The sequence below is a fragment of the Aestuariibacter sp. A3R04 genome, from assembly GCF_018860805.1.
GTDB lineage: Bacteria > Pseudomonadota > Gammaproteobacteria > Enterobacterales > Alteromonadaceae > Alteromonas.
The window spans coordinates 288,357-345,088 of the sequence record NZ_JAHKQR010000001.1 but is presented as its reverse complement, the minus strand read 5'-3'; the positions used below and the strand labels follow the sequence as shown (position 1 = coordinate 345,088).

The following is a 56,732-nucleotide window of genomic DNA, read 5'->3' as shown; positions in this document are numbered from 1 at the left end:
TTGTCTCCGCCGTCTGAACCACTATCACCAGAAAGGGTGGCATCCAGGTGTGCCATGGCGTCGTTAATGGATTTTACGCGCTCGAAGTTATAGGAAAGGTGTGCACCCAATTGGGTGAAAGCAGCAGCCACCGCACTATCTTCGGCAAAAGTTTCCGCAGATTGATCTAACATCATTGTCAGGTTTTCTGCTTCTAAGCGAATAGCCTCAGTGATGAGTATGCCATTTTCAGGATCACCGTCTTCATCCAGGGTTTGTAGCAAACGGGCGATGTTGATCACTATGTCTGTTGCTTCATTACCACCCGAAACAGAAAAAGAATATGGGGTAATAAGTGTGTCTCCCGCGACCGTACCTAGCTGAATACCGCCAATGGAAAACGAGACAGAATCCCCTTTTTTATACCTGAACGTACCTTCTGCATCTGTGATGCCGGTCTCACCCGACGCTCTGTACTCAACGCCCTCCACGGCGCTATCGATAAAATTGCCTGTTAACCACGTATCATCATCACTACCGATGCTGCCACAACCGCCGAGTAGTGAAATAAATGTCGCGACCGCTACGGTCGACCCCACTTTCTTACTATTGAACATTGCTCTTCTCCCTAACAAAACAACTGCTCTGGCTTTTTAAATCACGCACCGAAGGGTACGTTTCCTTTTTCAGGTTGATACCAGGCATTTGTTTTATCAATGAGATCTTTCGATATGAGGTCTTAAGTAGCGCTAAATAACGTTAACAGGCTCTTTTCGTTCAATACAATTAAATATCAGAAAGAAGAAAAACAGCTAAAATCACCACCACACCCAAAATCAAGAATAAAGTATTAGTACAAAATCATAATAAAGGCAAACCAATATAACGATACAAAACAATACTTCAAAATCAACATTGAAACATATATTTATAATTATTAAATTTTAATGAATTATTTATTATATCAATTAATATTGACTAGATTAAAGAGGACTATTGATGAAGACGTTTCTAATATAGCATTTACCGTTATGTGTTGCTGTAACGACAGCATTGGGTACTCATGCTGAAATACAGGCCCAAGAAAGCGACGCAGAAAGAAAAGTTGAAAGAATCTCAGTTCAATATTCGCGGATTAGGCCCAGGCTCAACACTCATTCTTATTAATGGTCGTCGCGCTGGTATTGCTCCGGTTGCTACCAACCTGGGCAATCAGTTCTTTGATATAAACCAATTGCCGCTTGCCATGATTGAAAGAATCGACTTCTTAACCGATGGCGCAGACTAATGCCGATGATCTTATTACACCAACGGGAGATACAGTGAACAGCAGGTTGCAGAAGCCATTGTTAGTGGTGATTGTCCACTTCCCCTTTAATAGGACACTACTGTTTGCAAGGATCGTGATCGCCGGGTAGACAATCGCGTATGACAACTGTGCCCGTGCGCATCGGTACATAGAACTTGAATACGTTAATGTAACTATTAACGTTTGCCGCCGAATTCGCAGTTTTCAAACTTATCACTAAATTACGAAGGTTTGTGGAAACTAAAGGTACAGAATTATTGTCGCTATCCACCACTTTTTTAACTTCAATACGTAACTCACTTGGCTCATTATAGAGTTTCGCTTCAATAACAACATACCCGCCACTTTCTAGTGGAACTTTGTATTTATTAGGAAGCCCGGTGGTGGAGATACCAAATAAATTCCCTACGGTTAAGATCTGACGGGCTAGCGTTTCTGTTTGGTATCTCAATTGAGCATTTAAATAGTCACTCAAATCATTTTCACAGTATGCACAATTGACGAACTGCCATGCATCGGGAATTAGTTCTGATGGTATAGACTTGCTTTGTACATCATCTTTGAATGATACAAACGCCGCATCTAATTTTGACATCTCTTGTTTTACAAAAACCGATGTAGATGCTTCTATCGCCTCGCCCACTATAGCATTTGGGTAGCCATTAGGTAGTTGCACTAATTTCGCGCTAACATTGAAAGTGCTCGCCTCCCTCTCAGCAAGATCAATAATAGTAACTTTTTGGACTGTATTGTTAACTACATCTTGATACGTCAGATTGCTCGTTCCCCACCCAGTAGCCACGCCTTTTCTTTCAGATACAGAGCATGCGTTACATTCTTTAAATACTTCCTTTGCGAGTCCAGTTAAAGGCCAAAGGCACGATAGCAATAAAATGGAGATGACATTGACCGCTTTTTTCATTCTTGTTCCCTCGGTATTTCTTACTCCAATAACCTATCAAACGATACAAATGAAAACAATTTTCATTACCTTTTGATATCTGGAATTTTTTCTGGCATTGACGAGACCTACATTCAGTTTTCCTTGTTAAGGTGAAGTGGACAAGAGAGATTGGAAACGCATATAGCAGCGGTAAAAAGTTAAAAACTAAGCCCGCTGGATATGTGTAAAGAGTCACCGCCTAACCTAGATCCAAAAAACCAGCTGCATTTTGTAGCTGGTTTTTTATTACTCTAATGAGACATCGGCATGACTTTCAGGCCTTTAAATATAATTTGCCTAAATAGGTACTTTCCAACTTAGTTTGGATGTGACACTACAACATCCAATATTAGCTCTCATCACTCAACTGTCACCGATTTCGCCAAGTTACGGGGTTGGTCCACATCAGTACCTTTGATCAGTGCCACATAGTACGACAACAACTGTAGCGGCAAGGTGTACACAATGGGCGCAATGGGCGCTTCGCAGTGAGGTACGTTAATCACGCGCATGGTGTCATCGCTGGCAAACCTGGCATCGCGGTCGGCGAATACATACATGATGCCGCCTCGTGCGCGCACTTCTTCCACGTTAGATTTAAGCTTCTCCAGCAGTTCGTTGTTGGGGGCAACCACAATCACCGGCATTTCATCATCAATCAGGGCCAGTGGGCCGTGTTTGAGCTCGCCTGAGGCGTAAGCTTCTGCATGAATGTAGGAAATTTCTTTGAGTTTTAGTGCCCCTTCCATGGCAATGGGGTATTGATCACCTCTCCCTAAGAACAGGGAATGGTTTTTATCGGCAAATTCTTCGGCTAAATCTTCAATACCCTGGGTAATGGCCAGGGTTTCTTCCAGTTTTGCTGGCAGGCTGTGCAGGGCTTTTACAATACTACTACTGTCTGCTTCGCTCAGTCCATTGTACTTGCCCACTGCCAGAGTGAGCATTAAAAAAGCCGTAAGCTGGGTGGTAAAGGCTTTGGTAGAAGCCACGCCGATTTCAGCCCCAGCCCGGGTCATAAAGGCCAAATCAGACTCGCGTACCAGGGATGAGCCAGGCACGTTGCAAATCGTCAGGCTAGCCATATAGCCCACTTCTTTGGCCAAGCGCAGGGCAGCCAGCGTATCGGCAGTTTCACCCGATTGTGAAATAGTAACTAGCAGGCTGTTTTGGTGAACGACAGACTTGCGATAGCGGAATTCCGAGGCAATTTCCACGTTACACGACACATTGGCATATTGCTCCAGCCAATATCGCGCTGTCATGCCAGCGTGATAACTGGTGCCGCAGGCAATAATTTGCACGTGCTTAACCTTCGACAAAATATCGTCGGCACCGGCACCAAAGATATCAGCCACGAGACCGCTCTCACCTAGGCGATTTTGCAGGGCATTGCGAACTACGGTAGGCTGCTCGTGAATTTCTTTAAGCATATAGTGGCGGCAGCCGCCCTTATCACCTGCGTCGTGCTCGATGTTAGATTCAATCACTTCGCGTTTAACCGGTTCGCCATTCGCATCATATACGCTGACTTCCCGACGGGTAATTTCAGCCACGTCACCTTCTTCTAAGAAGATAAACCGGCGGGTAACCGGCAACAATGCCATTTGATCAGAGGCGATAAAGTTTTCACCCAGCCCCAAACCAATTACCAACGGGCTGCCAGAGCGGGCAACCACAACCCTGGACGGGTCTTCGCTATCCATGACTACGGTACCGTAGGCGCCGTGGAACTGCTTAACACTGTTTTGCACCGCCGCCAGCAAGGACTTTCCTTTTTGCATTTCAGCGTGCACAGTATGAGCAATGGTTTCAGTGTCAGTGTCACTGGTGAAAGTATATCCTTGCTGAGTAAGTGCTTCACGCAGTGCCAGGTAGTTTTCTATGATGCCGTTGTGTACGACAGAAATGCGTTCTGATGAGCAATGCGGGTGGGCATTCCGCTCGGTAACACCACCGTGTGTAGCCCAGCGTGTATGGGCAATACCTGTTGAACCAAGCGCACTGTCCTCGGCAACGGCGTCAGCCAGTTCCTGAACTTTTCCAGTGCGACGAATTCGGGTTAGCTCGCCACTCGGCTGCAAAAGGGCAACGCCAGCGGAGTCATAACCGCGATACTCCAGACGTTTAAGTCCTTCTAACAAAATTTCCACTACATTTCGTTCGGCAACAGCGCCTACTATTCCACACATGATGAATCTCCCTCCACAGGAGTAACCATAAGTGTTACGCCCCGCGCTTCAAGTTGTTGTTTAATTTGGTCGCTGATGTTTGCATCGGTTATCAGCATATCGATGTCTTCCCAGGGCAATTCCAGGTTAGGCATGCGATGAAAAAATTTATTTGATTCCGCCAGCACCACTACCCGTCGGGCCACGTTGGCCATGGCTTTCGACAACCCGGTTAGTTCGTTCAATGTGGTAGAACCCCGCTCCACATCAAGGCCGGAAGCGCCGATGAATGCCGTATCAAAACTGTAAGCGCTAATCATTTTCTCTGCCATATTGCCTTGAAAAGACTGAGAGTGGGCATCCCAGGTACCGCCAGTCATTAATACTGTGGGTTCATTGGACGCAGCGGTGAGCGTGTTCGCTGCGTGCAGAGAGTTGGTCATGACAACCAGTTTGTTCTGCGTAAGAAAAGGCAGTAACGCGGCAGTGGTATTGCCGCAATCAATAATGAGTTTGTCACCATCGGAAACGAACTCAGCTGCCCGTTTGCCAATGCCGGCTTTCGCAGACGGCATTCCGCCAACCACGACATTCGGTGTTGTCGCAGGCGAAGATGCAGGCATGGGTGCAGCACCGCCAAACTCGCGGAGCACGCGTTTTTCATGAGCCAGGGCTGCCAAATCTTTACGTATGGTTACTTGAGATGTACCAAACCGGGCAGCCATTTCATCAACATGAACGTGCCCAGTCTGATTCACCCATTCAACAATATCATCCCTGCGCTGCTGAGTATTTCGCTTTTGCATTTCGAAACTTGTAAATTACGATTTGAAACAAATAAAGCAGCAAAAGTTTCGTTATGCAAGTTTTTTTAGTTATTTTCTTTCATATCCAGGTATACCGGCATGGTTTTCCCAGTTTCAGCGCTTTCGAACGCCAGTTCTATAAGCTGTATCACGGGTACCACAGAAGCGCCATCAACCGGTAGCGGGCACTCACTTTGTAGTGCGTCGGCCAATTGTTGATAAAAAGTCTGGTATTGCCCCTGCTCAGTCATAACAATGTCACTGGCAACCTCCGAGCTCAACTCCCCGTGTTCTTCCTGGGGTGTTTGAGCCCAACCTTCACTGCCTATGTGCACGCCAGCTTTGAGTTGGCTTTCTTGCGGGTCAAGGCCAAACTTTCTAAAGCTGGCGGTATCACCTTGCACATCGAAGCGCAATGTTTTTCCCGCCTGAAACGGCGAGCTGCCCAGCAGCACTGTTTTATCTCCGTAATGCAGCGTGAGGTCAAAACAATCGTCGCTTTCTCCGCCTTCCCGGGCAATTTGAATATCTGCAGTTATTTGTGTTGGTGCGCCGAAAAGTTGCAATGCCTGATCGATAAGGTGAGGACCTAAATCCCAAAAAATCCCGGCACCCGGCCCCGCATTTTCCCGCCACCTGTCCCTCGGCCGCGGGCGAAAGCGATCAAAACGGGAAGTGAAGCGCTTCACGTTGCCCAAGCGTCCCGATGCCATTAATGCTTTTACTGTAAGAAAGTCGCCGTCGAATCGACGGTTGTGATATATACACAACTTTCGCTGCTTGGCGTTAGCCATAGCAACCAGTTCCTTGGCATCAACACTGCTTAAGGTAAAGGGCTTTTCCACCAGCACATGACACCCTGCACTCAACGCTTGTCTGGCCTGCATGGCGTGATAGACGTTTGGAGTAGTAATGACAACTAAATCCGTATGCCCGGTTTCCAACGCTTTAGTCAGTGAACGGAACACCGGTACATCGGGAAGAACAGCAGCCACTTCATCGGGACGGGACGACACCACAGCCTTGATGCGAAAATTGGCAAGATGGGACAAGAAAGGAAGGTGAAAGGTGGTTGCAGAAAAGCCAAACCCAACCAACACAGTGTTAATCATATTAAAAAGCCAGCATGTTTACACAATGCTGGCACTGTAACGCATCTATTTCCATGGTACAAAGCCATGATAGATAGAGTCTATTTTTTTGTTGGTCTTGGCCAGTCTTGAATATTGCGTTGACGGGCTCGCGCTACTGCCAGAGCGTTGTCATCAACACTCGTGGTGACGGTGGAACCAGCTCCCACAGTGGCGTTGTCGCCAATTTCCACCGGTGCCACTAATGACGAGTTAGAACCGATAAAGGCGTTCTTGCCAATGCGGGTTTTTGACTTATTCACGCCGTCGTAGTTACACGTAATGGTACCCGCACCAATGTTTGCCCCATCCCCGACCTCTGCATCGCCGAGGTAGGTAAGATGATTTGCTTTCGCCCCTTCGCCCAAAGTAGCCTTCTTCATTTCAACAAAATTACCCACTTTTGACTGGGCTTTCATTACCGCACCCGGGCGCAACCGACCGAACGGGCCGACAGTACAGCATTCCCCTACATCCGCGCCGTCAATAATGCTATTTGCTTCAATGACAGCATTATCGGCGACGGTGCAATTAGTTAGCAAACAATTGGGACCAATGCGCACGTTATTTCCCAATACCACCTTGCCGGTAATCACTACGTTGATGTCAATAGACACATCCTGTCCGGCAATAACCTCTCCGCGAATATCCAAACGCGCCGGATCAGCCAGCGTCACACCATCCATCATCAGTGCGTGGGCCTGCCGAGCCTGTAATGCACGTTCTAATGCCGCGAGTTGGGCGCGGTTATTAATACCTTCCACTTCTTCTACCGCATCCGGCTGTGCCGCTTTTATGACTTTGCCTTCGGCTGCAGCCATCGCAATAACATCCGTTAAATAAAGCTCGCCCTGGGCATTATTGCTATCGAGGTTTTTCAGCCAACGTTTTAAATCGACACCGGACATCATCATCATACCCGTGTTAATTTCTTTTATTTCACGCTGTGCATCGGTGGCATCTTTGTGTTCCACAATTGCGGTAATATTGCCATTCTCTCTAACAATACGCCCCATGCCGGTAGGATCGGCCAGCTCCACGGTTAACAGGGCCAGATCACACGTCGCTTTAACGTCCGCCAATCTTTGCAAAGTAGCAGTTTGAATTAATGGGGCATCCCCCACCAGCACCATTACATCTTCCTTATCGGAGATATGCGGCACTGCCTGCTGAACCGCGTGGCCTGTGCCCAACTGCTCTTCCTGCAGACACCAGTTAATTTGTTTGCCTGTAACACTGGCTTTCAGTTGGTCGCCACCATGACCATAAACCAGATGCACAGCGGTGGCATCCAGGGACTCGGCGTTATTAACAATGCGCTGCACCATTGGTATACCGCCAATGGGATGAAGTACTTTTGGCAAAGAAGATTTCATACGCGTGCCCTTGCCGGCAGCAAGTACCACTACAGAAAAAGCCATGTTATATCCTTAAAATAAGCTGTAATTTTATTGAACGTTACCAAGTGTAACCAAGGACGAATGACAAGTCAGCGATACGACACCACAAAATTAATCACGCCGTCTCTTATCCTTTTGTCTGGCTAGTAGTTTAACGGGCTAAACGTTATACTTTGACGCTGACACCGTCGTCAATATCTTTGCCAGAATAAGCCAAGGAGAGCGAGCACTCTGTGAAAACATTCAGGACCCTCCATCGAAGTATACTGTTGTTGTTTGCAGTGGTGGTCATTGCCATTGTCACACTGGTGCATTTCAGCGTGAATCAAATTGTTGCCGAACAGAGTCGCGCTCAACAGCAATCGCTCTCTCCGGCCATTTCACTTATCGTCAGTCAGCTCCTTAAACCTTTGCACGTGTCTGAAGCGCTGGGCCGCTCCCAGGAGCTTGTTCAACTGATGGACCAAGATCAATTAGACGAAACGGAAATATTCAACACGCTTACCCGTTTGAAAAATGAGTTCGGATTATATTTTTTCATTGCCAGTGAAAAAGCCCGCATGCAATACAACTCTGACGGCACTACATTAGCATTGGAAAAAGGCCAGGTGAACTGGTACTTCAAGTACAAGGAACGCCCTGAACGCGCCGTAGCAGACATCGGAAAATGGGAAGATACCCATTTCTATATCGACATAAAAATTTACAATGAAGATAACGAATTTTTGGGCTTTTTTGGCATTGGAAAAAGTTTAAAAAGTTTCATCAACATTTTTGATTCTTACAAGCAGCAATATGGCTACGACTTTCTTTTCGTCGATGAAAATGGCGACATTATGTTATCGTCTGATTCCGCACTCATGGCCGAGTATTCAGATTTCACTAATTTATCGGAATTGACCTGGTATGCCAGTTTACCTATTGATGTGCGAGATCAGCGGGCATTGAATAATCGCTTGGTTACCATCGACCAGCAGGAATACCTGATAGCCGAAGTAAAACTGAACCAGTTTAACTGGACAGTATATTTGCTAAGCCCGTTGGATAAGCGAAAGGCAGATATTTCCAAAGCGTTTGTTATCAGCGTAGTGACCTTGTTAGTGGTTGTATTCTCGTTGTTCATGATGATTTACCACCTTCTATACTATTTCAGAAAAGACATGCAACCGGAACTGCACCTGCGAAATAGCCAACGGCTACCCGACCGCAAGAAAGTGGAAGTACAGTACAAAACCATGCTGGAAGAATTTAAGTCTCTGAGTGTGATCATAGTTGGCGTGGATAATTTCTCTCGCATTAACGATACCTACGGCCGGAATACGGGCGACGACGTCCTGGATTTCATCGCCGGCTTCCTGGTTACCTCAGTGCGTACGAAAGACCTTGTTGGGCGCTGGAGCAGCGAAGAATTCATAATTCTCCTTCCGGAAACCGGGCCTCACGAGGCCATGGAGATCGCACAGAGCTTACGTCACGGTATCGCCACGATGGACACCGATGACTTACAACCTCAAATTCAATTAACCGGCTCCTTTGGCGTTTCATTCACAGCCACACAAAGGCCGTTGAACGAAGTCACTGCCAATGCTGAAGATGCTTTATATCAAGCCCGTCGCGATGGGAAGAACCTGGTGCGGAAGCAACTCATTGAGTAATCCGCTATATTATTCCGCGGTACGCGTACGCCATAGCCGTTGAATAACCCCTGTAGTTAATGCTACGCCCAGTAAAATGAGTACGCCGCCGGTTAGAGTTTGCACTGACAAACTCTCATTCAAAAATAACAACCCCCAAATAATACCGAAAAGCGGTACCAGATAACCCACAGATATGGCTTTAGCCGGCCCGATTGTGGCGATAAGATTAAAATACAGAATATACGCAATACCAGTACCCAACACAGCCAGTGCAATGGCATTTAACCACGCCAGCCCCGAGGGCATGGTTGCCGGTAAAGTGGCAAGGGAAAACGGCAACAGTATTAGCGACGCGAAAATTTGACTACCCGTAGCAACCACTATGGGCTTCACGCCAGCCAACCAGCGTTTCATTGCACAAGCCGCAATACCGTAGCACAAGGTTGCCATACAAGCGGTGAGAATGGGTACCACGCTCACATGCCCTGACCCGACTTTATGTGCACTGAGCACAATAACACCAATGAAGCCTAAGAACAGTCCCGTCACGGCTGACGGTTTTAGCGTGTCTTTCAACCATAAAAAAGCCACCAATGCGCCGAACATGGGAGCTGTAGCATTTAAAATAGCATTCACTCCGGCCTCTAAATGCAAACTACTGTAATTAAACAGCACGAAAGGAATGGCTGTATTTAACGCGCCGATAAAGCCAATTTGCCACCAGTATCGCTTTATGTTTCGCCACCCTCCAACCGCTATCAGAAAAGGCAACATAATAGCGGTAGCCAATACTGCGCGTATTTCAACTAACGCAAACACGCCGAATTCCGGTGCTGCTACACGCATAAAAATGAATGATCCCCCCCAAATAGCGCCCAGTAGCGCCAGTGAAAAAATATCTTTACTTGTCATTCTTTACTATGCACCTTCTAAACGTAATAAACCGGCTTTGCGATCAAGCCCACCGGCATAGCCGGTTAACTTGCCATTCGCCCCAATTACGCGATGGCAGGGCACCACAATAGCAATAGGGTTTTTCCCATTGGCAAGCCCCACCGCCCGCACGCCCTTCGGATTGCCAATGCGCTGTGCGATGTAACCATAGCTACAGGTCTCGCCGTAGGGAATGGTTACCAACGCCTGCCAGACCCGTTGTTGAAACGGAGTGCCTGTGGGAACCAGGGGTAGATCGAAGTGCCTGCGTACGCCAGCGAAATACTCAGACAACTGCGTCATCGCAAGACGAGTTAAGTCCGATGGCGCTGTGACCTCAGGCTTGTCATCCACAAACCGAATGCAAGCTATTCCCCGTTCGATGGCAATAACTTCAAGGCCCCCAAACGGGCTGGGCATAAAGTCGCTATTCATGATTATTCCGCCTTTGCTGTTCTCTCATTTGCTAACTGCCACAGTTGCAGGGTTAAATAGCTTCGCCAGGGCGCCGCCACCTCATCATTCACTGGAAATTGCTCACTCATTTTTCTGACAACTAAATCTGAACCTAAGAACCGATCTGGTTCACTCTCCCCGCGCATCATCAAATAGTCTGCTGTCCATGGGCCTATTCCTTTGAGGGCTAGCAGATCGCGCTCCTCAGGGCGTTCATCACCAATATCATTGAAGTAGACGGCCAGATTTCTCAGCGCTTGCTTTCTGACTTCGGGCATCTTCAGAAAAGTTAACGGATCGTCTGCCACCCGCTTGGGCGACGGAAATGCTCTCCCGCTATCCGTTTCTTCCCCAAGGTGCTGTACCAGCTTCATCAGATTATTCATTGCCGCTTTTACAGAAACCTGTTGCCCCAGTATGGCTCGGCAACCGGCCTCAAAGGCACTCCACACTCCGGGAAGGCGAATACCTTCACACAGCCGTGATTGTGGGATACCAGCGCGGGCGAGAGCCGCTTCAATGACTTGTGGGTCAGCGTGTAAGTCGAGCACCCGGGTTAGATTTTCCACAATTCGCCTAACGGCGCTCAGATTACTGATTGTCAGTGTAACAGCAAACGCATTTTTACTGCCCTGATAGGTTGCTTCAATTACCCCTTGGCAGTTTTGACTACTGAATATTCGGCGATAACTGGAAGTAGTCACATCCTCCGTGCCGGGTATCGCTCTCACCGCAAGAAAATCTCTCACAAAAGGCCAGTGATAAGGCGCTCTGAAATACACCGTCATATTAATCTGACGGTGTATGCAAAAGGCGTTTTTCACGTGTCCCCGGCACTGTGACGGCGTTAGCTTCCAATATTTCTTCATGGTGATCTGCAATCGTCTGGCAGAATTAAAGCCGCTGGCCACGGCAACGTCCTCCACCGACAACGAAGACTGCTGTAACAGACGTTTGGCAAACAACAACTGCTGGTATTTTTGCCATACCACAGGAGGCATACCTACCCGGGAGGACATGAGTCTATGCAGATAGCGCGGAGATACTCCTAGTCGACATGCAATTTTCGACACTGGCTGAGGCGGAATTTCGCTGAGTAAGCGCTCAGCGCGCTGCACAGTAGAAGCAACTCCCAACCACGCAGGAGACAGAGGCGCGCTGTCTGGCCGGCAACGCAAACAGGGGCGAAACCCAGCATGAGCGGCTTGTGCAGCGTGAAGGTAGTATCTGACATTGATTTCACTTGGCAATCGCGCTGGACACACCGGTCGACAAAAAATTCCCGTAGAGATGACCGCCACAAAAAAATGGCCATCGAACCTTGGATCCCGGGATTGTCTCGCTTGGCTGTACTGTTTTATTTGCTCGCTGTCTTTCACTTCGCCATACATGGCCGCTCGCTACATTAATGTCGTCTGAAGAAAGAGCAGTGTAAAACATATCGTTGAGTAATGAGCGACGAATTCGGCACTCAATTAGGACTATCTGACAAGGTTTCCAACCGCTCTAAAGATGCATTACAACTTCTTGCGAATGCAAAAACCCTCGAATACACACGATACAAGACAGCGACAGAGTCTGTGTCCGCTGCTGTGGCGCCGTAAGGATACAGTTGATTCTGCACTGACCGAGCAGCATAATACGAGCAAATAATTGCTAGTTTCACGGAATGAAGCTACACAATAACCGGCGGAGTTATTTTTGTTGACTACATTGTTTCACTTTATCTACAGGGCGCTGCTCACGGTCATACTCTGCACGATACTGCCAACAGTAAGCTACGCAAATGAAGCATGGTTGGAAGACTACGCCAGGTACGTGAAGAAACAAGCGATTAAATACAATGTTCCCGGATACGCTTTTGTTTATTATCAACAAGGGGAGACCCCAAAAGTTTACGTTTATGGCAAAACCCATGAGCACGGTAAGCCCATCACCGCTGATACTGTATTTCGTTTAGCCTCTGTATCTAAATCATTCACAGCTTTACTGACTGCCAAACTGGTTCAGCAAGGCAAACTTCGGTGGGACATGCCGATTTCTGAATTAGTTCCCACGATTCCCTTTACCGGTAAAGGTATGAACTCCCTCACGCTTCAACATATTGTCAGCCAATCCAGTGGCTTTATGCCGAATGCCTACGACAACCTCATTGAAGCAGATTATTCGTTGGAGCGGGTGCTGCAACAGCTCGCCGTTCTTGAGCCTCTTTGCAGCCCTGGCAACTGTTACACCTACCAAAACGCCATGTTCGGAGCCATTGCATATTACCTGGGAATGCACAATACGTCGTACCATCGCCAACTTGACGAACTCGTATTTACACCTCTTGGCATGAAAACAGCGAGTGCAGGGAAAGGGGCTTTACTTGCTTCACAGAGCTGGGCACGGCCCCACATTGCCATAGCCCGAAACAAATGGCGTGAAGGCATTGTAGAGAGCAACTATTATCGTTTCGCACCTGCTGCTGGCGTCAATGCCAGCATCAGAGATATGACGATTTATTTACAGGCCATGCTAGGGGAATTTCCCACTGTGGTTCCGCCAGAAATTATTGAGGATATTACCGCTCCCCTTATAAAAACCAGTCGCGAAGTTTACCGACGAGGTTGGCGACAGTATTTAACTCAGGCCTATTACGGCAAGGGCTGGCGCATTTACGATTTTGACGGCAAGCGCCTGAACTATCACAGCGGGTGGGTGAAAGGTTATCGCGCTGATGTGGCTTTTTCTCCTGACTACAGCGCTGGCTATGTCATGCTGATGAATGCCGAATCGAATATGATCAATACTACCACGGCGCAATTTTGGGCCCGCTATTTTGAACAAGCCGACAAAAAACGGGCTCAGCTGTAGTAAACAGTGCCTAAGCCCGCCGTTTGCCGTCAGGAGCGGGTTTTCATGTAGGTATAACCACTCAAACAACTTTCATAAAAATCCGTCCATCGCACGGCTTCTCGTGGATTTAAATTGCCACTGGAAATCTGGCGATCAATCATCCTTTTTACATCGGACGCCATTGCTCGCGGGTTGTACTGCATAATCTCCAGTACATCCTGAACCGATGACCCCTTCACCACTTCCTCAATGTAAAAATCCTGAGGATCATCATCGTAACTGAAAATGTGTACTTCGTTCAGCCGCCCAAAGAGGTTGTGCATATCTCCCATCACATCCTGATATGCCCCTGTAAGGAAAAGTCCCACATAGTACGGCTCATCCTTTTTCAGCTTGTGCATGGGCAGAATATCGGTGATTTCTCGGCCAGCAGTAAATTGATCAATCTTCCCGTCACTGTCACAGGTTATATCCACTAACGAACAATTAACCTCTGGCTTTTCGTTCATTCGGGTAACCGGTACAACGGGGAGAAGCTGGTCAATTGCCCAGGTATCAGCAGCCGATTGGAAAACAGAAAAATTTGCCAAATATTGAGAAGACAAACTGTAGTCAAGGCCCTGAATTTCTTCGGGCACATACTCAGCCTGAGCGTAATAGGCTTGAATTCGCTTCATAATGCGCCAGTACAGGGTTTCAATTTTACCCAATTCATCCAGCGTCAGCACACGAAGCTTAAAGGCATCCATGGCTTGCTCTTTCCACTGAGACGCATCATTGAAAACCTCCTGCACGTTTGTCTGTTCGTCGAAGGTTTCAAAGAGTTCTCTGATATTGCTGACAAACACGTGTTCTCCATCTTCAGGAGATACATCCACTTCGGCCATGTCTGAGCGAATCTCGCCGACAATCTCAGTAATAACGCAGCTGTGATGAGCGGTAATGGCGCGGCCACTTTCACTCACCAGATTCGGATGAGGAACGCCCTCCAAATCACAGACTTCCTTCATGCCATAGACAACGTCAGAAACATATTCCTGCATGTTATAGTTGCGTGATGATTCGTTCGTTGAGGCACTGCCATCATAGTCGATACCAAGACCACCACCCACGTCTACATAGTCGAGTTGAAATCCGAGTTTGTGTAGCTCTGCATAAATGCGCGCCCCCTCGGTCATGGCTTCTTTCACTGAACGGATATCTGTCAACTGACTACCAATGTGAAAGTGAAGTAACTTAAAGCAAGATTCCATGCCTTCTTCGCGAAGGAAACGGGCCGCTTTCAAAATCTCCGCCACGGTTAAACCAAATTTAGCGCGCTCGCCACCAGAGCTTTCCCATTTTCCGCGCCCTTTTACCGTCATTTTCGAACGCATACCTATAATCGGGTCAATGCCAAGCTCTTTGGCGATACGCACCAGCAACGTGAGTTCCGAATATTTCTCTATAACAACAACGACTCGACGACCCAGCTTGCGCCCTAATAAGGCCAGCTTCATGAATTCTTCGTCTTTGTAGCCGTTGAGTATCGTCAGAGAATCTTCATTGGTATTTAACGCCAATACAGTAATTAACTCAGCTTTAGAACCGGCTTCCAAACCATAGTTAAAGGGCTCACCAGCATCGACAATTTCCTCTACTACTTCGCGCATTTGATTCACTTTTACCGGGTAAACACCTTGATATTCGCCCTGATATTCAGCCTCGGCGATGGTATTGCGAAATATGCTGTTTAGGTTTGCCACCTGCGAGCGCAACACATCGTGAAAGCGTATTACCACAGGAAATTGAACACCCTCTTCGCGGATCTCGTCGATAACTGCTTTAAAATCAATACGAATTCCCGTGTCTGAAGGCACTGGAGTGACATGGATGTTTCCATTGTCACCAATGGTAAAGTAGCCACCGCCCCAACGAGAGACGCCGTACAACTTTTCCGCTTCTTCGATGCTCCACTCAGCCAATTTTCTTTCACCTTAAAAATGTAAAAACTCTGCTCGTTATACCAAGCAGGAATAGTTGTGGATTACAGACCCTGATTTGGGCGCCATTATAATCGTCTTGTAAGGCAGTGCTATGAAAATCGTCAATCAATGTGAAAATTTAATGGCAATTTACGAATATTTACCCACACGTGTTAGCCGCTTTAGCAGCTCTGAATTCACTAAAATACAATTTATCGGCGCCCAACGAACTGACAGTTTACCGATTTGCCCCGGAGTTTTACCGCCAAGGCATTGTCGTCGTTGGTTGAATTGCGTAATGTGCCATTTCACACACCACAACGACAATAAACTTTATGTTGAAAACGTTATTTTTCGGCGGCACGTTAGTGGCTGCCACCGGCGCTTTCGCTGCCACTACGGTTTCGCCCATCGGCGAGGCTATCAATCTGAACAAATATCGGCAAGATGTTAAAACACTGGCCAGTGACGACTTTGAAGGCCGGGCACCACTGACGCCAGGCGAGCAAAAAACGGTGGATTATCTGGTAAGCCAGTTTAAGTCCATAGGTCTGGAGCCTGCGTTTGGAAACAGCTACATCCAGAAAGTACCTTTGGCAAAAATTTCTGCCGATCAAAACATGACATTAACGATAGGGGATGTTTCTTTTGAAAACGGCACGGAGTTTGTGGCCAGAACAGAGCGCATTGCCGACCAAATCACCTTAGATAGTGATGTAGTATTTGCCGGGTACGGCATCAACGCACCTGAATACCAGTGGAACGACTACGAAAACATTGATGTAAAAGGCAAAACCGTGGTGGTGTTGGTGAACGATCCAGGGTTTGCCTCTAAGCGGAACGATTTTTTTAATGGAAACGCCATGACGTATTATGGCCGCTGGACTTACAAGTACGAAGAAGCTGCACGCCAGGGCGCAAAGGCCGTATTTATCGTTCACGAAACCATGCCCGCTGGTTACGGCTGGGGCGTGGTACAGGCAGGCGGCACAACCACCAAATACAGTCTCGTAGACAAGAACGCCAACCAGTCTAAGGTTGGCGTCATGGGATGGATTCACCTGCGCGCAGCGGAGAAACTCTTCGCCGCCAATGGCCTGAACTATCGAGAAATGAAAACCAAAGCGTCTGCCCCCGGATTTGAGGCGGTACCACTCAACGGCAAAGCAAAGCTAACTTTGCGCAGTCATTTCGAAATGGCAGAGTCACAGAATGTTGCGGGTATCATTCCAGGTACCACGGCAAATGACGAATGGGTAGCTCTGCACGCCCATTGGGATGGCCTGGGTAAAGGAAGAGAAAACGGCCGCAAGGTTATCTTAAACGGTGCCGTAGACAACGCCACTGGCGTAGCCGGTGTTCTCAGCCTTGCTCGGGTAATGAAAAATATGCACAGCAAACACCCCAATAAAAGGACCCTGATGTTTGGCGCATTCACCGCTGAAGAAACCGGGTTAATCGGCGCAGAGCATTTCGCCTTAAACCCGCCGGTGCCGGCATCGGATATTGTGGCATTTCTCAATATCGACGGCATGAATGTCAATCCGGCCACTGACTATATTTTGCAATACGGAAACAACTTGTCTGAACTCGAGAACTATGTTGCCAAGGTAGCAAAATCCCAGGGACGATTTGTCAAACCCGATCCTCGGCCTCAGAACGGTTTGTTTTTTCGTTCCGATCACTTTGCCGCAGCCAGGCAAGGCATTCCGGCTTATTTGTTCATGAGTTTGGGCGACACCGATCCGTCATTCATTGCACAGCGCTATCACAAGGCAGGCGATGACTACTTTCCAGATTGGGATTTGGGCGGTGTAGAGCAGGATTTAGACCTCATTGGCCAGATTATGTCACAACTCGCCAATAATGGTGACTGGCCAGCATGGACGGGGGAGTCTGATTTTAAAGCGGCCAGAGAAGCCTCAAGACAGTAACCACAAGACAATCAGAAAGGGCACCTTTGCCATTGCCGAAGGTGCCCTTTTCTTTGTCCGATCCTTATTATTCCCTCTCTACCTCTTTAACGCTTGCCCTCTTCACACGCTTAGTTTTTTCCAGCACTTCTTCCGGTTCAATAAAGACTGCAAAAAAGCAAGTTACGCATACAAAGACAAATAGAAATGGTTCGCATTTGGATTCTTTATCTGCTACTATCCCTTCGCTTAAAAACGGACCACCACAACGAATTTTGGATTTGACTTAATGACTTTCCCTTCTTTACACACTCGTTATTCCTTGCTGGCATCGGCCATCGCAGGCTCTCTGTTATCTGTTTCAGCGTACGCAGAAGACGCACAGACCGTGGCTCCTGACGGCAGTGAAATTGAACGCATCGTTATTTCGGCAACCGGTTTTGAACAGAAGTTGACAGAAGCGCCGGCCAGTATTTCCGTCATCACACAAGAAGACTTACAGGCTCGTTCTTTTATCACTCTACTTGATGCCGTTCAGTTTCAAGAAGGCATCGATATTGGTACCACTCGCGACAAAACCGGCCAGGGTACAGTAAGTATGCGAGGCCTTACCGGCGAGTACACCCTGTTGCTTATCGACGGTGTTCGTATGAACAACCACGGTGATATTTACCCCAACAACTTTGGTGGAAATGCCTTTGGTCACGTTCCGCCCATGGAAGCCATTGAGCAAATTGAGGTCATTCGAGGTCCTGCATCCACTTTATATGGGGCAGATGCGCTGGGCGGCGTCGTGAACATTATTACCAAGAAGCGTTCTGAAGAATGGGGCGGTTCTATTAATTTTGGTCGAAGCATTCAGTCTGATGACCAATTCGGCGACGATATTACCACTGACTTTTTTGCACAGGGCCCGCTTATTAAAGATCTGCTGACACTGGGTGTGCGTGGCAGTATGTACGAACGTCAGGCGTCGAACCCAGAATTCGCACCTGCCGTTGACCCCAACGGTGATATCCACGTGCGTGAACTGGGCTTTGGTAGCGGCGGTAAAACAGTCGATAGCGACAGTGAACAATTTGGTTTTACTTTATTTTTTACCCCTTTTGAAAATCAAAGTATTAAGTTTGATTACGACAACTCGAATCAGACTTACGACAATACGCCAACGTATAACATTGAAACCGGCAATATTTCATATCCGTTGGGTACTAAAGACAACATCGAGTCAATTTGGGCAGACAGTCGTGGTGTTGTAAACCCGCGAGCAGGGTATGCGGCCGACCAGGAATTCAATCGCGAATGGTGGTCTATTACCCATCAGGGCGAGTTTGAAAATTTCTCAAGTATGATCGCGCTTTCCCATGTCGATACCTCAAACGACGGCCGTACACTCCCCCTTAGCGTAACGGAACGCTTACTACTGCAAGAGATGTACGATGGTACGGGGGCCTACGAAGGGTTAAGCGAACAAGAACGCAAAGATATTGCTGAAGACACCTTTCTACCCCGCCCCAAAAGGCCTTTGGAGAGCAGCCAATACACGCTGGATGTGCGGGTAGATATTCCCGTGGCCAATGTTGTGGGCGATCACAACATCGTGCTTGGCGCACAGGTGATTGACGGAGAACTACTGGATGGGGTTTTCGGACTCGAAGACAGTAATGCTGGTGGTATTCAGGAACAAAAAATGTGGTCGTTATTTGCGGAAGACAACTGGAGTCCAAACGACTACCTCACGCTAACAGGCGGCGTGCGTTACGATGAGCACGACGTATTCGGAAGTCAGGTTTCGCCTCGCCTCTACGCGGTTTATACGTTCAATGACAACTGGACGGTCAAAGGCGGCGTTAGCACCGGATACAAAACACCCAACACTACGGATTTGTACGACGGCATCACCGGCTTTGGCGGACAGGGAACTTCACCTTTTGCCGGCAACCCGGATCTGGAGCCCGAAACCAGCGTAAACAGTGAAATAGCTGTTTACTGGAGCAGTGATGCTGGTCACAACGCCAACATCACTTACTTCAACACCCAGTTTAAGGACAAAATTGCCAGTGGTGATACGGTTTATAGCTGCGAGGTGACAGGTGGCGTACGCCCGTGTGTGAACCTTGGTGATTATGACCAATTGGGCTATGACACTTACAGTCAGAAAATTAATATTGATGAAGTCGATTTACAGGGTATTGAACTAGCCGGGCGCTGGCAAATAAGCCAAACCTGGTTCATGACCGCAAACTATACCTGGACCGACAGTGAACAAAAAAGTGGCCCTGAAGAAGGTCAGCCGCTCACCAACACGGCCGAGCACATGGCTAATATCACCGTTAACTGGGATATTACCGAAGCGTTTAGCATGTATTTGCAATCGCAACTGCGTTCAGACCGCTACAGAGGCTGGGACAACAACCTCGACAAGCCGCTGTATTACAAAAACTACCAACTAATGACTCTGGGTGCCCGTTATCGCATAAACGACTATGTCAGCGTTAACGCCAGAATTAACAACCTGTTAGACGAAGATTTCACGTCGTACACAACAGAATACAACGACTTGAACAACGACGGCACCTATGAGTACCTCACTGGCCGCGGAGTGGTGAGTGAAGTGGTATTTCTGGATGATTACAACATCAAGGACCGCGCTCGCAACTTGTGGGTAGGGGTGAACGTTCGCTTCTAAGCGTGCGCATGGATTAAAAAACCGGTCGTATCAACTGCGACCGGTTTTTTTTCGTCTCTTACCAACTAGATGTTGTGTTAATCGTCGCCAAACTCCCGGATAATAGTGTTTATGGTATCTTTTGCATCGCCAAGTACCATACGGGTGTTGTCTTTGAAAAAGAGCGGATTGTCTACACCTGCAAAACCTGCATTGGCAGAACGTTTGAGTACAAACACGGTTTTTGCACGATAAGCTTCAATAACCGGCATGCCATAAATCGGACTGCCTTTCATTTCTTTTGCAGCTGGGTTCACCACATCGTTTGCACCTATCACAATCACCACATCATAGTTTTCCATGCGCGGATTGACCTCGTCCATTTCATAAAGTTGGTCGTAAGGTACATCAGCTTCAGCTAACAGCACATTCATATGACCCGGCATTCGTCCAGCAACCGGGTGAATAGCATACTCAACCGTGCAGCCATTTTCCTCAAGCAGTGTTTGCAGCTCTCGAACGGCGTGTTGCGCCTGCGCTACCGCCATACCATAACCCGGCACAACCAGAACAGCCTGAGCCGCTTCCAGCACATAGAATGCATCCTGCGCAGGCAAAATTTTCACTTCACCCTCAATTTTTTCAGCTGCTTCTACAGGCTTGGCAAAGCCAGATAACAGTACATTCATCAATGAGCGGTTCATGGCTTTACACATAATATTGGTAAGAATAAGCCCGGATGCACCCACCAATAATCCAGTAACGATCAGGATAGTATTACTCACCGCTAAACCGGCCGCGCACGCCGCAACCCCTGAATAACTGTTCAATAGCGCTATGACCACTGGCATATCTGCACCACCGATGGAAATGGTTGCCAACACTCCAAAACTCAGCGCCAGAGCGATGGTTGCGTAAAGCCACGCGGGGTTTGCAGGTTCAGATACGAATAAATATCCCACCACCAGAAAACCAAGCAAGTGCGCAATACTGAGTTCCCGTAGGCCGGTAAATATGACTGCCTTTGCCCCCATACGGCCAGACAATTTGCCCCACGCGATAACCGAACCTGAAAATGTCACGCCGCCAATTAAAATAGTAAGCACAACGGTTGTAAGCACAGCCCCACTAAGTGCGCTAAACCCTGCCGTGGCTTGCTGGCTAATCGTCGACCAGCCCAGAAGCAGAGATGCTGCACCGCCAAATCCATTAAACAGCGACACCATTTGCGGCATTTCAGTCATTTCCACTGATTTGGCTTTCCAGGCCCCGTAGGCTCCACCAATAGCAAAGCCCAGTAAGATCCAGTGATACGATAGTATGTCATGATCGAGCAGGGTTACGACCACAGCCACCAGCATACCGATGGCAGATATGACGTTGCCCTTTCTGGCTGTAGACGGATGACTGAGCAACTTAAGCCCCAGTATGAACAAGGCTGCAGCCAGCACGTAGGCTAAATTAATAATTAGTGTTACAGATTCCATTATTCAGCCTCTTACTTCTTGTCTTTCTTTTTGAACATACCCAGCATTCTGTCGGTAACCAGATAACCTCCGACAACATTGATGCTGGCCAGGGCCACCGCGGCGGTGCCAAGCACTGTGGTGAGAAGGTCATTGTCTGCCCCCGACGCCACCAGGGCTCCCACTAAAGTAATGCCGGATATAGCATTCGAGCCTGACATAAGAGGGGTATGCAACGTCGCCGGGACCTTGCGAATAAGTTCGAAGCCCAAAAATGCAGCCAATAAAACAATAAAAATCAAATAAATGTTTTCCATGATCACGCTCCCTGATACGCGTTGACTAGCATGTCATTGGTGACACTACCATTGTGGGTAATAACACAACCGGCGAGGATTTCATCTTCCAGGTTCAAGTTGAACTGCTTTGTCTCGTCGCTAAAAAATTCATCCAGCAGGTTGTATAAATTGTTGGCATACATGTCGGTAGCATCTTTAGCCACTGCTTGGCTCCAGTTACCGGTGCCAATAACTGTGACACCATTTACTGTTACCACTTTACCGGGTTCAGAGCCTTCAACATTCCCACCTGACAATGCAGCCATATCGACTACCACACTACCGGGACGCATGAGTGCAAGTGTATCTTTGCTTATCAACTGCGGTGGACGTCGGCCAAATAATTGCGCGGTTGTGATTACAATGTCGGCGTCAGCAATAGCGTCGCGCTGAGCGTCTTGTTGCTTCTGCTTTTGCTCGTCTGTCAATTCCTTCGCATAACCGTCTTTGGTTTGCCCGGTTTCACCTAAATCGATACTCAGGAACTTGCCGCCCAGCGATTCAACCTGTTCAGCCACAACCGGACGGGTATCATAGGCCAATACGCTGGCACCCAGCCGCTTCGCCGTGGCTATAGCTTGCAAGCCTGCAACGCCTGCGCCGATAATGTATACCTTGGCTGGTTTAATCGTACCTGAGGGTGTCATCATCATAGGCAGAATACCCGGCAGATGAGTGGCTGCTTGCATGACCATCACGTAGCCGGCCAAACTTGCCTGGGAACTTAAGGCATCCATTTTCTGCGCCCGTGACGAGCGCGGTATCATCTCTACCGATAAGGTAGTGAGCTTTCTTTCTGCCAACGCTTCCACTAACGGCTGCTGAAAAAAGGGGTCTATGTGCCCAATAACAAGTGCGGCGGGTTTGAGAAGCGAATACACAGCCTCATCGGGGCGATTAACGCAAAGTAACGCGTCAGTCTCTTGGAGTACAGGTGCAATATCTTCAACGATATGGCCACCGACTTCAGTAAATGCAGTATCTGCATAACCTGACAATTGACCTGCGCCTTGTTGTATATTTACGGTTATGCCTCGTTGAACCATACGTTTAACGGTAGAGGGGGAAACGGCGCACCGCTTTTCTCTGTAACCTCGTTGGTCGTGTCCTTCATTTATAATCAGTATTTTCAATGTGTGCTCCTCAGGCGGGGGGATACTGAGACTCATAATCCGAACACAATAGTGCCGGAACGGTTAATTTATTATTTTTATTATTAGTTATATCTTTTGTTTATTGTCATTCGATGTCAGGCCCAAATTAATAAACAAAATTTATTAATTGACCACCAAAAATCACTATTTCTTATCTAAAATGACAACATTCTGCCGATATATATTTATTGTTGTAGTAGGGATAACCAGGCAGGAAAGGCATTTTAATCATATATATCAGCAAATTGCTAAATATAAAAAAGACATATGTTATGGATATTTTATAGCGAAAGTGATCTTACGAGCAAAAACTGAACCAAGAAAATGCAATCCATAACAACCATTCAAGGTGTGAATGTTTGGATCTAGGTGGCTGATGTCAGTACAGAAAATGTGTCAGAAAAAAGAAGGGAGGGGAGCAAGGCAGCCTAAACTGCCTTGGAAATGACTACTGCGTCACGTACATCATTTTGGTTGTACTTATCAAAAACTGCAGCGAATTATCTTCATTTCGTCTTACATAAAGAGACGAGTCACTGGCATTACCAACTAACGCCGGACCTTGCCAAATAAACGTTCCATCAGTATCGATTTTAATAATTCGGGTGTTGTTATAAGTGTCCCCCTCCTCCACTAACAAATAGATGTGGGACTGTGTTACAGGGTCGACAACAAAGTCCGGTACTCGGAAGTCGAGAGCTACAGTAGACATATATATCAGACCCGAGTCGGTAATATCCGGTTTGTGTAATTCATGGGGCGATGCACCAGGACCGTAAGCGTCGACGCTGAAATGAATCACTTCACCAGGCTCACCTCTACTATATCTGTCGGTTGGCTGTCAGCGCAGGCAATGTATCACTGTGATTGTCCAGAAGCGTATCGTTGATATACCAGTTGTATTCATAGGAAACTTCAGCAGACAACAACCAGTTTCGCAGACAAAATCGAGGCCTGATACGAAAATTTAATTTTTGTCAGCTGTTTGCCGATTTTAGAATCAATTCGCCGAAGATACTCTCGTTAATAGGTTTGTCCAATACTCAGGATATAAGGAAATTTATTGATACATCACGGCGAACGTTTCCCAGTAAAACGTTCAACTTCGATAAAGAGTTTTAATGAGGTGATAGCCGAATTTGGTTCTGACAGGCCCGTGTACTTTTAACACCTCTTTTTTAAACACAACATCGTCAAAAGGCTTTACCATTTGCCCGCGGCGGAATTCACCTAAGTCCCCACCTCGCTTTCCCGATGGACACAATGAATGACGCTTTGCCAGTTGAGCAAAATCTTTGCCTTTTTTGAGTTGCTCCAGAATAGACAACGCTTCTTTTTCTGTCTTCACCAGAATGTGTAGTGCGCTTGCTTTTGCCATATTTCTCTCTATTTTTTGCTCTTAGCCGCTATTTTTGGCGTCCTCGTTTCTCAACAAATGTAGCTATATTGCTAATTTTCCCAACATCATAGAAATGCCAGACTACACTTATGAGTGTGTTTCAATTCAACACACCAATAAATTTCATGATTAGCAGGATTTGAGAAGTGTTTAAAATTTGCTGTTTTTGCCTGGCGCTAGTTTTGGCCCCGTTTACAGTATACAGTGCATCATACACCATTGGCATCGTGCCGCAGCACGCGCCAAAAGTCATTGCTCAGGCCTGGCAACCCTTGTTGTCTCTTATAGAAGAAGAAACGGGCCATCGCATTCGCTTTAAAACAGCGAAGGATATTCCCACCTTCGAACAGGCGTTGGCCGCCGGCGAATACGACTTTGCCTATATGAACCCGTATCACTTCGTAGTGTTTAATGAATCACCGGGTTACCGGGCCATGGTCCGCCAACGCGATAAGGCTATTAAGGGGATCATCGTAGTTCATCAATCCAGTTCAATTCGTACTTTGGACGACCTCAACGGCAAAACTATCGCGTTCCCAGCCCCAGCAGCCTTTGCTGCGACCATTATCCCAAGGGCGACCCTGTCCACAAGGGACATAACGCATACCCCAACATACGTGCATTCCCACGACTCTGTTTATTTGAATGTGCAGCGAGGTTTTTTTGAAGCTGGAGGTGGGATCATACGCTCTTTAGAAGCGTCACCCAAGGAGGTCAGACAACACCTGCGAGTGTTATGGCAAAGCCCGCCTTTTACCTCTCATGCCATTGCATCACACCCCAGAGTTCCCGATGAACACCGGAAGCAAATTACCGCACTTATGCTTTCCCTCAGCAAAAGTCAGAGCCGTAATCCCGTGCTGTCCAACCTCCACATGTCGGGCTTTGAGCGCGCGAAAGACGGGGACTGGGATGACGTTAGGGCATTGCACATAGATTTGCTATCTGTTCCAGAGAAGTAGCCATCAGTGAAAAAGTTTTCACTCAGAACCAAAACCATTTTAGGCGTTGCGCTAATTGAAGCCTCCTTGTTGGTCATACTGCTTTTCACCACGTTCAACTTGTTATCTGAACTAATCAACGAAACCGTAGTAAAACGGGCAACAACCACTTCAAACTTATTTTACTCCACAACCAAAAACGCCTTTCTTGCCTTCGATTTAGCGTCGTTAGAAGCCGATGTAAAGGAATTGATGGCGAACCCTGATATCGATTATGTCAGGATAGTTGATACGCAAAACCGCATTTTTGCGCAAAGCGGAAATGACGCACTGCTATCACAGCCCTTTGAGGCTGATACCCATGTAGAACAGGCCACAAATGGTACTTACGACATTCGAACCCCCATCACCATTGACGATACCGTATACGGTTACATCGATATCGGCATTAACATCTCTTCAGTTAAAGCCTCTTTGGAAGATATTCGCCACTGGGCCACTTTTTTAGCCATTATCGAAATGGCATTGGTCGCCTTATTTTCCTTTGCCCTTGGCAGTTACCTCACCAAGCAGCTTAAATCCCTGCAAATAGGTGCCCGGGCTTTGATGACCGGTCAGGATGAACAATATCGCAATGTTCATATTGCAGTGAAATCCAATGACGAGTTAGGGGAACTGGCAACCGCCTTCAACCATTTGGCAAAGCATCTGCAAATAGAAAATGTACAGCGCAAAGAGGCTGAATTTGAATTGCAGCGGTTTAATGAATCCTTAGAGCAGTTAATTTCTGAGCGAACCGCTGAACTGCATAAAAAGAATGAGGAACTCGACCAGACAAACCGGTCACTAAAAGAAGCTCAAGTACAACTGCTTCAGGCTGAAAAAATGGCGTCAGTTGGCCAGCTTGCAGCTGGCGTCGCCCACGAAATAAACAACCCCGTCGGTTTTGTAACCAGCAATGTAGAAACACTCACCGACTACGTGTCGACTTATCGGTTGCTGTTTCTGGAAATGGACAATCTGCTGCGCACTTCAGAGGACGTTCAAATAAACCCAAACTACCAGATTTTAGTCAGCAGCCCTTCGTATCAGAATATAGATTTTATCAATGACGACTTGGAGCACCTTCTGAATGAGTCAAGAGATGGATTAAAGCGCGTTGAAGCGATTGTCCAGGGCTTAAAACAATTTTCCCGGGTTGATTCTGACGATTCACAATTGGCCAGTTTGAATGATTGCGTCAAAGGCTCCCTCGCCATGGTCAACAACAAGCTAAAGTACGTTTGCCATGTACAAACCCATTTTGCAAAACTACCAACTATTCAAATGAACGTAGGAAAGATATCGCAAATTGTTACCAACCTGTTGATTAACGCAGCTCAGGCTATCGAAACGACCAAACTGATGGGCGAGCTCACCATTTCAACCTGCTGTAAGGACGACTTTGTCGAGTTACGGGTAAAAGACACCGGATGCGGTATTTCAGAAGCCAATATACGAAAGGTTTTTAACCCCTTCTTCACCACAAAATCTGAAGAAGAAGGCACCGGGTTGGGCCTATCGATTTCTTACGGTATAGCTCGTGAACACGGCGGCAGCTTAGCCGTAGAGAGCACCGAAGGACAAGGAACCTGCTTCACCCTGCGTCTGCCCATCAAAAAATAACCAATACGGCTCAACAAACAGGCTTTCCCATACTGGTTGGCCAATCAATCATCTTTTTTATTTAATTTTACCGCCGCCATAAAACCCACAATAAAAATAAAAAAAATGACCGCACCACCCCAAATAATCACGTTTAACAGAAAATCCACCCTTTTATCTCCCAATGCAAAATGTCGAATTGCAACTATTATTTTTATACTCAAAGTGCCTTTATTTTCTCTATTGTGCAACACAAGTTCTGTTATTATCTCGTGGACACGTAGTGGTAGTAGACATAATTTCAATGGAGTGATGATGCGTAAGTTTTTTGTTCTCATGGGCCTGTGTTGTTTGACATTCCCTGCCCTGGCGAATCCCTCCAAAAATGTCATTTTCATTCTTGCTGACGACCTCGGGTGGAATGACACTTCTATTTATCAACAAAACCAATTTTACGAAACTCCAAACATAGACGCCCTGGCGAAAAAGGGAATGGTTTTCAGTCACGCATTTAGTAACAGCCCGCTGTGTTCACCGACTAGGGCGTCCATCCTTACCGGGCAAACACCAGCACGACACGGTATTTTAAGCCCCAACACGGAAAGGAGCCCCGAAAAGCTCTCTGCATCCTCACAGGCAACAGGACCCTGGAACAGACCTTCTACCACGCCCTTAACTGCCACACGGTTAGATAGCGCGCTACCTACGCTGGGTAAAATGCTAAAATTACAAGGCTATCATACTGCCCACTTTGGCAAATGGCATTTAGGTCCCGCGCCCTACAGCGCATTAGAACACGGATTCGACATAGACATCCCCCACTACAGCGGTTCAGGCCCGTCCGGAGGCTACCTTGCCCCTTGGTCTTTTGCGCCCAATCTCAAGCCACAAAGTCCGGGAGAGCACATTGATATCCGTCTTGCTAAGGAAGCAAAAAAGTGGATTTTAGACACTGTTGATGACGGTCCGTTTTTCGTGAATTTCTGGCCTTTTTCTGTACATGCTCCGTTTACTGCAGAACGTGCTCAAATTGACCATTTTATTGGTAAGCGCTCACCTTATAACGCCCAACGAAGTGCTACTTATGCGGCAATGGTCAACCATTTTGACGATGCTGTTGGCATTTTATACAGTGCGCTAACTGAAGCGGGAATAGAAAACGACACCATCATTATATTCACGTCTGACAACGGCGGAAATATGTACGATGTGTTAGGTGAAATTCACCCAACCAGCAACTTTCCGCTGCGAGGCGGTAAAGCAACCCAGTTCGACGGTGGAAGCCGCGTACCTACGTTTGTAATTTGGCCCAGCGTAACCCAAGCAAATACGCTAAACGATATACCTGTTCAGTCCGTTGATTTCTATCCGACTTTACTAAATGGCTTGGGTATTGAGATGCCGGCAAACCATACCATCGATGGCAAAGATATTCGTCCGCTTCTGCTTGGAGAAAGTATGGAAAAACGCCCCGTTATTACCTATTTCCCCGTAACTACACGCGTGCCTGACTGGCTGCCGCCTTCCGCCACTGTACTTTACGATGGTTGGAAACTCATCAAAACGTTTTATTACGGCGAAAACGCAACACACCTCTATCAACTGTATCACGTTGCTGAAGATGTTGGAGAGTCTACCAATTTAGCTGAAACCGCATGGGATAAGCGCATTGAGTTAGATACACTGCTAACCGAATATTTAGATTTAGCAGACGCGCCACTGCCATTGCAGAACCCCGACTATCGTCCAGGGACATTTGACGCCAGTAGCACCGGCAAACCTGCCGACCAATTTCTCCTGCCAGAAGAACAGATAGCATCCGGTTTCGGCCTAACGCTTAATACATCCCACCTCTTTGCATATGCAGGGGATAGCGTTTTGATTTCCTGGGAACTGATCAACGGCAGTAGTACTGCGAAAACAAGCTACAAGCAGTTCATGGGGCCAGCAGTCACCACAACGGACACAGGGAATGGGATTACCTTTACCGTGCCTGAAGTAAGTACCGCCCAATTTATAAGCTTCGCATTTGTGGCAAGCGACTCTGACAAAACGCTGCGAAAGCAAATTGGCGTGCGGGTATTACCCGTTAATCTTGCCCCCACCATTGCCTTAGAAATTAACGCATTTACGGCTCACCCTGGAAGCACAGTGAACATTCACTACGCCGTGAACGACAGCAACAAAGATAACCTCACCATAAGCGCGCAAAGCCCGGCTCTGGCCATAGCTGAGAGCCTGGATGTTACCCAAACGGCCTATGATGTTACCATTCCTTCAACTTACACCGGCAGCGAAGCAACCATTACCTTCACCGTTTCTGATGGTCAGGCCTCACAGAGTGAGGTTGCCACTATTACCGTGGAGCACAGCTCAATCAATAGCAATAACGGAAACAGTTTAGCCGCCAACCAATCATCGGGTGGCGGCAGTGCATTTGGGTTAATCTCGATACTTTTTATAGCGCTAAGTCTGAGGAGCAGCAGCTTATTGCATATCAGGAGTTAAAATCATCTGGTTTATTCCTTTTGGTCCGTCATAATCGTACTTAAACCAATCAACATCGATGTAGCCCCTGTCTTCTCTTTCGTTCCAGGAGAAGAAACCTAATCTATCCCCTGTCCACTTGCCAAAACTAATCGTGAACGTCGGTCCAAACGCCGTATAAGTTATCCCATCGGTACTGTATTCATACGTTGCGTTATTTCTGACGTTTGACGTTCGCACAAACAAAGTATCACTCGTAATAATGGGGCCTTCCGTTTTGTTACTCATCCCATCCATATAAAATAAACGAGTATCTCCGTTTTCGAGACCTTCAACTCCCAATAAGTTAAATGTCCCACCATACCTAACAAAGCCTGCCAGTTGGCTGGGAGCCATACCACTTAAATCAAACTTCGCTATCGCCGTCCCCGTGGTAATACCCATAATACGCTGACTAAGCGTGTTACTTGCCCGCCAGAAATCACCATCTGAGCCATCGTTATTCGTCCATTCATTTATCTTAGGGCCATATTGTTCACCCTGGGGCAAGACTTTGCTTGCCTTCAAACGCAGCCATCCCGGCCGCTCTGTTAAAGACCAGTGACTATCTCTTGGGTTGTGATTCCACTCCCACTGCGGGCCCAGTACTGTGCCTGAAAAGTCGTCATCGGATTTCGGAGCGTTAATCGGATAACCTTTAATTGGTTTTTCAAAGCGTTTTACCGGCTCACCTATCCCGTCGTTATCTTCATCAATGCCTATAATTGGCCAGCCGTCTACCCAGGTCACTGGCTCTAAACACTGAGGGCGCCCCTGAAACGGAATATCATCGTTTTGAATTAGTTGGTGCATATACCACCAGCTGCCATCAGGTGCTTGCATCAACCCCCCTTGGCTAGCACTGCGATTTCCAAATGCAGAGCCTTTTTCGAGTACGGTTCGCACTTCGTAAGGGCCATATATACTTTCTTTAGAACGAAGTACAATTTGCTTTCTATCGTTCTTTGGATTTTTAACGCCTGGTTTAGTCGATGGATCTCCCATAGTCCATTGCGCAAGGAAGATATACCAGTAGCCATCTTTCTTATAGATCTTCGCTGCTTCAGCGCCCATACCTGTATAAACAAGCTTGCCGTCATCAAGGATTTTGGTGCCATCCCAGCTCATTCTGTAAATTCGATTTTCATTGCCTTCGATCGTATTTTCCGGGCCTTTTTGCTTTTTCCCAGTGTTAACGATGACGTATGCCTCTTTGGTATCTTCATCCCAGAATACAGCCGGATCATCTAAAACATCGGTCTTGGGTAACATCATAATGGGCTCGCTCCATGGGCCCTCTATGTTGTCAGCGGTAGTTACCATAAGCCCGTGCTGATAGTCTATTTGATACACATACCATTTGCCCTCGTGATAGGCGATATCGCCTGCCCATACGCCAAAGGAATAACCATTCATTCTGTCCCAGTTATATTCAGGCGCCCAGGACAGGCTGGAAAAAGCGTGCCCCACATTCTCCCAGTTGACCATATCCTTAGATTTAAGGATGGGCATCCCGGGCGACATATGCTGTTTGGAGGTAATCATATAGTAGGTGTCCCCTACTTGCTCGATATCCGAATCGGGGTAATCAGCATTCAGAATGGGGTTAATGTAAGTGCCATCCCCCTGATCACCAAAGCTACCTGTTTTTGCCTGTTGTGGCATACGGCTCTCTGCACTACTGTGGCTTGCCACGTCCACCTGACACCCAGTAAGAACTGCGAGTAAAACGGCCGATAAACCAACTTTTTTATTTGTAACACTTCCAAGGTTTTTCATATATCTACCATTAGTCTGTTCAATTTAAAGTAAATGCAACACGTGTTGACAGTATTAACATATTGACACATTTTGATTACTATTGACAAATACCAATCATTTATAATCACTGAATTTGATTTATATTCGTTCAACTGCAGCCCGCCCCTTATTTCAGTTTTATATACTCTCAAGGGCAGAGGCATTGTTTGGCTGGTCAGATAAATTTGAATAAAGCTTTAGGAAGGACGTAAAAAACGACTAATTTGACAACCTAGGAGACAGCTGCAGAAACGATTAAAAAGCCCGATGAAAAAGTACCGGCAAAGAACGGCGCTTAGACAAGGAAAAGGACGATACACTGTCAGGCATATAGCGCACTGCGACAACCTTAAGAGAAGCGACACCCTCGCTGCAAATAAAGCAGAGTAGAGGCTTTTTATGGCAAGTTGCACAACCTCACAACAAACACTGGTATATCGATGAGGGGAAGGAGCGAAAATACGAGAGCCCTTCAGGTGTACTAGCTCAGATGTACTAGCTCAGACTAGCGAAACCGCACGTGCTCCCGGTTTAAATCACTTATTTTTGAACACCCCATTAAGCGCATATCGCGTTCTATTTCAGCCACCATTAGCTGCATGGCGCGTTCCACCCCCTTCTGCCCGGCCGCTGCCAACGCAAAAAGATAGTAACGCCCCAACCCAACCGCTTTTGCCCCCAGGGCTAAGGCTTTTAATACATGCGTACCTCTTTGAACGCCGCTGTCGAAAACCACATCGATTTTATCCCCTACGGCATCTACAATCTCGGCTAAATGATCAAAAGAACTGCGTGAACCGTCCAACTGCCGGCCCCCGTGATTTGAAATAACTATTCCCGTGCATCCGATATCAACGGCGCGTTTCGCATCATCAACACTCATAATACCTTTAAGACAAAACTGCCCATCCCAAAACTTCACCATTTCTTCAACATCTTTCCAGTTCATGGAAGGGTCGAGCATGTTAGTAAAGTAGTCACCGATTGAACTGGCTCCACCCCCCATATCAATATGCGCATCTAACTGTGGTAACGAAAACTTTTCATGGGTGAGGTAGTTGATCCCCCACATGGGACGGGTTGCAAATTGCCATAACCCCTTGAGATTTAGTCGAAAAGGAATAGCAAAGCCAGTGCGAAGATCCCGTTCTCGATTTCCCCCTGTGATAGAGTCAACTGTCAGCATCATAACGCTGATGTTTGACTCTTTAGCCCGCTCCATCATCGCTCTATTCAATCCGCGATCTTTGTGGAAGTAGAACTGATATACCTGCGGTGTATCGTATTGACGGGCAATTTCTTCCATGCTTACCGTACCCAAGGAAGAGACACCGAACATGGTACCAAATTTTTCCGCTGCTCCAGCGGTAGCCCGTTCCCCCTGGTGATGGAATAGTCGCTGCAGGGCGGTGGGAGACAGGTAGACAGGAAGGGCCAGCTTCTGACCCATAACGTCTACACTCAGGTCTATATCCTTCACCCCGGTGAGAACATTTGGAATAAGATCGCAAGACTGAAATGACTCAGAATTGCGACGCATTGTTACTTCGTCATCAGCGCCGCCATCAATGTAATTAAATATTGGCCCTGGTAATCTTCTTTTAGCTAGTTTTCTAAAATCATGATAGTTATGACAATTTTTGAGTAACATTAGCGAATTGTATTCCATTATTTTAACGACAAAAGATCTTCTAACTACTACTTTTATTATTGTTCTTATTCAGTCGTGTTTGTAGGGTACAGACATGACGTGATTGCTACAAATCCTATACTATGCCTGAACCACTGGCATTAGGATCGCGTGGGCGTTCTTTTTCCATTAACGCTCGATAATCAACAGACCGGTATGCACCTATAGGATTGATCGCAGCCGATTTCCGATAACGCGCCATAGCAAGAATCGGCGTAACATCCACATTGAATGCTTTTTTGAGCTCCAAAGAGGCCATCATAGCGTCATTGCTCTCCTGATAACCGTAAAGCGCTTCTCTGTTGACGAGTAACGCCTTAATGTAGGAGCTCTGTACCTCAATAGCCGAAATAATCAGGCTTTCTATGGGGTCAGTTACATTGTGGGATTGATCCAACATATAAGAAGGATTAAATTCATCTTGCTGGCGGTACTCTGCATCAACCAACTCATTGAAAATAAGAAATTGTTGATACGGGTGCAGTGAACCACTATCTAAGTCGTCATCACCGTATTTACTGTCATTAAAGTGGAAACCGCCCAGCTTCTTGAACTGAATCAGGCGCGAAACGATCATTTCAATATTGGTATTAGGAGCATGGTGCCCAAGGTCAACCAGTGACTTACATTTAGGACCTAAGTGCATGGCGGCGAGAATATTCGACCCCCAGTCCTGAATAACTGTAGAGTAAAATGCCGGCTCAAACATTTTGTGTTCAATATGCATTTCCCAGTCTTCAGGCAGCCCCGCATAGATTTTTTCCATACTTGACAAATAGCGCTCAAAAGCCCGCTGAAAGTGTTGCTGTCCGGGATGATTCGAACCGTCGCCCACCCAGACTGTTAAACTCTTTGCTCCCAAAGCCTTACCGTACTCGATGCAATCAAGGTTGTGTTGGATGGCCAGTTCGCGTGACGCCGCCTGAGTGTTACTTAGGCTACCATATTTATACGACACTTCCTGACCTGGCTGATCTTGAAACGTATTGGAGTTAACAGATACCCACTTGATACCGTATTCATCAGACACTTGTTTTAGTGCACTGAAATCATCCACTTTGTCCCACGGAAAATGAGGAGAAACGCTATCTGTGCACCCTGACAACTCGTTAATAACTGCACAATCTTCAAGTTTTTCATAGATATTGCGAGGTTCACCTTTGAGAGGGAAACGCGCGAATCTGGTTCCACCTGTGCCCGTTCCCCAAGACGGAACGGCAATTTGGAAATCTTCGGCGGCCTTGGTAAATTTCTCAATATCAATACCGTCGCGCGCAAGCTTTTCCGCTAACGCGTCGTAGTCAGACTTGAGGTTGCTGTACAATTCTTCATTTTTTTCGCTTACGAGCGCTGATTCTATTCTACGTAACATAATATACTCCTAGCGTAGGAAGGCTTCGTGCAAACCACCGTCTACACTAATAATTTGGCCAGTCGTTTTCATTAGTTGTCCAGATACAAGGAGGTAAGCAGCCTCAGCTTGATCCTCTGGTGTAATGGGCGATTTTGTCAGTGTTCTCTGCGCATAAAATTCGGCGAGCCGAGTGCGCAGTTCTTCTGTTGAATCGGACTCATTAAACGGGATGTCGTATTTGGTTAATGAAGAAATGACGCGATCCCGAGGGAACATGCTACTTCCCTGTACAACTGTTGCAGGCGCCAGCGCATTAACATTCACCAGCGGAGCCAAAGTCACAGCTAACTCTCTCACTAAGTGATTCGCCGCAGATTTACTTGTATCGTAAGCCAATGAACCTTTCTTTGATACCGCACCGTTAACACTGGTGGTTAATACCATCTTTCCTTTCAGGCCCTGCTTTTCCCACAATTTTTGGGCTTCTGAAGCGACGACATAACCCCCTTTCACATTAACGTTAAAGCTCAGTTCAAACACTTCATCGTTTTTAGCGAGATCATCACCTTCAGCAATGAAAACGCCTGCGGTTACAATTACACTATCTATGCCACCATACGCTAGAGCAACATTCCTGAACAACGCTTCCACAGTCTCGCGTTTAGTTATATCAACCTGCAGTGCAATTGCAGGGCCGCACGATGAAATCCCCGTGCCAGCCACACCAATGCCCTTGCCGTAAATAGCTTCAAGTTCTTCAGCCGTCGCTTTTGCATTTTCTAAGCGCAAGTCGGCACACACAACATGAGCACCTTCACGCGCTACTCTGTGGGCAGTGGCTTTTCCTATGCCATCGCCAGCGCCAATAACAACAACAACATCTCGGGCTAGAGGCGCTTCTTTTGGCATGCGTTGCAGTTTAGCTTCTTCGAGTAACCAGTACTCTATATCGAAGGCTTCTTGCTGAGGTAGCGCGACATATTCATCAATGGCTTCTGCCCCCCGCATAACTTCAATAGCACAATTGTAAAACTCTGCTGTTACACGAGATTCAGACTTGTTTTTACCCCATGCAACCATCCCCACACCGGGTATTAGGCAAATAGACGGTGATGATGCACGCTGCGCTGGTGAATTGTCATGCTTGCATTTTTCATAGTAAGCACTGTAATCTTCTTTGTACTTTGCCACGCCTTCTGCTAACAGTGTTTTAAGCTTTTCTACTGAATCAGTTTCGGGGTTCCACTCTACGTACAGCGGCTTTATTTTTGTCCGTAAAAAATGGTCTGGGCATGATGTTCCGAGGTCTGCCAAACGCGGGGCATCTGCACTGTTTACAAAACGCAACACGTCATCATCATCTTGTACCGTTCCAATCAGTTTATTTTCACCTGATACCAAACCTCGTAAGTAAGGCAGTACTTCTGCGAGAACTGCCTCTCTTTCGCTTTGCGCTAGCTTTGCATATTTTTGCCCACCGAAAGTCATGTCGCCTTTGTCGTGACTTTCAATGTAACGCGCAGCCTTTTCAATGATATCAAGGCTTAACTGGTAACACGCTTTGCTGTCATTTGCCCAATTAATCACTCCGTGGCCAGCTAAAATAACCCCTTTTGCATCCGGGTAATCGCGACAGATTTGCTGCAGCTTGAGACCTAGATCAAAACCAGGGCGCTGCCACTCAGTCCAAATCAATTCGTCACCAAAAATTTCCTTCGTCAAGGCCTTACAATTTTTACTGGCCGCGACGGCGATGACAGAATTCGGATGCATGTGATCGACATGCTTATATGGAATAAAGGCGTGAAGGGGTGTATCGATGGAGGTAGCTCTAGGATTTAGATTGAAGGTGGCATGACGATACATGGCTACCATATCGTCTTCTATTTGTGTTTTCACACCGACTTCGTCTGCAGAGTTGTATATGTCCTGAAGAGCGATGAGTTTATCCATGTAAAGAGAAGAGAAGTTTTCTACTTTAGATGTGCGTAAATCACCACCAGAGCCTTTCACCCAGAGAACTTCCACTTCTTCACCGGAAAGCGGGTCTTTTTCCATGATCTTTGCTGATGTATTACCGCCACCAGTATTGGTAATTCGTTGATCGTCGCCTAGTTTGTTCGAGCGGTAAACAAGGTTTTCTACTGGAGATAAATCACTTACGTCTTCATCTTTCCAAAGGTAGTTTACATGTTTGAATTCACTTGGATTGAAAGCCATGACCGAGTCCTAAATTTAATGTTGGTAATGTTTCACTTACGTGAACATTGATTAATGCCCTCACAATACACGCCAGTTCCAATCCTTGTCAATCATTTTCAATCACAAATGATTGTATTTTGACTATTAGTAGACATAAAGGCGTGTATTACGCTTCTAAAAGCGTATCAGTGAGTGATTTTGATTAATTCATTCCATTCCTGTACGTAGGAACTCAACCCTTCAAAACCACCAGGTGGCACGGTCTCTACGTCCAGCGGCTCTACCTTTTCAGCGTTGTAGTCTATAAGTGCAGCAGCCCCTAAAACCGTTCCTGTGTTGTCTGTAGATGCGTAAACAGGTTGGTTGGAACGCAATTGCGAGACTAAGCGACAAAGCAGAGGGTTTTTTAGAAATGCACCTTCAATATAAATAGGTCCTTCAGCCTGAAGATCTTCCAGCCTTTGGTTAATCATAAGAGCGCAATAAAGGGTGGCAATAGCCTGAGGTGAAGGCGGTTTCTCGGGGCATTGCAGGCGAGGATTCACACCAGGGAACGGACCATTGCCCTCGCTAAAGTCAGGAGTTACCAACCAGCGCTTGTGTATTGCATCTTGTATCTCGGATTTTGTCGCATTCATCTGGATGTTCCCTCCCAATGTGGTACAAATTCGTTCGTATTCCCGTCCTCCCATGAACCGAGCACACGATACTGGGTTTCCATTAATATCCACATTCGCCAAAGTATCGTTTTTCTTGTGAAGCGAATTTACTGCTCCGCCTGATTGCATTAAAATTGTCCACGTACCCGTGGAGATTACCGTAAATGGATTGTTGTCTTGGGATGATGTACCAAGATACCTGAGAAAGCTTGCATTGCTATCGTGAATACCACAGTAAATCTTGCAGGATGTCGGCAAAGACGTTTTACGAGAAACCTCTTCACTCACATGGCCAATGCAATCCCATGCATGCTTCAATGGCGGGAATCGATTCGACCATTGCTTGCGATCTGCCATTGTCGAGTATTCGCGCGCCAACGGTTTCCACAGATCTGTGTGGCAGCCCAAGGAAGTCACTTCTGCACTAACGTCAGCCCCCATACGCCACGCCCAGTACTGAGGGTATAGCAAAATAGTATCGGCTTGTGAAAACGGTTTGGAATACTGCTTTTCCAACCAAAACAGTTGTTTACCTAAATTAAGGCCCGCCGGAAGATTTGGCGAGAGCGTTTCTTTAAAATCGGGACGTTGGCGCTTGTACTCTTCACTAATCTCATCAATTCCTTGATACTCGTAATCGAGAATAGGAAGTGTTAGTGCCTTTGACCTGTCTGACACTGTGGTGTCAATTAACGCCGCAGTAGCGCCATGAGTGGTTACCACAAAACCTTCGACACCTTTTGAATGGGTGCACGAGTTCAGTGTTTCTGTAATCCAATCCCAAATACTACCAACATCGGCCTGCGGATACTGGCCGGCTATAGGAGCATTTTTACAGCTAAAGCTAGCAACCTGCTCATTGTTTTTAACAAACAAAAGTTTTATGTGAGTTTTACCAATATCTAAAACCGCTTTCACTCTGCCACTAACTCCTATTTCTATAGTGATGGCAACCTCTTTAGCAAGAATGAAGTCAAACCGCGAAACAAAGAATACGATTTTGTTTTAGTTTGCTTACGCACAACGAGATCTAAAAAGGTGTATTATCTTGTTAACACAATGTATAACAAATAGTGACCATTAATGAAAGTTTTTGATTGAAAATAAATGAGATTATTGTTGCGCTGCCACAAGCGCCTAAGGGGTTAAAAAGAGGGAGATGGTTAAAACACTGTATTTGGCGAAGCAAATAACGAAACAGGGAGAATAGACAAAGGCTTCTATATATGTGAAGCCCCATTGAGTTAAACGAATACTATGCTGCAGCCAACGTCTCTACATCGACAACAATTACCTCTATTCCATAGCTTTTAATTTCATCCAGTTGTGCTTTATCAGCTCGGTTGTCGGTAATAACGATATCCACAGCATTCAGATCACAGAAAACTAAATTACTTTGTATACCTATTTTTGTACTGTCTGCTAACACAACTAATTTATCTGCTTGTTTTCGAAGCTTTTTCTCAGCCAAAATCAATAGTGGATCCGACTCCATCACCCCGTATTTACTAATGCCTGGCGTCCCCATGAACATCATTGTTCCGCGATAGTTTTGTGTTGTATCGTTTTCAAACGAACTCAGAATAATACTTTGTTTTCGATACACCTCGCCTCCAGGCAGCGTTACCTGGTTTTGGCTATTCTCCACAAGGTCCTGAGCGAGTACGAATGAGTTAGTTAACACATTGAGTCTTTTGTCCCTTAAAAACTCCGCCATCATGTACGTAGAACTCCCACCATTGATAATAATGGATTCCCCGTCATTACACAGCCCACAAGCCGCTTTTGCTATGGCACGTTTTATGTCTGCATTCTTTTCTTTGTCAATAAGAAAGGCATTCCCCGAAAGGTAAAAATTAGATGTAGACCCGCTATCAATAACCTGGGCGCCACCTCGTATTTTCTTAATTTTTTTCTGGGTTGATAGTTTTTTTAAGTCCCGACGGATCGTTGCCTCGGATGCCCCGAGTTGACTACACAACTCAGGGACACTTGCAAATGTCGACTCTTCTAATATCTCTAAAATTAACTGTTGTCTCTGCTTTTCAAGCATTACATTTCTGTCCTGTTTGGTACTATAGGTGTTAATATAATCACCAAAGCCGCCAAAATCAATCAAAAAAATCAAAGCGTGATTGATTTTGATAAAAATACATGCTTGATGGTTTAGTTACTGTTTACGTTGTTCAACTCAGCGATGATATTTCGATATGGTCCATATCATCAAATTCTTGATTTTCGCCCCCCATGGCCCAAATAAAGCTGTAGTTTGTGGTACCTACGCCACTGTGAATGGACCAACTCGGGGAAGCTATCGCGACTTCAGGGGCCAATGGAAGTGTTTTCACTTCTTTCGGCTCACCTAGCATGTGAAACACGCGCTCGCACGGATCCATATCGAAATACATATAGATTTCTGTTCTACGAAAATGCGTGTGAGGTGGTTTAGTATTCCAAACACTGCCTGTCTTTAATTCGGTGATCCCCATTACCAGCTGACAACTATCGACAATACCTGGTCTAATTGATTGAAAAATTGTCCTTTCGTTAGACGTATCTTGAGCCCCCAAATCAATTTTTTTAGCGTCAGATTTAGGAACGTGTACTGTTTTAGTCACACGATGTGCAGGATAAGAGACCATATAATACTTTGCGGGATCAGCGGCATCTTCTGAGGACAGCACAACTTTCTTACTCCCTCTCGCTACATACAAGCTATCTTTCTGTGCCATTGTAAAGGTTTCACCATCAACATCAATTGCGCCTTTACCTCCAATATTAATGATGCCCAGCTCTCTTCGCTCACAGAAGAAATCTGCCGCTAATTCCTTGTGAGTTGGCAACACTAATGCCGATGTAGTAGGCATTGCCCCTCCGATAACGGCGCGGTCGACATCAGTATAGGTAAGTGAAAGACGACCCGACGTAAAAAGGGGCTCAGTCAAAAAAGCCTCTCTTAATTCCTCGTTGGTCATACTCGGATAGCTGCGTTTATTCGTTGAAAATAGAAAGTTCATGGGTTACCTGATAAAAGTCTCGTTATGAGTAAAATACAGGCGCGTTTTACCGCGCCATCCAACCGCCATCTACAAGAAGAACGTGGCCGTTGACATACGAAGATGCGCTGGATGACAGGAAAACAGCTGCACCTGCCAAATCACCTGGTTGCCCCCACTTCTCGGCGGGAATACGACTGCTTATACTCTCAAATCTTTGTTTGTCCTGACGAATATTGAAAGTATTGTCTGTTTCGAAATAGCCCGGTGCGATGGCATTGACCTGAATATTCTTGCTTGCCCATTCATTGGCAAGTGCCTTGGTAAGCTGCGCAACACCACCTTTACTTGCAGCGTACGCAGGAACAGTAATACCGCCCGAAAAGCTTAGCAACGAAGCGATATTTATAATTTTACCGCTACCTTGCTTTAACATTTGTTTGCCCGCTTCCCGACAAAACGTAAATACGCCATTCAGGTTTACATTGATAACATCGCCCCAATCTTCATCGGAGAATTCATGTGCAGGTGAACGTTTTATCGTACCTGCGTTGTTCACTAAAATGTCAATGCGTTCATGTTTTTCAACAATTGCTTCGACGGTATTAATAATTTGCGCTGTATCAGACTGATCACAGCCATAACCGGCGCATTCGATACCTTTTTCCTTTAATTGCGCAAGCGTCGACTCAACGCTTTTTGCAGAGGAACCAATCGCAACGACTGTTGCGCCTGCCTCACCTAGAGCCATGGCAATTCCTTGACCTAAACCTCTGCTAGCACCGGTGACAACTGCTACTTTACCGTGTAATCCAAATTGCCTAGTTAAATAATCAGACACGTGATGCTCCTAGTATTTTTAGTTAATAAGTCCCAAAAGCGCAGGTAAAAATTCACTTATTTGTGGGAAGATAATTGTTAATGCCAACGCAATTAACATCGCTACATAAAGAGGAATAATAGGTTTCATGATATTACTAATAGACACCTTTCCTATACTGCAACCGACAAACAGCACACTCCCTACGGGCGGAGTGCACAGGCCAATTGAAAGGTTTAAAATCATCATAATTCCAAAGTGAAGCGGCGAAATATTTAGCATTTCTGCAATGGGCAAAAAAATAGGCGTGAAGATGAGGACTGCAGGAGTCACATCCATAAAGGTGCCCACAACAAGTAAAATGAGATTCATTATTAATAGTATAATGATCGCATTTTCTGAAACAGAAAGTAGCGTGGTACTGATCGCCTGAGGAATTTCTTCATACGACATTAGCCAAGACATCGCAGCCGAAGCGCCAATCAAGAACATAACAATTGCAGTTGTGTTTACAGTTTTAAGCAAGATTGGATAGAGATCTTTTAACGTTAGTTCGCGATAGAAACCCAGCGCCAGTGTAAGAGAGTATAAAACGGCAATTGCCCCTGCCTCAGTAGGAGTAAATAGACCGCCTATAATACCACCAATAATCAGTACGATGAGAAATAAACAGGGAACCGCACCTAAAAAGCTTGACCAAAACCTGCCTATCTGGATGTTGCTGTCTGTAGCGATGCCTGAACGTTTTATGTAATAACTTGCACCTAGCATTAGCGCCACTGTCACCAGAAGACCGGGTAAATACCCCGCAATGAATAGTGCCGCAATAGACACCCCACCACTAGCTAAAGAGTAAATAATCAGAATATTACTAGGGGGAATTAACATTCCCGTCGTTGCCGCAGTGACAGTTACAGCGGTACTAAATGGCTTGTTATACCCCTCTTTTTCCATTGCGGGTATCATAAAACCACCCACTGCAGATGTTGCCGCCACCGCAGAACCTGATATAGACCCAAAAAGTGCGCAAGAAATAATATTTACAAATGCTAATCCACCAGGCAGTTTGCCCACCAACACTTTGGCAAACTCTATAAGCCGGAAGGCAATGCCTCCCTGTCCCATCAAGTATCCGGAAAGAACAAAAAAGGGAATAGCCAAAAGCGCGAAGCTATCAACCCCCACTGCAAGCCTTTGCGCAAGCGTGGTTAACGCCGGCAGAGTGTCAATGGTAAGTAGCATTGTAGCTAGCGTTGCCACGATAATACTTACAGCAATGGGAACATTAATAAGCAATAAAACAAGGAAAAGACCAAAAAGCACAAGTGATGTCATAGAGCATGCTCCCTCAGTTTATTGGCTTCATTTATTTCCAGAAGTCCTAATACACTGTATAAAATAAACAGGCCTCCACTTATGGGAACCACGCCATATACAAATCCCATGGGAATACCTAATACCGGTGACGCTTGTTCTAACAAAAACGTTATATAGGTAAGGTTCACACCACCTATGACGAGTACCCCTAAAGCAAATAGCATTACGAGAACATACCCAATCCGAGCAACCACTGCAGAACGTCTGTTGTTAAGTTTTTTAGTAAGGTAGTCAAAACCCAGATGGCTGTGGGTGTGGAAGGCGTAAGCACTGCCCAAAAGGCTTATCCAAATTAATAAAAACCTGGCGAGCTCTTCTGTAAACGAGCTGGGATGAGGCAGTATAAAGCGCGTTATCACTTGCCAGGTAACGTTCAACACCAGCAGTGCTAGCATTGTTGACAGCAAGATCCGTAAAAACGTATTCAATCTGGAGATTGACGTTTTAAAAGCAGTCACTGTTCTTCTCCTAACACTTTAATTTTGCTAACCAGTTCTGCAAGTTCAGACCCTTCTAGTGCATCATAAACAGGCTGTACACTCTCTTGAAAAGCAGATTTATCAGCCGCTATCACTTCAACCCCGGCTTCTTTTACTATTTCAAGAGATTCTTCAGTAGATTTAGCCCACATTTCCCTCTGAAATGCAGTGGCGGATTTCATCGCTTCTTCTAACCACCGTCTTTGCTGGAGATCGAGCTGGTCCCACACATGAGTACCGACCACTATTACGTCAGGAATAGAAGTGTGCTCGTCTAAAATCAGATATCGACTGACTTCGTAGTGTTTAGAGTAGTAAAAGCTTGGCAAGTTATTCTCAGCACCGTCTACCACACCTTGTTGTAACGATGTATAAAGCTCCCCCCAACTGACAGGTGTCGCAGAACCGCCCATGGTATTAACCATTGAAACGGCTGTCTGGCTGTTCATTACTCGAATTTTCTGCCCTTGTAAGTCTTCTGGAGAGCGCACTTGTTGTTTAGTGGTATAAAAGCTACGGGAACCCGCATCAAAATAACCCAGGCCTATAAAACGATATTTCTCGCCAGCGGCGAGTAATGCCTCGCCCACATCACCACTAAGAGTTTTCCAATAATGATCATGATCGTTAAAAAGATAGGGAAGACTGAAAACCTTCATTTCTGGTACAAATGTCTCAAGCGCACTGGCCGAAACTTTTGTCATTCCCATACTGCCAATTTGTATGAGTTCGAGTACTTCACGTTCGTCGCCTACCTGTGACGATGGATAGATGACGATTGACATTGTTCCACCGGAAATTCTCTCGAGCTCATCTTTCAGGAATACCAAGCCTTTGTGTACCGGGTGATTGATATCGAGCTGGTGGCCTAGACGAATCAGGAAGACATCGTCACTCGCCCCCGAACCGCACCCGGCCAATACAGCAAGCGGACACAACACCACAAAGCGTAAAAATTGCTGGAACCTCATGCTGCCCCCTCTATTAAATTGACGTCGCGAGGAACAATTGCACCTTTGTGCATAATCACTTGAGCGGCACAATACTGCCCAGCTCGAACACACATCGCCAAACTCTGCCCTCTCGCTTTTGAAGCTAAAAATGCGCCGTTGAATGAATCGCCAGCGGCGGTGGTATCAACTGGTTTGACCACCGTAGGCACGGCGACCTTGAACGAATCCGTTGTATTTCCCGCCAGAACGCCTTCTGCGCCATTTTTTATTACAACTTCCGTCGCTCCGCTCTTTAACCAACGCGCTAAACAGTTGGGCATTGAGTGTTCACCGTGCAGCGCGATTTCGTCTTCCATGCTTAACAACGCTAGATCTGCTATGTGCATAATTTCATTAAACGCGGCAGAAGCTTCGCTAACGGAAGACCAGTTTCTTGGTCGATAGTTGTTGTCAAAGATAACTAGCCCTCCGCGCCCTCTGAAATATTGGAGAAAGTCACAGAGCATTTTTCTTGTGTCAGATGAATACAAAGAAAGCGTTATGCCACTCAAAAATATGGCATCGTACTCATTTAATTCATCTAAAACACGAGGGAAATTATCTAATAGATATCTAGCCGGGGAATGGGTTCGCCAGTAGTGAAAATGCCGTTCTCCGCCATCGTCATTTTCAATGAGGTAAAGACCGGGTACAGTGTTTGGCATTATTTTAACGTGTTGGGTACCAACACCTTCGGCTTGCCACTGCTGCAGCATTTTTTTGCTAAGGATGTCATCGCTCAGAGCCGTTACATACTCAGCATCACCGCCACAACGGGAGTAGTAAACCGCCGTATTCAGTGTATCTCCGCCGAAACCAAGGTGGTAAAGGTCGTTTTCACTGTTAGACAATTCGACCATACACTCGCCAATGATAGCTAGTCTCACCCTTCTGCTCCTTTGCTTTTTAGCTTCCTCTCAGTTACCGCTTCCACTCTATCCCACTCATAAGAAATCATTTAACAATTGTAAAATGATTGTATATGAACAATTTGAAATCATCAACAATCATAACCAATCATGCAAAAGAGAATGTATATCCGGAGGAGAATCGCAGGCGACACGACTCACGACAGTGAGTGAGGACTCAATGCCGTGAGTAACTCGTTAAGACGTGATTAATGGGGGGTGTAACTGTTTACGAAGTTTGCTCTTGCTTTGACCTCTGCGCTTCGCGCATCTTCATACTGGCTAATATACTCATATGCCCGTTCGTTCAGTGCTTTTGTCAGGTAGCGATACTTCTCATTATAGGCAAGGTTGTTTTTCTCCAAAGGATCTTTCTCCAGATCATAAAGCTGGAGGTAATCATTTTTATAAAAGTTGACAAACTTCCACTGTTTCGTCCTAACGCCAAACATGGGAGGTATTGGGGCTCGTTTAGGCTGATACATGTGCTCAAAAAAGAATTCCGTACGCCAACCTTCGGGATACGAGGCTCCTAGCAATGGCAGCAAACTCTGGCCTTGGTAAGTCTCTGGTATATCTACACCTGCAAAATCCAAAATAGTAGGCGCGATGTCAATATTAAGCGCCATTTCAGTGACTTCTTTTTGATTCCGGTTCCGGGGATCTTTTATTATGAGGGGAACCCTGAGGTCTTCTTCCCAGCCAAACCATTTTCCTGCTAACTGCCTCTCATTCAACGCATAGCCGTTGTCGCCGGTGTATATGATTATGGTATTGTCATCCAATCCCAGTGACCCGAGAAGCTGCTTTAACGATCCAACAGCTTTATCTACACTGCTAATTGCACGATAGTGACGTTTGACCATTCGTTGATACATCTCAGGCGAAGCAAAGCGATACTGCCAACGTTTTCTACCCATAGATGATTTGAGAAAATCAGGCAAGGCCTCAAAGGTTTCATCATCAGACACATTCGCGGGAGGAATTTCTGTTTCTGAATACCATTGTTCAAATTCTGGAGGGTAATGGAACTGATCCACTGTGTCAGAATCATGGGCATGAGGGTTCCAGAAGTTAACAGCCAGAGCCCAAGGTTGCTGGCTGTTTGCAGCCTCTTTGATAAACGCTGCTGCTATATTTTCAATATAGTAGGTTTGTGGTATCTGCTCCCCTTTCCACTCGTTAGTTTTTGATTGAAGTAGCGGTTTAAAGTAGTCAAAACGTTCACTGTCGTCGCCTGACATTTTTATCTCGTACTTGCCGACAAACCCCGTTTTGTACCCTGCGTTCTTAAGCAATGCTGGATACATATTTGCAGATTCCTGCTCACCCGTTGCGGGACGCCCGAAGGTATAGTCATGGGTTCTTTCCGTGAGTCCGGTAAGAATACTAATTCGACTTGACGCACAAATGGGGGTGGTCACAAATGCATTTTTGAATACCACGCCTTCATCAGCGAGAGCGTCGAGATTCGGCGTTTGGATTAACGAAGACTCGCGGCCCAGCAAATCCCAGCGATGATCATCAGCCAGAATGAATAGAATATTTGGGCGACTGCCGGCAGATATTCCGTTCTTTTTGTCGTGCGCAGCAGCTTCAAAACAAAATATTAGAAGCAGAATTGTTAGAGAAAAGCTTAAGGAAAACTGACGTTTCATTACTATCGTCCCTTTCTTTACTAGTAAATAATCGCCCCTAACTCACAGAGTTAGGGGAGAGTTTCAAGCTTGAAGTTAACTTTCGGATACAGGAGAACTCGCGATTTCATCACTCATCGCCTCCGAAGCTTTTGACTTTGAAAAATAGACGTATGAGGCTGTGACAAAGTAGATAATGGTTGATACTAACAATGGCATGTGCCAATTGCTGCTCCCACCATCGAAATAGGCTAGAACGCCAATGCTGAAACAAGCAACTAAAGCGCCTACAGCCAAAAATGACGAAACCAGTACAAGTGGGGATGATTTGACTTTAGAGACGTTTTTTCCCCGAGAAGTTAAGCTATCAAGATATCGCTTCTCCTCTACTTTGCGTTTTGTTTCCGCTTTTTCAGCACTGAACGACTCTTCATATTCTTCTTTAGCGCCCAGTATTACAGCCAGTGAACAGTATGCGACGGTAGAGTATATCCAAATCGGAATTAGCAGGAAGAACAGATGAAGTATCCCTGTTTGCTCCAGAATATAACTCAGCAACAAAGCGGAGAGCCACGTAACTATTGCTGCAAAATTGGTGTTATTCCCCTTGTAAAAAGACCAGTATCTCGTCAATCCCATTTTGGGAAATAGCCAGTGTTCAGCCACAATAATGGCTCCTACCGGGGCCATCATGAGACCCATTATGCCTACGAAACCTAACAGTTGAGAAAAAACAAAGGGGAAACACGCGATAATTGTGGTCACAACGCCAACAACAATTGTTGATTTTTCTCTGCTCCATTTCGGATTAAGAGAGCTAAATGCAAGCCCAGCGCGATAAATGGTGGGGTTAGACGTTGTCCATCCGGCAATAATGACTGCGATTATTCCGCACGTACCCAAAGCTTGATAAGCAACGGCCCCCGGATCTAAGCTGGTAATTGACGTATTGAGAAGGATAGCAGCGCCTGCCCCCATAATTCCCGCACAAATCCACGCCATATAATGCCCAATAAACATGCCCAGCGCTGAAAAGAACCCGTAGTTCGAATATCGGGCAAAGCGCAGTAAAGTCATGTCACCCATTCCGCCATGCATCGCTAAGTTTGCAACCCACGCAAAAGCCGCCACATGCCAGAAGCCTACGTCTTCACTCGTTTTCACCCATATGGATTCATTCGCGATTGTGTAAAAATCAGAAAAAGATGAGATAGAGGAAATACCAGGGGTAGAAGTAACCAGAGCAGGTAAGAGGAAAAGCGCACCGACAATGAACATCAGAATCATCCACGGGGCGCAAACTTCTGCAAAAGCAGCGAGTTTTTTAAACCCTTTAACGGCCATAAAAACCACAACAGCACCCACAAATAATGCAACCAGTACAAATCTGAAATCTGAAGGAAACCAGTCTACTTGAGGCGGAATATCCATTAAAATTCTAACCGCTGAAGCAGACACCGTAATCATTGCTCCGGCTAAAACGCTGAATAAAATTCCATTTACAATGCTGTATAACTTTATGGTCCCTTTGCCTGCTATTTTCTCTAAATACGCATACAGGGTTAATCGAGTATCAGTGGCGATAGGTGCGGTTAACAACCCCCATGTTAAAACGGCGAATAGGTTCCCCAAGAGCAGCCCTACCAGTATATCACCGGCTCCGACTCCCCACGACACAAACAAAGCACCAATGACAAATTCAGTCCCGGCGACGTGCTCTCCTGCATAACTCCCAGCGAACGCTCTGGCCGGTTGCAATTTATTCGGACTTACTGGCTGTGTTTCAAACTCATCTGAACTCGACACATTTCCTCCATTATTTTCATTCTAGGCTCATTAATCAAAGCCGCTTTAAAAGGAAGCTAACATGATTACTTTTGAGCGATTATGACTTATATGTTAGATTCAATCAATAAAATTGTTACCAGAGTGTATCGTTGATTACGAAGCGAGGGGGGGCTTGCTATGGAATAGCACAGAAATCCTGCTTTCACATAATCGAGGTTTAAACTGGCGGGTCCTAACGAGTAATGGTTTGAAGAAGTTCCCGGCGATGAACCAGCTAAAAAACAACCTGACCATTTTTTGTTGTTTTTGACTAATTGTGAATATACTGTAATGCATAAGTAAATGCATATTAAAATAGGATTTAACCATGCTTTATATCAGTCGGAAAAGACTATCGCTTAGTCTGTTCAACAAGAAATCAATCGGGCTATTACTCGTAATACTCTCGACATCAAACACTTTCCCTGTATCAGCGCAGACAAAGGATAAGATAGTATTGGGGGAGTCAGGTGAAAGCGTTTACTTTCCAGACTATTCGTACGCGGGTTATCACTTTGGCGAACAAAAGCCTGGCGTTGACGCAAGCACCAAAATTGTAAATGTTTCTGACTTTGGTGCTATTCCGAATGACGGCAAAAATGACACAGCCCCAGTACTGAAAGCACTAAAACACGCCCACTCTGTTGCTGAACACGTAACACTTTTGTTCGAGCCTGGCCGGTACATCTTGAAAGACATTTTAAAGATTGAGCGCAGTAACATCACTATCGCTGGCGCAGGTATGGGAGACAGGGGTACACAGCTCTATTTTCCCATGCCATTATCAACAATTGACAACACCTCACACTTGGATGAACTGCGGCAATATTTAGCGTTGCACAATAAAAAGCAAAGAGATCCGGAAATATATATCGACTCTTTTTTTTCAGAATATTCGTGGTCTGGTGGGGTTATTTGGATACAAAAGAAAGGGTCCCGAGCCGTGCCTTATCTTGAAGAAGAAGACACCCGTCCGCCGGTAGTTGCAACAATATTAGAAGGGAAAAGAGGCGAAACGTTTATTAAAGTAGACAATGCAAAAAATATTAAAGAAAACGATATTTTGCGTATCGACTGGCACAACACAGAGGGACCCAAAGGTAAATTACTGCACGCAATATATGGACAAACTGATTTAGAGATCGGTGCTCATCATTGGAATTTTCCCGATCGACCTTTAGTCACGCAGCCTACACAGATCAAGGCGATTCGTGGAAATATCATCGAAATTAGAGAGCCCCTGCTTCACGATATTAGCGAAGAACTCCCTGCTCACTTTTCGTCGTGGGGGTTCTTAGCAGAAGTAGGTATAAAAGACCTATCTATTGTATTTCCAGAAGGTGAAGCCTATGGTCACCACATTGAACAGGGCTTCAATGGCATCTATGTCACCAGTGTTTTCAACGGATGGATCCACAACGTAAGTTTTAACAACGCGGATAGCGCAATTCTGTCAGAGAATAGCGCGAACGTCACTATTTCAAACATTCACAGCCGTGGTACACGACATGGTCACTATGGGGTTCATCTAGGGAGCGTTCACAACTTTTTGGTTGAAGATGCAAAAATTTTCAACCCCACCGTTCATACTTTCAGTATGAATACTAAAGCAACCAAGAATGTCTTTCTCAGAGGTGAAGGTTTTAACCAACCAACACTTGATCAACACGCAGGGGCCAACCATCAAAACTTATATGACAATATGACCTTTCACATTCAAGCCAATAGAGACAACACAGGGCCCTATTACGACCTTTGGTTTGGAGGAGGGGCCGGCTATTGGCAGCCAGGTCACGGGCGGTTTAACACTACCTGGAATTCCAAAATTATGGTGCAGAGCGGTGCAACTGATAAGGAAACAGTAAGAATTATGGGCAGAACGGAAGGCCCTGACGCACGGGTGATTGGTATATATGGAAACCGAAATTTTGAAGTTGTCTATACCCCATCACCCTATCTCCGGGCCCTGAATAAAAAGATCGATATACCGTCGCTCTACGAATATCAAAAGCGACAAAGGCTTGGTAATTAACTGATTTAAGGCCCGTTCGCGTTACGGATATCGGACGGGCCTTGTGTAGCTACAGCTTGCGTTTGAACAGTAGTAGCACCAAAGGTAAACACAGCAGAATCAAAGTGGCAGGCGCGGTAACGGCAGTAACGGCTATGTCTTTGCCAGTGATGTCTAATGCCAGTTCTTCAGTTAGCGCTAAAGCAGGAGCGGCCGATGCTTCAAGCGCGGTAAAGCTGAAAGTACCCAATGTAAAGGTGTTTCCCAAAACGTCCGCCCAACCGGGAAGCAGGCCGAGGTGCAATATAAGTTCGTCGTCAATGTTAAATGCATCGTAATAATAGGTACTAAATAACACATCTTGCGTTATTGCCAATGATTGGAAGGAAAAACGCGTCGGATCATATCCCCATACGACTTCCAGCCAATCTATATTCGGGTTGGCCCCGTCAACAGTTACTTCCAGAGCTACCGTATCTCCTGGGAGAAACACATCCGATCCACTAGAAAAAGTGATCAGCGAAGCGTGCGAAGTCAAAGGCGCCAACATAACGAGGAACATTAGTAACGATTTAATTTTCATAATTATTCCTTAGTGATTAGAACGACAACGTGTGAATGTGCACAAACGAACAAGACCTCTGGTATCGCGATTGTCAACCATGCCATCTCCGTTGAAATCATAGCGACTGTCAAGTTCTTCGCCATTTCGAATCGCAGCGGTAAAAAGCCTGATATCTTTGTTATCCACAATAGAATCCGTGTTTAAATCACCAAACAAATCAACATTGATAAATGCAGTGGCTTCACTCATATTGTTGTTGGAGTCGGTCGCGACCACTTTGGCTATATGCTCCCCTTGTGCAAGCCCCAGCAATTCCGTCTGATAGTCAACACCACCCCAAATAAAAGGCGGTTCATATATTTCTCTTATCAGTTGATCATTAATGTAGAGCGCCAAACTCACGATAGAAATATCGTCAGATGCTGCAGCAGCGTTGGCCGAGAGCGAAAGGTTTTCGTAATCTGTCAGCAGTGAAATATCACTTTCGTTAATGGAGACCGATGGACCTGGCAAAGGCAGAACGACGAGCGTCATATCACTGCGCCCTTCAAGACCAGAGCTGTCTTTAGCAACTGCGGTAAAAGTATGTGTTCCAATGCCTAAAGGGTTCGGATTAGGCTCATGACTGTCCAGCCACCCCATGGCACCAAACTCGTAGGGGGCAAAAGAATGTCCAAAGTTCCACACTGGTCGCGTATCAACCCGCACGAGTTCACCATTGCGATAAAGTGTCACAGACTGAATTTCTCTACCTTCAACGGGAGATTCCGCCTGTATAGTAATTGAGAGTTTTTCATACCCTTCATAAACTGTCACCGTTGCATTTGGCCACGTGACCACGGGAGGTTGAGGCTCTCCTTTAACCACAAGCTGCATTGTCGCAACGGACTCTTCCCCCTCACTATCAACGGCAACCGCGGTAAATTCATATGTCCCAGCGGTGAAAGGAGAAGGATTAGGGGAATGTGTGTCTAACCAGCCCATTGCACCCGTTTCATGGGGTTTGGACGCATGCCCAAACAAGTACGGAACAGAGGTATCTGTTCGTACTTGTTCACCATTAATGAACAACGTAACCGAAGTTATACTCCTGTCATTTACGGGGCTTTCAGCACTGATATTCAAGCTCAGTTTCTCGTACCCCTCTTCTACTTCCAATGTGTCCTCAGGAAAAGACACGATAGGCGCATTTGACGCAACCGTTAATTGCATCATTGCGGTGCCGGTGTCACCTTCACTATCTACCGCCACCGCTTTGAAAATATGCTTTCCAGCGAGAAGAGGCGATGGATTTGGGGCATGGCTCTCCAGCCATCCCATAGCACCGGTTTCATGAGGCTTTGCACTATGACCGAACAAGTAGGGCTCGGTGCTGTCTGTACGCACTAATTCGTCATCAATATAAAGTGATACAGACTGAATGCTTCTTCCATCTACCGGACTTTGCGCACTGATATTGAGACTTAATTTTTCATATCCTTGTTCCACGGTCATCGAAGGAGAGGGGAAAGAGACGACGGGTGCGTTTTGTTCACTTTCCAAATCAAGATCTATTATTTGAAGATAAAGTGGCATTGCATTCCCTGAGGTGCGCTCCATGAGATAGTAATAAACCTTCCCATCTTTTATGTAGAGTGTCCCATGGTCAAATACCGGACCGTCTGTTGCCTCGTAAACGCGAACGAAATCGTTTGTACCACCTTTGGCTTTCTCTACATACGGACGTCCATTCTCAAGACCAACTATATACACATTGTCACCTGCAGTATAAATCTGCTCTGCGCCTGTAAAATCTGTACTTATGACGAAATCACTGGCACCGGCAGGCTTGTATGAATGGATATAGACTTCTTGATAGTCTGGACGTCTCGTGTCGGTGGAGCGAACCTTACTAATAATGTGAATGTCTCCTTTCTGTGTAACCGTCCAGTCAAATCCTCCGACAATATAAACAGAGTTAGCTTCCGTATGTGTAATATAGTCACCGGGTTCAAACACTTTTATCTCGTCTGAATCTACCAGTGGCCAGGTAACTGGTTCACCCTTGTGATTTTTCCATTCCCCAAATCCATCAGGATGGTCAGAGTAAGCATAGTAAACGCCATTTTGGTATTTATACTTATCAGAGTTGTCACTGCTTCGTTGCTGAAAACCTACGCGCAGCTTCCCGTTTACGTACTTCATATTGCCGTAGAGGCCCCAGTTGTAAGGGTGGCCTTTTGACTTTTGATCCTTCTCGTTGAACTTTGTAAAAGTGGACCAGGTTTGTTTCGAAGCATCATACCGGTTAAAGACATAAGCACCATTATTGTTGCCCCCTAAACGCATATAAAGTAAAAGGGTTCCGTCTACGGTAGTGAAAAATTTAGGGTATGTCAGGCGAGCAAAGTTATTCTTATCGGCAAGGTTACCCGTCATTGTCAGGTGCTTGTAATCATCTTCGCCCTGACTCACCTCACTGGTATCTTTTACAAATTTATCGAGGGTAAATTCTGATTTAGGTAACTCCGCTGCGCCGGGAACACTGTAAGAATATCGGAAAAAATCGTTTTTAAACTTGCCGCCGTGGTTGTTGTCATCATAGGCATGCATATCAAAAACCATATGGATAGTGCCATTGATTGGACTGACAGCCAAACCGATTGTGTTGTGAGACTCGCCTACGAGAGGGTCACCTCTGAAACCGGTGTGGCGATGAGGAAATTCAATGGTAGATAATTCTCCATTGAGTGTATTGTATCGTGAGAGCATAACATTTCTCTCGCTTTTCCCTCCCTTATACCACGTCATAAAGACATAGTGCTTGTATGTCTTTACTGCATCACCGTGCGCCGAAATATTAGGTCCAAAGAAATAATCATACTTTTCTCCCGTATCAGGCGAACTAACGTTCGAAAAATCTAAATTCCGACCGTCGAAGTGCAGCCCTAGATCAGTAATTTTTACCTGGTGCTCTAACGTAACTTCAGCGCGCAACGTAAAAATACTCAAGAGAGTTGTTGATAGTAATAACGTTTTAATGCGTTTCATAAGTTTGATAACTCAAGTTGATGGTTTCGTCTTTCGTGTTCAATCAAATGTCATCACTTAAATAAATCAATAACATTCAAAATCAAGCATTAATGTATTACAAAATATTTACAAATGCACTACCATACAATCAAATTTGATCACATTCACGCAACAGTGTGTAATTACTTAATCGTTTTCCAGACTAAATAATCAACAAAAAATAACGTCCAGTAGTGGGAATAGCAGTAACAGGAAATGAATGATGACGACCAGAAGATCTTTCCTATTAGGCAGTACATGTATGTTGGCCGCAGCGAGGGCAATTGGCTCAAACGTACCAAATAAATCAGGCCATAAGCCCAATGTCTTGATGCTCGCCATCGACGATTTAAACAGTTGGGTTGGAGCTATGCGTGGTCATCCGAATACAAAAACACCAAACATAGACCGACTGGCCCAGCAAGCAACAACATTCACAAACGCACATGCCCCAGCACCGCTATGTGGCCCATCCAGAGCCAGTATAATGACGGGACTACTACCGTCGACTACGGGAATATATGGGCATATAAGAGATAACGATATACGCGTAGCGAATGCGAAAGCGGCTCAGTCAACGTTTATAAGCGAATATTTTAAACAGAATGGATACTACACTGCGGCAGTGGGTAAAATTTTTCATTATGGTGTAGCTGACGGGAGCTTCGAAGTGTTTGGTGGAAGACCCAAAGGGTTTGGCCCTTATGCACCTAAGCGAATGAAGTGGGATAGCAAAGGGACTAACACTGACTGGGGCGCTTACCCAGAAAAAGATGAATTGATGCCTGACTATGAATCGGCCAAGTGGTTAGTTAAACAATTACAGCGAACACACAATAGACCCTTTTTCTTGGCAGGTGGTTTTCTACGTCCTCACGTACCTTGGACTGTGCCTCAGAAATGGTTCGATATGCACCCTGTTGAAGATATCGAACTTCCGCCTTACTTGCCAAATGACCTAGATGACGTCCCGGAAATAGCTAAGCGCATCTCTACCTATAAGATGATGCCGACGACTGACTGGGCTATCAAGTCGGGAGAGTGGAAGAACATTGTTCAAGCATATCTAGCAAGCATTTCTTTTGTCGACCATTACGTAGGGCAAGTATTGGATGCACTGGCATCAAGTGAATATGCCGACAATACCATCGTAGTTTTATGGGGCGATCACGGTTATGCCGTGGGAGAGAAAAACCGGTTTGCGAAAATGTCGTTGTGGGAAACGTCCACCAGAACAACGCTCATTATTAAGCCGCCAAAGTCTTCAGGGCGCCAGATAAGTAACCGGCCTGTAAGCTTAGTGGATTTATACCCAACACTTGTGAGAATGTGTGGTCTACCAGAAAACCCTCAAAATGAGGGGAACGACATAAGTCCATTGCTAAAGGAACCAAACGCACAATGGGAACATGTTGCGCTTACAACGTTTGGCCTCAACAACCATGCCGTAAAAGACGACCGTTTTAGATACATTCGTTACGAAGATGGTAGCGAAGAACTCTATGATCACAGAACAGATCCTAACGAATGGAATAATCTCGCAGGAAATCCTTTTTACACGGATATCAAGAGTGCTTTAAGCGCGCATCTACCCAAAGAAAACGCCAAATGGTCGCCTGTTTCAGAATACCGAAGCAATGAATATTTCAACGCATTGACAGAAAAGGCCAAACAAATTGAATGACCCTCATTTGTACTCGCTCAGAATTTGCCAGACAGTACTGGGCCCATCTCCGTTGATACTTTGAATACCTTTACCGGACCAATCAAGCCCGAAGACTGTAGCTTTTTGGGTTGCTTTTCAAAGAAATTAAACCCAGTAAATGTTACTCTTTCACTTTTTGGTGGTGGTCTGTTCTCGACGATCCACGGCGCGGTATCTCCAATCATTGAGTAGCCGCTTGTATCGGGTAACGCTTCATCACCAATTAATCGATTCACCCAGGTATTGGTTACATCAACCTCAAGGGTGTTTTCTCCTGCTTTGATAGCCCCGCTAATATCCACAACAAATGGGGGCTTCCAAAGCGTTGCAACAGGCTCTCCATTAACGCTCACTTCAGCTATTTGTTGGACGTCGCCTAAATCAAGATAGAGCGGTTTTCCATCAGTCATTTGCGATGACGCTATAAAAAAGTGATTGGTATATTTCGCGGTACCGGAATAGTATTTAATGGACGAAAGAGGGCTGTTTTTCCAATCTATGAGCGTATTGAAGGTTACCTTACCTGGGCCTGCCCACTCTTCGTCAAAGTATACCTCCCATGGTTGATCAAATTCATGTAATACCTTGTGTTGGTTAACGTAATAATCGCGCAATAGTGTGCTTTGCTTATTCACGTAGTTCGGCGTTTGACCTTCACGGCGAATTACAATAAACCTTGAGGCGAATGGCTCTAAAGGCAGAGTTGTTGTAAGGCGCTTATTTGCTCTTGTAAAGTCAGTGATATGTTCAATGCTTCCATCATCGATATTCCATATTTCAGCTTTGCCATTGCCATTTCGCAAATTCACTTCAACTTGCTTAAAGAATGGATCATCGTTATAAAAATAATACAGGTCATTTTTACCTATACGCCGGTGGGCGAAAAACTGTGCAGGCTTTCCGTCTATCACCAAGTCGGGGGCATAATTTAATTGGGCTATGGTTTCCTGAAGCGTAAAACTACTGACTATACCTTTTTTGTAGCGCCGTAGATGTTTTTCGTTTTCTGACTCCTCCCCCCACAGCTCTTCTACAATTGAGTCA

The 56,732-nt window shown here is 45.9% G+C and carries 41 protein-coding genes and 1 pseudogene (1 of these 42 only partly in view); 10 read left to right on the top strand and 32 right to left on the bottom strand.

Translation table 11 applies throughout. The features are described from left to right. Nucleotides 1-596 (bottom strand): annotated as a pseudogene (locus KO518_RS01440) (hypothetical protein); the annotation flags it as partial. Between the two features lie 446 nt (nt 597-1,042). On the opposite strand from KO518_RS01440, the gene KO518_RS01435 reads away from it, so the two are divergent. After that, nucleotides 1,043-1,267, top strand: a complete 225-nt coding sequence (locus tag KO518_RS01435; RefSeq protein WP_216024020.1) for a TonB-dependent receptor plug domain-containing protein — start codon at nt 1,043-1,045, stop codon at nt 1,265-1,267. A 97-nt stretch (nt 1,268-1,364) separates the two neighbouring features. Here the strand turns inward: KO518_RS01435 and KO518_RS01430 are convergent, their stop codons facing one another. The 5 genes from KO518_RS01430 to glmU all read right to left on the bottom strand — a co-directional run bounded on the left by KO518_RS01430 (nt 1,365) and on the right by glmU (nt 7,759). Then, nucleotides 1,365-2,210, bottom strand: a complete 846-nt coding sequence (locus tag KO518_RS01430; RefSeq protein ID WP_216024019.1) for a hypothetical protein — start codon at nt 2,208-2,210, stop codon at nt 1,365-1,367. A 380-nt stretch (nt 2,211-2,590) separates the two neighbouring features. Then, nucleotides 2,591-4,423 carry a glutamine--fructose-6-phosphate transaminase (isomerizing) gene (gene glmS, locus KO518_RS01425; protein ID WP_216024018.1) on the bottom strand — a complete coding sequence of 611 codons (1,833 nt, stop codon included), beginning with the start codon at nt 4,421-4,423 and terminating at the stop codon, nt 2,591-2,593. Continuing rightward, nucleotides 4,411-5,208 (bottom strand): DeoR/GlpR family DNA-binding transcription regulator, encoded by a 798-nt coding sequence (locus KO518_RS01420; RefSeq protein WP_216024017.1) that lies wholly within the window; start codon nt 5,206-5,208, stop codon nt 4,411-4,413. Before KO518_RS01420 ends, glmS begins: the two co-directional genes overlap by 13 nt. 65 nt (nt 5,209-5,273) lie before the next feature. Beyond that, a complete protein-coding gene (locus tag KO518_RS01415; protein ID WP_216024016.1) occupies nt 5,274-6,320 on the bottom strand; it encodes a Gfo/Idh/MocA family oxidoreductase in 1,047 nt (348 codons plus the stop codon). Nucleotides 6,321-6,400: 80 nt separating this feature from the next. Further along, complete coding sequence (gene glmU, locus KO518_RS01410) at nt 6,401-7,759, bottom strand: bifunctional UDP-N-acetylglucosamine diphosphorylase/glucosamine-1-phosphate N-acetyltransferase GlmU (RefSeq protein ID WP_216024015.1); 1,359 nt, start codon at nt 7,757-7,759, stop codon at nt 6,401-6,403. Nucleotides 7,760-7,971: 212 nt separating this feature from the next. Between glmU and KO518_RS01405 the strand changes: the two genes are divergently transcribed. Further along, complete coding sequence (locus tag KO518_RS01405; RefSeq protein WP_216024014.1) at nt 7,972-9,393, top strand: sensor domain-containing diguanylate cyclase; 1,422 nt, start codon at nt 7,972-7,974, stop codon at nt 9,391-9,393. Between the two features lie 9 nt (nt 9,394-9,402). Here KO518_RS01405 and KO518_RS01400 read toward each other — a convergent pair whose 3' ends face one another. The 3 genes from KO518_RS01400 to KO518_RS01390 are packed head-to-tail and all read right to left on the bottom strand — an operon-like array spanning nt 9,403 to nt 12,155. Next, entirely contained in the window at nt 9,403-10,287 is an 885-nt protein-coding gene (locus KO518_RS01400; protein ID WP_216024013.1) for a DMT family transporter, read from the bottom strand. A gap of 6 nt (nt 10,288-10,293) precedes the next feature. Further along, the gene (locus tag KO518_RS01395; RefSeq protein WP_216024012.1) at nt 10,294-10,743 is read right to left on the bottom strand and encodes a methylated-DNA--[protein]-cysteine S-methyltransferase; all 450 of its coding nucleotides are present in this window, start codon (nt 10,741-10,743) and stop codon (nt 10,294-10,296) included. 2 nt (nt 10,744-10,745) lie between these two features. Then, the gene (locus KO518_RS01390) at nt 10,746-12,155 is read right to left on the bottom strand and encodes a DNA-3-methyladenine glycosylase 2 family protein (RefSeq protein WP_216024011.1); all 1,410 of its coding nucleotides are present in this window, start codon (nt 12,153-12,155) and stop codon (nt 10,746-10,748) included. 310 nt (nt 12,156-12,465) lie between these two features. Between KO518_RS01390 and KO518_RS01385 the strand changes: the two genes are divergently transcribed. Continuing rightward, entirely contained in the window at nt 12,466-13,620 is a 1,155-nt protein-coding gene (locus KO518_RS01385; protein WP_371742211.1) for a serine hydrolase domain-containing protein, read from the top strand. Nucleotides 13,621-13,649: 29 nt separating this feature from the next. Here the strand turns inward: KO518_RS01385 and speA are convergent, their stop codons facing one another. Continuing rightward, complete coding sequence (gene speA, locus KO518_RS01380; protein WP_216024010.1) at nt 13,650-15,566, bottom strand: biosynthetic arginine decarboxylase; 1,917 nt, start codon at nt 15,564-15,566, stop codon at nt 13,650-13,652. A gap of 335 nt (nt 15,567-15,901) precedes the next feature. Between speA and KO518_RS01375 the strand changes: the two genes are divergently transcribed. Together KO518_RS01375 and KO518_RS01370 are read left to right on the top strand one after the other, a co-directional pair. Next, nucleotides 15,902-17,500, top strand: a complete 1,599-nt coding sequence (locus KO518_RS01375; RefSeq protein ID WP_216024009.1) for a M28 family metallopeptidase — start codon at nt 15,902-15,904, stop codon at nt 17,498-17,500. A 268-nt stretch (nt 17,501-17,768) separates the two neighbouring features. After that, the gene (locus KO518_RS01370; RefSeq protein ID WP_216024008.1) at nt 17,769-20,168 is read left to right on the top strand and encodes a TonB-dependent receptor domain-containing protein; all 2,400 of its coding nucleotides are present in this window, start codon (nt 17,769-17,771) and stop codon (nt 20,166-20,168) included. A gap of 77 nt (nt 20,169-20,245) precedes the next feature. On the opposite strand, the gene KO518_RS01365 is transcribed toward KO518_RS01370, so the two are convergent. The 5 genes from KO518_RS01365 to ppiC all read right to left on the bottom strand — a co-directional run bounded on the left by KO518_RS01365 (nt 20,246) and on the right by ppiC (nt 24,483). Further along, a complete protein-coding gene (locus KO518_RS01365; RefSeq protein ID WP_216024007.1) occupies nt 20,246-21,634 on the bottom strand; it encodes an NAD(P)(+) transhydrogenase (Re/Si-specific) subunit beta in 1,389 nt (462 codons plus the stop codon). Nucleotides 21,635-21,645: 11 nt separating this feature from the next. Continuing rightward, nucleotides 21,646-21,930, bottom strand: coding sequence for an NAD(P) transhydrogenase subunit alpha (locus tag KO518_RS01360; RefSeq protein WP_216024006.1), 285 nt, complete (start codon nt 21,928-21,930; stop codon nt 21,646-21,648). A 2-nt stretch (nt 21,931-21,932) separates the two neighbouring features. After that, nucleotides 21,933-23,084: an NAD(P) transhydrogenase subunit alpha gene (locus KO518_RS01355; RefSeq protein ID WP_216024005.1), complete on the bottom strand. Its 1,152-nt coding sequence runs from the start codon at nt 23,082-23,084 to the stop codon at nt 21,933-21,935. A 469-nt stretch (nt 23,085-23,553) separates the two neighbouring features. Further along, nucleotides 23,554-23,907 (bottom strand): hypothetical protein, encoded by a 354-nt coding sequence (locus KO518_RS01350; RefSeq protein WP_216024004.1) that lies wholly within the window; start codon nt 23,905-23,907, stop codon nt 23,554-23,556. 297 nt (nt 23,908-24,204) lie between these two features. Beyond that, a complete protein-coding gene (gene ppiC / locus KO518_RS01345) occupies nt 24,205-24,483 on the bottom strand; it encodes a peptidylprolyl isomerase PpiC (RefSeq protein ID WP_216024003.1) in 279 nt (92 codons plus the stop codon). Between the two features lie 203 nt (nt 24,484-24,686). Here ppiC and KO518_RS01340 point away from each other — a divergent pair, with 203 nt between their 5' ends. The 3 genes from KO518_RS01340 (at nt 24,687) to KO518_RS01330 (ending at nt 29,597) form a co-directional block, all read left to right on the top strand. Further along, a complete protein-coding gene (locus KO518_RS01340) occupies nt 24,687-25,466 on the top strand; it encodes a phosphate/phosphite/phosphonate ABC transporter substrate-binding protein (RefSeq protein ID WP_252735731.1) in 780 nt (259 codons plus the stop codon). Between the two features lie 6 nt (nt 25,467-25,472). Then, nucleotides 25,473-27,110 carry an ATP-binding protein gene (locus tag KO518_RS01335; protein ID WP_216024001.1) on the top strand — a complete coding sequence of 546 codons (1,638 nt, stop codon included), beginning with the start codon at nt 25,473-25,475 and terminating at the stop codon, nt 27,108-27,110. 291 nt (nt 27,111-27,401) lie between these two features. After that, nucleotides 27,402-29,597: a sulfatase gene (locus KO518_RS01330; RefSeq protein ID WP_216024000.1), complete on the top strand. Its 2,196-nt coding sequence runs from the start codon at nt 27,402-27,404 to the stop codon at nt 29,595-29,597. On the opposite strand, the gene KO518_RS01325 is transcribed toward KO518_RS01330, so the two are convergent. The 14 genes from KO518_RS01325 to KO518_RS01260 form a co-directional block, all read right to left on the bottom strand. Further along, nucleotides 29,577-31,394, bottom strand: a complete 1,818-nt coding sequence (locus KO518_RS01325; RefSeq protein WP_216023999.1) for a glycoside hydrolase 43 family protein — start codon at nt 31,392-31,394, stop codon at nt 29,577-29,579. The genes KO518_RS01330 and KO518_RS01325 overlap by 21 nt on opposite strands. Before the next feature lie 526 nt (nt 31,395-31,920). Continuing rightward, entirely contained in the window at nt 31,921-33,066 is a 1,146-nt protein-coding gene (locus KO518_RS01320) for an alpha-hydroxy acid oxidase (protein ID WP_216023998.1), read from the bottom strand. Between the two features lie 115 nt (nt 33,067-33,181). Continuing rightward, nucleotides 33,182-34,477 (bottom strand): L-rhamnose catabolism isomerase, encoded by a 1,296-nt coding sequence (rhaI, locus tag KO518_RS01315; RefSeq protein WP_216023997.1) that lies wholly within the window; start codon nt 34,475-34,477, stop codon nt 33,182-33,184. Nucleotides 34,478-34,486: 9 nt separating this feature from the next. Further along, nucleotides 34,487-36,679 (bottom strand): bifunctional rhamnulose-1-phosphate aldolase/short-chain dehydrogenase, encoded by a 2,193-nt coding sequence (locus KO518_RS01310; protein ID WP_216023996.1) that lies wholly within the window; start codon nt 36,677-36,679, stop codon nt 34,487-34,489. 167 nt (nt 36,680-36,846) lie between these two features. Next, nucleotides 36,847-38,238 (bottom strand): L-fuculose kinase, encoded by a 1,392-nt coding sequence (locus tag KO518_RS01305; RefSeq protein ID WP_216023995.1) that lies wholly within the window; start codon nt 38,236-38,238, stop codon nt 36,847-36,849. Between the two features lie 337 nt (nt 38,239-38,575). Continuing rightward, the gene (locus KO518_RS01300) at nt 38,576-39,373 is read right to left on the bottom strand and encodes a DeoR/GlpR family DNA-binding transcription regulator (RefSeq protein ID WP_216024394.1); all 798 of its coding nucleotides are present in this window, start codon (nt 39,371-39,373) and stop codon (nt 38,576-38,578) included. A 133-nt stretch (nt 39,374-39,506) separates the two neighbouring features. Then, nucleotides 39,507-40,337 (bottom strand): 5-dehydro-4-deoxy-D-glucuronate isomerase, encoded by an 831-nt coding sequence (gene kduI, locus KO518_RS01295; RefSeq protein ID WP_216023994.1) that lies wholly within the window; start codon nt 40,335-40,337, stop codon nt 39,507-39,509. Nucleotides 40,338-40,383: 46 nt separating this feature from the next. After that, nucleotides 40,384-41,157, bottom strand: coding sequence for a 2-dehydro-3-deoxy-D-gluconate 5-dehydrogenase KduD (kduD, locus tag KO518_RS01290; RefSeq protein WP_216023993.1), 774 nt, complete (start codon nt 41,155-41,157; stop codon nt 40,384-40,386). A gap of 18 nt (nt 41,158-41,175) precedes the next feature. Next, the gene (locus KO518_RS01285) at nt 41,176-42,471 is read right to left on the bottom strand and encodes a TRAP transporter large permease (protein WP_216023992.1); all 1,296 of its coding nucleotides are present in this window, start codon (nt 42,469-42,471) and stop codon (nt 41,176-41,178) included. Then, entirely contained in the window at nt 42,468-42,971 is a 504-nt protein-coding gene (locus KO518_RS01280; protein WP_216023991.1) for a TRAP transporter small permease, read from the bottom strand. The genes KO518_RS01285 and KO518_RS01280 overlap by 4 nt, the downstream gene beginning before the upstream one ends. Then, nucleotides 42,968-43,963, bottom strand: coding sequence for a TRAP transporter substrate-binding protein (locus KO518_RS01275; RefSeq protein WP_216023990.1), 996 nt, complete (start codon nt 43,961-43,963; stop codon nt 42,968-42,970). Before KO518_RS01275 ends, KO518_RS01280 begins: the two co-directional genes overlap by 4 nt. Further along, complete coding sequence (locus KO518_RS01270; protein WP_216023989.1) at nt 43,960-44,871, bottom strand: sugar kinase; 912 nt, start codon at nt 44,869-44,871, stop codon at nt 43,960-43,962. The genes KO518_RS01275 and KO518_RS01270 overlap by 4 nt, the downstream gene beginning before the upstream one ends. A 230-nt stretch (nt 44,872-45,101) precedes the next feature. Continuing rightward, nucleotides 45,102-46,550 (bottom strand): sulfatase-like hydrolase/transferase, encoded by a 1,449-nt coding sequence (locus KO518_RS01265; RefSeq protein ID WP_216023988.1) that lies wholly within the window; start codon nt 46,548-46,550, stop codon nt 45,102-45,104. A gap of 75 nt (nt 46,551-46,625) precedes the next feature. Next, entirely contained in the window at nt 46,626-48,335 is a 1,710-nt protein-coding gene (locus KO518_RS01260; RefSeq protein ID WP_216023987.1) for a nucleoside transporter, read from the bottom strand. 349 nt (nt 48,336-48,684) lie between these two features. Here KO518_RS01260 and KO518_RS01255 point away from each other — a divergent pair, with 349 nt between their 5' ends. Then, on the top strand, nt 48,685-50,388 hold the full coding sequence (locus KO518_RS01255; protein ID WP_216023986.1) for a glycoside hydrolase family 55 protein: 1,704 nt from the start codon (nt 48,685-48,687) through the stop codon (nt 50,386-50,388). 49 nt (nt 50,389-50,437) lie between these two features. Here the strand turns inward: KO518_RS01255 and KO518_RS01250 are convergent, their stop codons facing one another. Then, nucleotides 50,438-50,950 (bottom strand): hypothetical protein, encoded by a 513-nt coding sequence (locus KO518_RS01250; RefSeq protein WP_216023985.1) that lies wholly within the window; start codon nt 50,948-50,950, stop codon nt 50,438-50,440. A 9-nt stretch (nt 50,951-50,959) separates the two neighbouring features. Next, the gene (locus tag KO518_RS01245; RefSeq protein WP_216023984.1) at nt 50,960-53,962 is read right to left on the bottom strand and encodes a BNR-4 repeat-containing protein; all 3,003 of its coding nucleotides are present in this window, start codon (nt 53,960-53,962) and stop codon (nt 50,960-50,962) included. Between the two features lie 241 nt (nt 53,963-54,203). Here KO518_RS01245 and KO518_RS01240 point away from each other — a divergent pair, with 241 nt between their 5' ends. Then, complete coding sequence (locus KO518_RS01240; RefSeq protein WP_252735730.1) at nt 54,204-55,667, top strand: sulfatase; 1,464 nt, start codon at nt 54,204-54,206, stop codon at nt 55,665-55,667. Nucleotides 55,668-55,684: 17 nt separating this feature from the next. Here the strand turns inward: KO518_RS01240 and KO518_RS01235 are convergent, their stop codons facing one another. Then, nucleotides 55,685-56,732, bottom strand: the final stretch of a protein-coding gene (locus KO518_RS01235; RefSeq protein WP_216023983.1) for a glycosyl hydrolase. It continues 2,288 nt past the right edge of the window; 1,048 of the gene's 3,336 nt are visible here — the last part of the coding sequence; its start codon lies beyond the right edge, outside the window; the stop codon is at nt 55,685-55,687.

Bases quoted from the DNA above. Each gene is read 5' to 3' on its own strand.
- KO518_RS01435 (WP_216024020.1), top strand. From the start codon at position 1,043: ATGCTGAAATACAGGCCCAAGAAAGCGACGCAGAAAGAAAAGTTGAAA.
- KO518_RS01430 (WP_216024019.1), bottom strand. From the start codon at position 2,210: ATGAAAAAAGCGGTCAATGTCATCTCCATTTTATTGCTATCGTGCCTT.
- glmS (WP_216024018.1), bottom strand. From the start codon at position 4,423: ATGTGTGGAATAGTAGGCGCTGTTGCCGAACGAAATGTAGTGGAAATT.
- KO518_RS01420 (WP_216024017.1), bottom strand. From the start codon at position 5,208: ATGCAAAAGCGAAATACTCAGCAGCGCAGGGATGATATTGTTGAATGG.
- KO518_RS01415 (WP_216024016.1), bottom strand. From the start codon at position 6,320: ATGATTAACACTGTGTTGGTTGGGTTTGGCTTTTCTGCAACCACCTTT.
- glmU (WP_216024015.1), bottom strand. From the start codon at position 7,759: ATGGCTTTTTCTGTAGTGGTACTTGCTGCCGGCAAGGGCACGCGTATG.
- KO518_RS01400 (WP_216024013.1), bottom strand. From the start codon at position 10,287: ATGACAAGTAAAGATATTTTTTCACTGGCGCTACTGGGCGCTATTTGG.
- KO518_RS01395 (WP_216024012.1), bottom strand. From the start codon at position 10,743: ATGAATAGCGACTTTATGCCCAGCCCGTTTGGGGGCCTTGAAGTTATT.
- KO518_RS01390 (WP_216024011.1), bottom strand. From the start codon at position 12,155: ATGTATGGCGAAGTGAAAGACAGCGAGCAAATAAAACAGTACAGCCAA.
- KO518_RS01375 (WP_216024009.1), top strand. From the start codon at position 15,902: ATGTTGAAAACGTTATTTTTCGGCGGCACGTTAGTGGCTGCCACCGGC.
- KO518_RS01370 (WP_216024008.1), top strand. From the start codon at position 17,769: ATGACTTTCCCTTCTTTACACACTCGTTATTCCTTGCTGGCATCGGCC.
- KO518_RS01365 (WP_216024007.1), bottom strand. From the start codon at position 21,634: ATGGAATCTGTAACACTAATTATTAATTTAGCCTACGTGCTGGCTGCA.
- KO518_RS01360 (WP_216024006.1), bottom strand. From the start codon at position 21,930: ATGGAAAACATTTATTTGATTTTTATTGTTTTATTGGCTGCATTTTTG.
- ppiC (WP_216024003.1), bottom strand. From the start codon at position 24,483: ATGGCAAAAGCAAGCGCACTACACATTCTGGTGAAGACAGAAAAAGAA.
- KO518_RS01330 (WP_216024000.1), top strand. From the start codon at position 27,402: ATGATGCGTAAGTTTTTTGTTCTCATGGGCCTGTGTTGTTTGACATTC.
- KO518_RS01325 (WP_216023999.1), bottom strand. From the start codon at position 31,394: ATGAAAAACCTTGGAAGTGTTACAAATAAAAAAGTTGGTTTATCGGCC.
- KO518_RS01320 (WP_216023998.1), bottom strand. From the start codon at position 33,066: ATGTTACTCAAAAATTGTCATAACTATCATGATTTTAGAAAACTAGCT.
- rhaI (WP_216023997.1), bottom strand. From the start codon at position 34,477: ATGTTACGTAGAATAGAATCAGCGCTCGTAAGCGAAAAAAATGAAGAA.
- KO518_RS01310 (WP_216023996.1), bottom strand. From the start codon at position 36,679: ATGGCTTTCAATCCAAGTGAATTCAAACATGTAAACTACCTTTGGAAA.
- KO518_RS01300 (WP_216024394.1), bottom strand. From the start codon at position 39,373: ATGCTTGAAAAGCAGAGACAACAGTTAATTTTAGAGATATTAGAAGAG.
- kduI (WP_216023994.1), bottom strand. From the start codon at position 40,337: ATGAACTTTCTATTTTCAACGAATAAACGCAGCTATCCGAGTATGACC.
- KO518_RS01285 (WP_216023992.1), bottom strand. From the start codon at position 42,471: ATGACATCACTTGTGCTTTTTGGTCTTTTCCTTGTTTTATTGCTTATT.
- KO518_RS01275 (WP_216023990.1), bottom strand. From the start codon at position 43,963: ATGAGGTTCCAGCAATTTTTACGCTTTGTGGTGTTGTGTCCGCTTGCT.
- KO518_RS01265 (WP_216023988.1), bottom strand. From the start codon at position 46,550: ATGAAACGTCAGTTTTCCTTAAGCTTTTCTCTAACAATTCTGCTTCTA.
- KO518_RS01255 (WP_216023986.1), top strand. From the start codon at position 48,685: ATGCTTTATATCAGTCGGAAAAGACTATCGCTTAGTCTGTTCAACAAG.
- KO518_RS01250 (WP_216023985.1), bottom strand. From the start codon at position 50,950: ATGAAAATTAAATCGTTACTAATGTTCCTCGTTATGTTGGCGCCTTTG.
- KO518_RS01245 (WP_216023984.1), bottom strand. From the start codon at position 53,962: ATGAAACGCATTAAAACGTTATTACTATCAACAACTCTCTTGAGTATT.
- KO518_RS01240 (WP_252735730.1), top strand. From the start codon at position 54,204: ATGATGACGACCAGAAGATCTTTCCTATTAGGCAGTACATGTATGTTG.